Annotated in this window: 51 protein-coding genes (1 of these 51 running past the window's edge); 12 read left to right on the top strand and 39 right to left on the bottom strand. The window is 40.1% G+C overall.

Features of this window, described 5'->3' with window-relative positions:
• Window positions 1–669: the 3' portion of a hypothetical protein gene (locus tag V6260_RS15615; protein ID WP_341595034.1), read on the top strand. It extends 408 nt beyond the left edge of the window; only the last 669 of its 1,077 coding nucleotides appear in the window; the start codon falls outside the window, past its left edge; its stop codon occupies window positions 667–669.
• Entirely contained in the window at window positions 662–2,407 is a 1,746-nt protein-coding gene (locus V6260_RS15610) for a hypothetical protein (RefSeq protein ID WP_341595033.1), read from the top strand. The genes V6260_RS15615 and V6260_RS15610 overlap by 8 nt, the downstream gene beginning before the upstream one ends.
• A 91-nt stretch (window positions 2,408–2,498) precedes the next feature.
• Here V6260_RS15610 and V6260_RS15605 read toward each other — a convergent pair whose 3' ends face one another.
• The gene (locus V6260_RS15605; RefSeq protein ID WP_341595032.1) at window positions 2,499–4,628 is read right to left on the bottom strand and encodes a pyridoxamine 5'-phosphate oxidase family protein; all 2,130 of its coding nucleotides are present in this window, start codon (window positions 4,626–4,628) and stop codon (window positions 2,499–2,501) included.
• A 377-nt stretch (window positions 4,629–5,005) separates the two neighbouring features.
• On the opposite strand from V6260_RS15605, the gene nirB reads away from it, so the two are divergent.
• The 4 genes from nirB (at window position 5,006) to V6260_RS15585 (ending at window position 10,343) form a co-directional block, all read left to right on the top strand.
• The gene (gene nirB / locus V6260_RS15600) at window positions 5,006–7,582 is read left to right on the top strand and encodes a nitrite reductase large subunit NirB (protein WP_341595031.1); all 2,577 of its coding nucleotides are present in this window, start codon (window positions 5,006–5,008) and stop codon (window positions 7,580–7,582) included.
• On the top strand, window positions 7,569–7,922 hold the full coding sequence (gene nirD / locus V6260_RS15595) for a nitrite reductase small subunit NirD (protein WP_211016374.1): 354 nt from the start codon (window positions 7,569–7,571) through the stop codon (window positions 7,920–7,922). The genes nirB and nirD overlap by 14 nt, the downstream gene beginning before the upstream one ends.
• Window positions 7,923–7,932: 10 nt before the next feature.
• The gene (gene cobA, locus V6260_RS15590) at window positions 7,933–8,802 is read left to right on the top strand and encodes a uroporphyrinogen-III C-methyltransferase (RefSeq protein WP_341595030.1); all 870 of its coding nucleotides are present in this window, start codon (window positions 7,933–7,935) and stop codon (window positions 8,800–8,802) included.
• A 284-nt stretch (window positions 8,803–9,086) separates the two neighbouring features.
• Window positions 9,087–10,343 carry a nitrate- and nitrite sensing domain-containing protein gene (locus tag V6260_RS15585; RefSeq protein ID WP_341595029.1) on the top strand — a complete coding sequence of 419 codons (1,257 nt, stop codon included), beginning with the start codon at window positions 9,087–9,089 and terminating at the stop codon, window positions 10,341–10,343.
• A gap of 363 nt (window positions 10,344–10,706) precedes the next feature.
• On the opposite strand, the gene V6260_RS15580 is transcribed toward V6260_RS15585, so the two are convergent.
• Entirely contained in the window at window positions 10,707–11,162 is a 456-nt protein-coding gene (locus V6260_RS15580) for a PACE efflux transporter (protein ID WP_341595039.1), read from the bottom strand.
• A 126-nt stretch (window positions 11,163–11,288) separates the two neighbouring features.
• Between V6260_RS15580 and V6260_RS15575 the strand changes: the two genes are divergently transcribed.
• A complete protein-coding gene (locus tag V6260_RS15575) occupies window positions 11,289–12,194 on the top strand; it encodes a LysR family transcriptional regulator (protein WP_341595028.1) in 906 nt (301 codons plus the stop codon).
• A gap of 16 nt (window positions 12,195–12,210) precedes the next feature.
• Here the strand turns inward: V6260_RS15575 and V6260_RS15570 are convergent, their stop codons facing one another.
• From V6260_RS15570 to V6260_RS15515, 12 genes are all read right to left on the bottom strand, one after another.
• Complete coding sequence (locus V6260_RS15570) at window positions 12,211–12,855, bottom strand: MOSC domain-containing protein (protein WP_341595027.1); 645 nt, start codon at window positions 12,853–12,855, stop codon at window positions 12,211–12,213.
• 479 nt (window positions 12,856–13,334) lie between these two features.
• Window positions 13,335–13,793 carry a molybdopterin synthase catalytic subunit MoaE gene (moaE, locus tag V6260_RS15565; protein WP_211016400.1) on the bottom strand — a complete coding sequence of 153 codons (459 nt, stop codon included), beginning with the start codon at window positions 13,791–13,793 and terminating at the stop codon, window positions 13,335–13,337.
• Window positions 13,793–14,092 carry a MoaD/ThiS family protein gene (locus V6260_RS15560; RefSeq protein WP_341595026.1) on the bottom strand — a complete coding sequence of 100 codons (300 nt, stop codon included), beginning with the start codon at window positions 14,090–14,092 and terminating at the stop codon, window positions 13,793–13,795. The genes moaE and V6260_RS15560 overlap by 1 nt, the downstream gene beginning before the upstream one ends.
• On the bottom strand, window positions 14,070–14,540 hold the full coding sequence (gene moaC, locus V6260_RS15555; RefSeq protein ID WP_138528496.1) for a cyclic pyranopterin monophosphate synthase MoaC: 471 nt from the start codon (window positions 14,538–14,540) through the stop codon (window positions 14,070–14,072). Before moaC ends, V6260_RS15560 begins: the two co-directional genes overlap by 23 nt.
• A 1-nt stretch (window position 14,541) precedes the next feature.
• On the bottom strand, window positions 14,542–15,081 hold the full coding sequence (moaB, locus tag V6260_RS15550) for a molybdenum cofactor biosynthesis protein B (RefSeq protein WP_341595025.1): 540 nt from the start codon (window positions 15,079–15,081) through the stop codon (window positions 14,542–14,544).
• Window positions 15,078–15,704: a molybdenum cofactor guanylyltransferase gene (locus V6260_RS15545; RefSeq protein ID WP_341595024.1), complete on the bottom strand. Its 627-nt coding sequence runs from the start codon at window positions 15,702–15,704 to the stop codon at window positions 15,078–15,080. Before V6260_RS15545 ends, moaB begins: the two co-directional genes overlap by 4 nt.
• Before the next feature lies 1 nt (window position 15,705).
• Complete coding sequence (moaA, locus tag V6260_RS15540; protein WP_341595023.1) at window positions 15,706–16,677, bottom strand: GTP 3',8-cyclase MoaA; 972 nt, start codon at window positions 16,675–16,677, stop codon at window positions 15,706–15,708.
• 16 nt (window positions 16,678–16,693) lie between these two features.
• Window positions 16,694–19,384 carry a nitrate reductase gene (locus V6260_RS15535; protein ID WP_341595022.1) on the bottom strand — a complete coding sequence of 897 codons (2,691 nt, stop codon included), beginning with the start codon at window positions 19,382–19,384 and terminating at the stop codon, window positions 16,694–16,696.
• A gap of 21 nt (window positions 19,385–19,405) precedes the next feature.
• Complete coding sequence (locus V6260_RS15530) at window positions 19,406–20,932, bottom strand: FAD-dependent oxidoreductase (RefSeq protein ID WP_341595021.1); 1,527 nt, start codon at window positions 20,930–20,932, stop codon at window positions 19,406–19,408.
• A 241-nt stretch (window positions 20,933–21,173) separates the two neighbouring features.
• A complete protein-coding gene (locus V6260_RS15525) occupies window positions 21,174–22,367 on the bottom strand; it encodes an alginate export family protein (protein WP_341595020.1) in 1,194 nt (397 codons plus the stop codon).
• Window positions 22,368–22,376: 9 nt separating this feature from the next.
• Window positions 22,377–24,116 carry a bifunctional protein-serine/threonine kinase/phosphatase gene (locus V6260_RS15520; RefSeq protein WP_341595019.1) on the bottom strand — a complete coding sequence of 580 codons (1,740 nt, stop codon included), beginning with the start codon at window positions 24,114–24,116 and terminating at the stop codon, window positions 22,377–22,379.
• Window positions 24,117–24,125: 9 nt separating this feature from the next.
• On the bottom strand, window positions 24,126–25,595 hold the full coding sequence (locus V6260_RS15515; RefSeq protein WP_341595018.1) for a NarK family nitrate/nitrite MFS transporter: 1,470 nt from the start codon (window positions 25,593–25,595) through the stop codon (window positions 24,126–24,128).
• A gap of 287 nt (window positions 25,596–25,882) precedes the next feature.
• On the opposite strand from V6260_RS15515, the gene V6260_RS15510 reads away from it, so the two are divergent.
• Window positions 25,883–26,641 (top strand): molybdopterin-synthase adenylyltransferase MoeB, encoded by a 759-nt coding sequence (locus V6260_RS15510; RefSeq protein WP_341595017.1) that lies wholly within the window; start codon window positions 25,883–25,885, stop codon window positions 26,639–26,641.
• A 16-nt stretch (window positions 26,642–26,657) separates the two neighbouring features.
• Here the strand turns inward: V6260_RS15510 and V6260_RS15505 are convergent, their stop codons facing one another.
• Genes V6260_RS15505 through modA form a run of 3 tightly spaced genes read right to left on the bottom strand, consistent with a single transcriptional unit; the run spans window position 26,658 to window position 29,104 of the window.
• Window positions 26,658–27,686, bottom strand: coding sequence for an ATP-binding cassette domain-containing protein (locus V6260_RS15505; protein WP_341595016.1), 1,029 nt, complete (start codon window positions 27,684–27,686; stop codon window positions 26,658–26,660).
• Between the two features lies 1 nt (window position 27,687).
• On the bottom strand, window positions 27,688–28,365 hold the full coding sequence (gene modB, locus V6260_RS15500; protein ID WP_341595015.1) for a molybdate ABC transporter permease subunit: 678 nt from the start codon (window positions 28,363–28,365) through the stop codon (window positions 27,688–27,690).
• Window positions 28,352–29,104, bottom strand: a complete 753-nt coding sequence (gene modA, locus V6260_RS15495) for a molybdate ABC transporter substrate-binding protein (protein ID WP_341595014.1) — start codon at window positions 29,102–29,104, stop codon at window positions 28,352–28,354. Before modA ends, modB begins: the two co-directional genes overlap by 14 nt.
• Before the next feature lie 46 nt (window positions 29,105–29,150).
• Here modA and glp point away from each other — a divergent pair, with 46 nt between their 5' ends.
• Complete coding sequence (gene glp, locus V6260_RS15490; protein WP_341595013.1) at window positions 29,151–30,368, top strand: gephyrin-like molybdotransferase Glp; 1,218 nt, start codon at window positions 29,151–29,153, stop codon at window positions 30,366–30,368.
• A gap of 49 nt (window positions 30,369–30,417) precedes the next feature.
• Here the strand turns inward: glp and V6260_RS15485 are convergent, their stop codons facing one another.
• The 6 genes from V6260_RS15485 to V6260_RS15460 all read right to left on the bottom strand — a co-directional run bounded on the left by V6260_RS15485 (window position 30,418) and on the right by V6260_RS15460 (window position 37,965).
• Window positions 30,418–30,780, bottom strand: a complete 363-nt coding sequence (locus tag V6260_RS15485; RefSeq protein WP_341595012.1) for a hypothetical protein — start codon at window positions 30,778–30,780, stop codon at window positions 30,418–30,420.
• A 217-nt stretch (window positions 30,781–30,997) separates the two neighbouring features.
• Window positions 30,998–32,164, bottom strand: a complete 1,167-nt coding sequence (gene prpF, locus V6260_RS15480; RefSeq protein WP_341595011.1) for a 2-methylaconitate cis-trans isomerase PrpF — start codon at window positions 32,162–32,164, stop codon at window positions 30,998–31,000.
• A gap of 12 nt (window positions 32,165–32,176) precedes the next feature.
• Window positions 32,177–34,786, bottom strand: a complete 2,610-nt coding sequence (gene acnD / locus V6260_RS15475) for a Fe/S-dependent 2-methylisocitrate dehydratase AcnD (RefSeq protein WP_341595010.1) — start codon at window positions 34,784–34,786, stop codon at window positions 32,177–32,179.
• A gap of 158 nt (window positions 34,787–34,944) precedes the next feature.
• Window positions 34,945–36,072 carry a bifunctional 2-methylcitrate synthase/citrate synthase gene (gene prpC / locus V6260_RS15470; RefSeq protein ID WP_341595009.1) on the bottom strand — a complete coding sequence of 376 codons (1,128 nt, stop codon included), beginning with the start codon at window positions 36,070–36,072 and terminating at the stop codon, window positions 34,945–34,947.
• A 35-nt stretch (window positions 36,073–36,107) separates the two neighbouring features.
• Window positions 36,108–36,986: a methylisocitrate lyase gene (gene prpB / locus V6260_RS15465; RefSeq protein WP_341595008.1), complete on the bottom strand. Its 879-nt coding sequence runs from the start codon at window positions 36,984–36,986 to the stop codon at window positions 36,108–36,110.
• 292 nt (window positions 36,987–37,278) lie between these two features.
• Entirely contained in the window at window positions 37,279–37,965 is a 687-nt protein-coding gene (locus V6260_RS15460) for a GntR family transcriptional regulator (protein ID WP_007582477.1), read from the bottom strand.
• A gap of 263 nt (window positions 37,966–38,228) precedes the next feature.
• Between V6260_RS15460 and rsmF the strand changes: the two genes are divergently transcribed.
• Window positions 38,229–39,680 carry a 16S rRNA (cytosine(1407)-C(5))-methyltransferase RsmF gene (gene rsmF, locus V6260_RS15455; RefSeq protein ID WP_341595007.1) on the top strand — a complete coding sequence of 484 codons (1,452 nt, stop codon included), beginning with the start codon at window positions 38,229–38,231 and terminating at the stop codon, window positions 39,678–39,680.
• 185 nt (window positions 39,681–39,865) lie between these two features.
• Here rsmF and V6260_RS15450 read toward each other — a convergent pair whose 3' ends face one another.
• The 14 genes from V6260_RS15450 to yceD form a co-directional block, all read right to left on the bottom strand.
• Window positions 39,866–41,725 carry an alkaline phosphatase D family protein gene (locus V6260_RS15450; RefSeq protein ID WP_341595006.1) on the bottom strand — a complete coding sequence of 620 codons (1,860 nt, stop codon included), beginning with the start codon at window positions 41,723–41,725 and terminating at the stop codon, window positions 39,866–39,868.
• Between the two features lie 4 nt (window positions 41,726–41,729).
• Complete coding sequence (locus V6260_RS15445) at window positions 41,730–42,509, bottom strand: YchF/TatD family DNA exonuclease (protein ID WP_341595005.1); 780 nt, start codon at window positions 42,507–42,509, stop codon at window positions 41,730–41,732.
• Window positions 42,510–42,611: 102 nt separating this feature from the next.
• A complete protein-coding gene (locus V6260_RS15440; protein WP_341595004.1) occupies window positions 42,612–42,938 on the bottom strand; it encodes a PilZ domain-containing protein in 327 nt (108 codons plus the stop codon).
• An 11-nt stretch (window positions 42,939–42,949) separates the two neighbouring features.
• Window positions 42,950–43,864 carry a DNA polymerase III subunit delta' gene (locus tag V6260_RS15435; RefSeq protein WP_341595003.1) on the bottom strand — a complete coding sequence of 305 codons (915 nt, stop codon included), beginning with the start codon at window positions 43,862–43,864 and terminating at the stop codon, window positions 42,950–42,952.
• 1 nt (window position 43,865) lies between these two features.
• Window positions 43,866–44,492 (bottom strand): dTMP kinase, encoded by a 627-nt coding sequence (gene tmk, locus V6260_RS15430; RefSeq protein WP_341595002.1) that lies wholly within the window; start codon window positions 44,490–44,492, stop codon window positions 43,866–43,868.
• Window positions 44,493–44,499: 7 nt separating this feature from the next.
• Window positions 44,500–45,486 (bottom strand): endolytic transglycosylase MltG, encoded by a 987-nt coding sequence (mltG, locus tag V6260_RS15425; protein WP_341595001.1) that lies wholly within the window; start codon window positions 45,484–45,486, stop codon window positions 44,500–44,502.
• Entirely contained in the window at window positions 45,480–46,295 is an 816-nt protein-coding gene (pabC, locus tag V6260_RS15420) for an aminodeoxychorismate lyase (protein WP_341595000.1), read from the bottom strand. Before pabC ends, mltG begins: the two co-directional genes overlap by 7 nt.
• A gap of 58 nt (window positions 46,296–46,353) precedes the next feature.
• Entirely contained in the window at window positions 46,354–47,592 is a 1,239-nt protein-coding gene (gene fabF, locus V6260_RS15415) for a beta-ketoacyl-ACP synthase II (protein ID WP_104642837.1), read from the bottom strand.
• A 269-nt stretch (window positions 47,593–47,861) separates the two neighbouring features.
• The gene (gene acpP / locus V6260_RS15410; protein WP_002962377.1) at window positions 47,862–48,098 is read right to left on the bottom strand and encodes an acyl carrier protein; all 237 of its coding nucleotides are present in this window, start codon (window positions 48,096–48,098) and stop codon (window positions 47,862–47,864) included.
• 250 nt (window positions 48,099–48,348) lie between these two features.
• Entirely contained in the window at window positions 48,349–49,095 is a 747-nt protein-coding gene (gene fabG / locus V6260_RS15405; RefSeq protein WP_341594999.1) for a 3-oxoacyl-ACP reductase FabG, read from the bottom strand.
• An 11-nt stretch (window positions 49,096–49,106) separates the two neighbouring features.
• Window positions 49,107–50,033, bottom strand: a complete 927-nt coding sequence (gene fabD / locus V6260_RS15400; protein ID WP_341594998.1) for an ACP S-malonyltransferase — start codon at window positions 50,031–50,033, stop codon at window positions 49,107–49,109.
• A 54-nt stretch (window positions 50,034–50,087) separates the two neighbouring features.
• Window positions 50,088–51,125, bottom strand: coding sequence for a phosphate acyltransferase PlsX (plsX, locus tag V6260_RS15395; RefSeq protein WP_341594997.1), 1,038 nt, complete (start codon window positions 51,123–51,125; stop codon window positions 50,088–50,090).
• Between the two features lie 12 nt (window positions 51,126–51,137).
• Entirely contained in the window at window positions 51,138–51,308 is a 171-nt protein-coding gene (rpmF, locus tag V6260_RS15390; protein WP_008109865.1) for a 50S ribosomal protein L32, read from the bottom strand.
• A 9-nt stretch (window positions 51,309–51,317) separates the two neighbouring features.
• Window positions 51,318–51,842 carry a 23S rRNA accumulation protein YceD gene (gene yceD / locus V6260_RS15385; protein WP_058549707.1) on the bottom strand — a complete coding sequence of 175 codons (525 nt, stop codon included), beginning with the start codon at window positions 51,840–51,842 and terminating at the stop codon, window positions 51,318–51,320.
• Window positions 51,843–51,973: 131 nt separating this feature from the next.
• On the opposite strand from yceD, the gene V6260_RS15380 reads away from it, so the two are divergent.
• Window positions 51,974–52,579 (top strand): nucleoside triphosphate pyrophosphatase, encoded by a 606-nt coding sequence (locus tag V6260_RS15380; protein ID WP_341594996.1) that lies wholly within the window; start codon window positions 51,974–51,976, stop codon window positions 52,577–52,579.
• 3 nt (window positions 52,580–52,582) lie between these two features.
• Here the strand turns inward: V6260_RS15380 and V6260_RS15375 are convergent, their stop codons facing one another.
• Together V6260_RS15375 and rluC are read right to left on the bottom strand one after the other, a co-directional pair.
• On the bottom strand, window positions 52,583–53,245 hold the full coding sequence (locus tag V6260_RS15375; RefSeq protein ID WP_341594995.1) for an HAD-IA family hydrolase: 663 nt from the start codon (window positions 53,243–53,245) through the stop codon (window positions 52,583–52,585).
• The gene (gene rluC, locus V6260_RS15370) at window positions 53,242–54,201 is read right to left on the bottom strand and encodes a 23S rRNA pseudouridine(955/2504/2580) synthase RluC (RefSeq protein ID WP_341594994.1); all 960 of its coding nucleotides are present in this window, start codon (window positions 54,199–54,201) and stop codon (window positions 53,242–53,244) included. The genes V6260_RS15375 and rluC overlap by 4 nt, the downstream gene beginning before the upstream one ends.
• Window positions 54,202–54,974: 773 nt before the next feature.
• Here rluC and rne point away from each other — a divergent pair.
• Window positions 54,975–57,671, top strand: a 2,697-nt coding sequence (rne, locus tag V6260_RS15365) for a ribonuclease E (protein WP_341594993.1), incomplete at its 3' end; no start/stop codon positions are given.

The raw sequence follows: 57,671 nt of genomic DNA, 5'->3' as shown, positions 1-57,671 counted from the left end.
AATAGACGAAAAAAATACGCTGATTTAACAGGCAAAATTAAGGAAAATATTGAACCAAGGATTTGCCAATCAATACTTGAAATCACTCAATTAGAGAACGTACATTTCCAATATATTGATTTTGCTCAAAGCTACCAGAGCTGGCAAAGAGAACTCAAAGGTTTATCCATAGAGCACTTTGGTCAAGAAGTAAATGACCATGAAGCTGTTATTTCTACTTTAATGCGGTTATTAGAAGATGCTGAACAAACATATAATAATGATAATAAAGTTCTTTTATCCGACTCAAGTAAAAGAGTAACCAAAGAAAAAATAAATGAAACTTTCAATATGTTTACTGAAAGTAAAAAATCTTTTGATTTTTGGAGACAATACTCAGAACAAATTTCTAGTGAACTCAATTTAAAACTACCAATACGCCGAAGAGCAAAAGAGTTGCTAGAGAACTGTTTTGATTACTTTAAGGATATTCAGCAAATAGAATATCGTAAAATTTACAAATTTGTTGAAACAAGAACCGATATTGATGAAAAGCACACCAATGAAGCGGATTGTATTGTAGATTTATATCACTGTTATCAAAAAGAATTCCAACCTAGATTAGAAAGCTACATGGTGTCATTCGCCGTAATTGCAGCATATGTAGAAACAAGAGGAATGTATGCCTAAGTTAATTTTAAAAAGTTTATTGGTTTATTCTCCTAATGGTGAGAAAGGCTTTCATACAGAATTCAGTGATTCAGTGAATATTGTTCATGGTCGAAATACTTCGGGGAAAAGCACGCTTATTCAATCAGTTATTTATGCGATGGGGATAAATGACTCAAAAGACAATTTGAATGATATTAACGGCGAGGATGTTTTTTTTCGACTTGATTGTGTACTAGAGAAATCTGAAGAAATTTGTAATCTTGTATTTGTACGGTCTAATGATACGTTAGTTTTACAAAAAGGAAATGAACCCCCTGTTAGGTTTGACGGAATTAACAGTAATAACTCTTATGAGTACATTAGATACAAAGAGCTTTTGTCAAAGTTAATAGGTTTTGATTTGGTTTTACAAAAGCAAGCTGAATTAATAGGTGCGCCATTAGAAGCCGCACTATTACCGTATTACATATCCCAATCTGTAGGATGGGTATATATACGTGAGTCAATAGGTGATTATAGATTTTATAAAGACTTCAAATTCGACTATTTGGATTACTATTGTGGTATTAAAAATGACCACAAAAGAATTATTAAATACAACCTTGAAAAAGAAAAAAAGGAATTAAGTTTCGAATTAAAACAACTTGATTCTTATGAAGTTAAAAATGAAGAGTTGAAAATATCAAAATTACTTGATGAACGTTTTAAAGGTGAGGCTGAAAACTACCTTAAAGGCTACCAAGATTTAAGCAAAGAATTATCAGAAAAAGAAGCAGAACATACGAAGCTATGTAATAAAATGAGTATGTTGAGGGGAAGGCAGAGGGTATTATCTCAAATAATATCGAACATAAAAAATCAAAAGCCAAAAATTGATCAGTGTCCAACCTGTGACCAAAGTTTACCAGGTGATTTGAAAGAGTTTTATAGCTATAGCCAAGATATTAACGATGCTTTAAAAGAAAAGGGCAGAGTAAAAGAGCACATTAAAAACAACGCAACGAAGTTGAACTCAGTTGAAAAACTTATAACTTCTTTAAGAATTAAAATAGAGAAGGATTATGGGGTTTTACGACGTTTAAAATCGGATAATATTACATTTGATTCTTGGCTGAATCATAATGCCAACTTACAAATGTTAAAAAATATTTCTATCAAAAAAGCTGCATGTGAAAAAAGAATTAACGGAATTAATATTGATATAGATAAGCTTGGGAGCAGTGTTGATATTGACTCCTTGAGAAAAGTTAAGGAAAGAGAGTTCCTTTCTATATTTAAACGTAAAGTTTCAGCGTTAGGTGTTAAATTACCAAAAGAAGCCAAATATCAGGCTCTGTATTCTTTAAATTCATTCCCGTATCAGGGCGTAGAGCTACACCAGTTGTTAATGGCTTATAACTTCTCGTTCTACGAAATGGTCATGAAAAACTCTACTATTCATAGCTTTCCATTTCTTCTTGATGCGGTTTTTAAAGAAGATATTGATTCGGAGAGCAGAAGTAATATTTTCAAATTTCTTTCTCATGAAACTAAATCCAGTGGGCAAGTTGTTTTTTCTGTCGCGGAGTACAAGGGAGATGAAACTTCATCTAATCCTCTTTTTAATATTGAAAACATTAAAAGTGAATACTTTTCTCCCACCACAAAATTGATCTGTATTGGAGACAGTAAAACCAAGCGTTCATTTTTATCCGATACAGCTTTAATAGATAGTGTATTAATTAACGATACTATAAGTTTGTTAGAAGTAGTCTAATTGTAGTATCACAGTGATTTTATCATCTCATTAAGAACTAGTTATTAATGAGATGTGATATGCCTATCTACAAGTAGAATTACCTCAAGCTTTACAGCTCTAAATCAAGCTCATCAACGCCTTTAGCAGGTACGGCGCAGCAAATTAGCGCCTGCCCGGTCTCAACTGGGTAACTTACGCTATTACGATACACCACAACGCCTGCGTTTATTTTTACAGCGCAACTGCCGCAGCTGCCGTTTCGACAGCCAAATTCAGGTTCTAAGCCATGAGCTTCGGCTACATTAAGTATAGTGTTATCGCCTTTGTTCCAGCGCTGTTCAAAACCTGATTTACTAAATTTAATTACAGTGTTGTCTGCTTCCTCAGTGCTAATTTCTTTGCTTTTATTAGGCGCTTCGTTTGTGTTAAGTACTTTGCGCTTAATACTGGAGGGTCCAAATGCTTCAGCAAATATGTTTTTATCCTGCACACCGAGTAATAACAGCTCTTTATATACATGCTGCATAAACGCTTCTGGTCCGCATAAAAAGAACTCGTAATCATCAAGTGGTAAATAATATCTAAACACATCCGCATTTATGCGCCCTTTTAAATCAAAGCTCTCATCTTTTAAATTAGAGCCATTGCCTTGCTTTTCATTAAGCTCAGGCTGCGATAAAAGCGAGTAGTAATCAATTGCGCCCCCACTGTTATCTGCAAGTGCTTTTAGCTCATTGTAAAACGCGCGCTGCTGCGCATTTTTAGCACTGTGAAAAATATGCAAAGGGCGTGTATAGCGGGTTCTTAACCCTTCATTGGCAATGTGTTTAGCTATTGAGATCATAGGTGTAATGCCTATTCCACCACCAATAAGTACCGCTGGTTTAGTATTAGTTGGATCAATAAAAAACTGCCCTTGTGGGTATTTAGCTAAAATAACGCTCCCGAGTTTTACGTTATTATGAAAGTAGTTTGACACCTCACCGCTAAGCTCTTTTTTAATCGATAACCGATAAAACTGCTCATGCGGGCTTGATGACACCGTGTAGGTTCTAATAACGGGTTTGCTATTACTGTTATTACCACTACTTTTACTTGGTATTTGTACGGTTAAGTGCTGCCCAGCTTTAAACGGTAACAAGGTTGTATTGTTATGCCCTTGTAAATAAAAGGACGTAATTACGTCACTCTCTTTAACTATTTTAGTTACTTTTAAAGGCTGCCAAGTATGTTTAAGTTTTTTGGCTTGTTTGTTTTTATCAGCCTCAAGCCACGTGCCCGTCATTTTAGTGTTAGGGGAATACGCATTAAATTTAGCAGTAAATGGAAGTACGTTTTTAAGCCACATTCCTTTAGTTAGGGTAAATTTCCAGCCTCGGTCTGCGCCAATAAAACCCTCTAACTCTGGATTGCCATCCCATAAAATTTCAACACTGCCGGTAAGCATTAATACATTACCCGTATTAAAGTCAGGAAATAACAAACCTGCTTTTGGGTTTAATAAAAAGTTACCCAAGGTATTAAAAAAATTATTACCTGCGTAATCAGGGATCGTTAATGTATTGCCTTCTCGCTTTACAAAACCCGGCAACCCACCACGGTGAGAAACATCAACCCCTTCAATTTTTGGATTGTTTTTTGCGGTTATAAAGCTTGAAACAAAAAATGTATCGGTGTTATCAATTAACGCACTGGCTGCGTTATCAAGTGTATTAAATTCAACTTTTTGTACCGCATTACTTTTAAGTAAAGAGTCTCTATTAAATGTTAAGTCGCGCGTTTGAATATACTGCGGACAATTACCAAAAGATTGATCAACATTAAAACTCACCTTATTATCGGCAATTACCTCACCTACGCGCACATTTAAACGGTTACGCCTACGCGTGCTCAGCTCAATACCTAATAAACCAATGGACGAACCTGTGACTTTTAACGTTTTATGGAGGGGATCGTTTATATCAACGGTGTTTGTCATTAACAAAGATGTGGGTGTGGGGACGCTTAAAAAACCAGGCTTACCTGAAACAATAGAAGCCCATACATCGGCGTTTTCATCAACACTGCCTGCAACCACAAATGGTAACTGCGCAAAAAAGGCTTGATGCTGCTCAGGCATAAAGGAACGAATAGCTCGCTTGCCAAATGTATCCATTAGTTCTCGTTTGGCCAGTTTGTCTTGAATTGCCAGCTCACCTTCATGAAAAGGAGAAGGGATTAAGTTGTTTGCGTTTGTCATTGTGATCATAAGTCAAATGTATATTTAATAAATTAAATTTAACTCAACTCATGAATAATGATAATGCGTGTTTTATTGACTGATAATGCACAAAACAATGACAATACTTGCACCCTCTTAGTGCCAGGCACGCACCAAAGTAAAACAATAAAGTACAGATAAATTACTTAAAGACTAAGTTAACTCTTTAAAAACAGCCTCTTAAAAACATGGCCACTTTATTGCAAACAATTAATTAACAAGCCAGTTATTTAAACTGGCACATATTTAGGTTGTTATGACCACAGGCAAAGAAGCCCGCCCGCAGTACATGAATTTGTATCTGTGGCGGGCTTTTTTGTTTTTAAAATTTAAACCGTCACATTAAGGAATGCCTAATGCAAACCTCGCAAAAAATACTCATTATCGGCAATGGTATGGTCGGACATCATTTTGTTGAGCAAATGCGCCAAAGCGATGACAAAGCAAATATTACAGTACTTTGTGGTGAAGCAAATCTTGCATACGATCGCGTGTACTTATCAAGCGTGTTTGATGGCAAAACAGCCGCCGATTTGGCACTAACAACCTTAGAGAACTATCAACAACTTAATGTTAATGTACATACTAAACAGTGGGTTGAAGGCATTGATAGAGTAAATAAAGTAGTAACAACGCAAACCGGCGATCAATACCCGTACGATAAACTTGTACTTGCTACAGGCTCGTTCCCATTTGTGCCACCAATTAAGGGGAACGATCAACTCCATTGTTTGGTTTATCGCACGCTAGAGGATTTAGATCAAATAAAAGCCAGTGCCGCAGCCAGTAAAAGCGGTGTTGTTATTGGGGGTGGTTTATTAGGGCTTGAAGCCGCAAACGCAATTAAACAATTAGGGCTCGATACCCATGTTGTTGAGTTTGCACCGCAGCTTATGGCTGTTCAGCTCGACGGGCAAGGCGGCACGTTACTAAAAAATAAAATAGAAAAACTAGGCGTTACTGTTCACACCTCAAAAGCAACCAGCGAAATTGTTAAAGGTGAAAGTAGCCGCTTTAGACTTAACTTTTCAGACGGTACGTTTTTAGAAACAGACTTAATTTTGTTCTCAGCCGGTATTCGCCCTTATGATCAACTGGGTAAAGTGGCTGAGCTTGAACTTGGTGAGCGTGGCGGTATTATTATTAATAACCAATGCCAAACATCAGATCCTGATATTTTAGCTATTGGCGAATGTGCCTTATGGGATAAAAAACTATTTGGTTTAGTGGCACCTGGCTACAACATGGCCCGCGTTGCAGCAAGCCAGCTAAGTGGCGGCGAACTTGAATTTTCAGGTGCCGATATGAGCACTAAATTAAAACTGCTAGGTGTTGAAGTAGGCTCTATTGGCGACGCTCATGCAAAAACACCCAACTGCAAAGAGCTGATTTACCAAGATCCAATTAGAGACTGCTATAAAAAAATCATTTTAAATGAAAGCGGCGATAAGCTCCTTGGTGCAGTACTCGTTGGTGATACCAGCGATTACGATACACTACTTCAGTACATGTTAAACGACATGGACTTACCAGAAAACCCTGAGTGTTTAATTTTACCAGACAGCGGCGGCGCGCCGTCGTTATCGGGCAGTGCCCTACCCGACACCGCCACTATTTGTTCGTGTCACAATGTGAGTAAAGGCGACATTGTAGGCGCCATTGATGGCGGTTCGTGCGACTTAGCCTCAGTAAAATCATGTACTAAAGCAGCAAGTGGCTGTGGTGGTTGTGCCGCTTTACTTAAATCGGTAGTAGATGATGAGCTGGCAAGTCGGGGTGTTGAAGTAAACAACCATGTGTGCGAGCACTTCGCGTATTCGCGCCAAGAGCTACTGCATATGGTTAAAGTAGAAAGCATTAAAACCTTTGATGATTTATTAGCTAAACACGGCAGTGGGCATCATGGTTGTGAAATATGTAAACCTGCAATCGCTTCTATTTTAGCCTCAACGTGGAACGACTTTATTTTAGAACCTGCCCATGTTGGCCTACAAGATACTAACGACACCTACCTCGCTAACATGCAAAAAGACGGCTCGTACTCTGTAGTACCGCGTATTGCAGGCGGCGAAATAACGCCCGACAAACTCATTGTCATTGGCCAAGTAGCAAAAGACTTTAACCTTTATTGTAAAGTGACTGGCGGGCAGCGCATCGATTTATTTGGTGCTCGTTTAGAAGAACTCCCGGTTATTTGGGGAAGACTGATTGAAGCTGGCTTTGAAACAGGTCACGCCTACGGTAAGTCTCTTAGAACGGTTAAATCGTGTGTGGGAAGTACTTGGTGTCGCTATGGTGTACAAGACAGTGTTGGCCACGCAATAGACATTGAAAACCGCTATAAAGGTTTACGCTCACCGCATAAATTTAAAATGGCTGTGTCGGGTTGTACCCGCGAATGCGCCGAGGCACAAAGTAAAGATATAGGTATTATTGCCACCGAAAACGGTTGGAATCTATACGTATGTGGTAATGGCGGTATGCGCCCTCGCCACGCCGATTTATTTGCGACCGATTTAGATACACCCACACTTATCAAATACATAGACCGTGTGTTGATGTTTTATATAAAAACCGCCGACAAACTACAGCGTACCTCTGTATGGATGGAAAACCTTGAGGGCGGTTTAGACTACCTTAAAAGTGTAGTAATAGATGACAGCTTAGGTATTTGCCAAGAGCTTGAAGAACAAATGGAACTTATTACTCAAACATACGCATGTGAGTGGAAAAAAGCGGTAGAAAGCCCTGAAGCGTCTAAACGGTTCCGCCAGTTTGTGAATAGCCCTAATCCTGATGATAATATTTTATTTGTACAGGAACGAAATCAAATTCGCCCAGCTACAGATGCTGAAAAACGCGAGCAAAAAATGACTCAAAACCGAATCCCAGTAATGGAACTTGAAGAGGAGCAAGCTGATGTCTTGGCATAATATTGGAACAATTGATGACCTAGTTGCTAATAGTGGTGTATGCGCATTAGTTAATAATCAGCAGGTGGCTATTTTTTATGTACCCCAAAGCAAAGAAAGCGTGTTTGCCATAAGTAACTACGACCCAATCGGAAAAGCAAATGTGTTATCTCGCGGTATTATTGGCTCTATAGAGGGAAAACTGGTCGTAGCTTCGCCGTTATATAAACAGCATTTTTGCTTAGCAACAGGCGAATGCCTAGAGGCAGAAGCAATACATTTACCGGTTTTTGATGCAAAAATACAAGACGGCAACGTACTTATAAGCGCCGAGCCAAAAATAATTAAAGCGGTCGCGTAAGGAGATTATTATGAGCGTGCTTTCTTATTTTTCAGGTATTGAAAATGGTTGGCTAAACAAATTTGTGAATAAACTCACTAATGGCGCTGAGCTTACTAGTAAAGGAGCTAAAAACGGCCAAGTTTATATTATAGGAGCAGGCCCAGGCGATGCCGAACTAATCACCGTAAAAGCGCAGCGTTTAATACAAACAGCCGACGTCATCTTATACGATTGGCTTGTAAGCGAAGATTTACTAAAAACATTACCTAAAAAAGCGCAGAGGGTATTTGTAGGCAAACGAGCCGGTATGCATTCAATGACACAAGCCAATATATGCGCCCTACTTGTTAAATATGCTCAACAAGGGCTAAACGTAGTGCGTTTAAAAGGGGGCGACCCAAGTATATTTGCGCGCATAAACGAAGAAGCCGATGCACTTACAAAGCATAATATTAGCTTTGCGATTGTACCTGGTGTTACCACTGCATGTGCGACATCTGCATATACAGGCATTCCGCTTACAGTACGTGATGTAGCGCGAAGCGTCACGTTTTTAACTGCCCAATTTGCAGATCCTAAAAAACTGCCTAACTGGAGCAATTACGCCTTTGTGCAAGGCAACAATAATCCAACTTTAGTGGTTTATATGGGCTTAGGACGGTTAAAAGAGCTAAGTGGTGGCCTTCAATCAGTTAATTGGCCAAGTACTACGCCAATATCACTTATCGAAAACGCCACAACGAGTAAGCAAAAAGTAATTACCAGTACATTAGAAAATATAGTAAATGATCATCTTAGCCATAACCTGCAAGGCCCTACTCTTATAATTGTGGGAGAAGTAATAAATCATAAAATGGCTATTAGCGCAGAGCTTTTAGCTCAAACGGTTAATAGTTAATAGTTAATAGTTAATGAAATTTAATACATAATGCACTTTTCGCGCTTATTTCCTCCCCAGGGGTAAGCGCGCTTTTTACTGCAACGCAAGCAGTGTGCAATATTCCCTTTTTATGCACCAAAAAGGGTAAATTTGTGTGCCTAAAATAAAGTTTAAAATACTCATAAAATAAAAATACAACAATAAGCGGCTGTTTTAGATTGATTTTCTATTCAATAATTAATTTTTTTCATGATTGGAACAAGGGTTGCACTTTAAAAACTAAAAAGTGCGGAACTAAACCTATGCAAACAAGCAATCCTCTCACAAAACAGTTTTTACTTGCGGCAAAGTATCAAGAAATACATGCCTTAAAACAATTGCAAAATAGTTGTGCTTCACTTACTAAACTGGGTGATTTTGTACACCAGTTACAAAAAGAGCGCGCTATGAGCAACATCTATTTAGCCTCTAAGAGCTTACATTTTAGTAATGAACTAACACAGCAAATACCCATTACACAAAGCGCTCAAGATACGTTTTATGACTCTCTTAAAACAACCTTTATATCTGAAAATGCCGACCCTGGTCATTCAAGATTATACAATTTAATTACCTACAGCCTACAGGCACTTGATGTTCTACCAGCTTTGCGCCATCAAATAAACAAACAAAATGTAACCGCTGTTCATGCCACGCAATCATTTACACAACTTATAGCAAGCTTATTAAATATTATTTTAGAGGCAGCGGATGGCGCAAGCGATCCCAAAATAACGCGCTTGTTAGTCGCATTTTTTAATTTTATGCAAGGTAAAGAATACGCAGGACAAGAGCGTGCCTGTGGTGCACAAGCATTTGCAGCGAGTAAATTTACAGAAGAGCAAAAAACTAAGTTAGCTCACTTTGTGCAAGAACAAAATCATAGTTTTTCGTTTTTTGATGAATACGCAGACGATCATTTACTTAAATGCTATAGCTCACTCATAGAGCACCCAGTAAATAAGCAAGTGGATCAGCTAAGAAGTTTATTACAAAAACTCGATGACGAAAATGCGCAGCCTTTATCGCAGCTTAGTGAAGTATGGTACGAAGTAACCACAACACGCATCGATATTATGCATAAAATAGAGCAAAACATTAGCGATCATCTAATTGATTGTGCCGCGATGCAAATTGCATGCGCACAACGAAAATTAAATTCAAATAAGCAAATACTTAATACCTTAGAGCAACAATATATGCCTGCAACCGACGGGCAGTTAGCACTTAAAGACAATGAACCAACTAATACGGCAGCCAACAAGCTCAACAGTAATAAAACCATGTACGATTTAATTTTAGAGCAAAGCCAGCATATCAAACAAATTAACCAAGCATTAGTTGATGCAAAACGAGTGATCACCGAGCAAAAAGTGATTCATCAAGCAAAATATATATTAATAGAGCAATTAAAATTAACCGAAGAGCAAGCCCATAAACAATTGCAAAAGCAAGCTATGGATTCCCACAGCTCGCTTTATAATGTAGCGCAAACAATTGTTGAATTAAGTGATGATTAACACTAGGGCGTGTTGATCTTTGATAGTTGAATTTGCAGCAGTGTGTTTGGTTTTTAGGCAAGGCGGAGCCTATGAAGTGTGGTTACTCCCCATAAATAGGCGATAACGCGGCATAAATGGCAATTATGCGCTGCCCTTCGGGTTCTGCCTAGGGGCGATAAACTCTTTGTTGCCTACATGGATGTAGGTAAGGGGCGTGAGCAGGACACGGAAGCTTTACTCGGTTTTTACTTATTCTTACATGGATGTAAGCCAGTAGGGTAACGCAGGAGCAGTTACCGAGCCCACTAGGTTACAAACCTCGCGCCGCGATTTAATCGCCCCTAGATTGAACAAATTTCAATCCGCAAAGTTCAACACGCCCTAAATGTTATACGTTAACTGCATGCGCTGATTTTTTGATCGTAAAATATAGGCGCGTGTGTGGTCGTATATTAAATTAAATGCAAAAGCGTAAAGGGTTATAAAAAAGGTGACCCCAATATCCATTATAAATGCTTGCCAAAAATTAACGCTTAATATGAATGCCATTACCGGAATAGTGAATATAAGTAAGCCACCTTGAAATAAAATGACATGAAATACTCTAAACAATAACGAGCGTTTTTCTTTAGCGCCCGTGGCCACTCGGTCAAAAAACCAGTTAAAAATAAAATTCCAACACATAGCAATGGTCGCAACAATGATCATAGTGCCCGATAAAGCCCCAATTGCATGTTCTGTAAATAGTGCTAAACCTAAAATTGATAACGACACGGCTAAAACCTCAAACAAAACTGCCTGAAACACTCGCTCTGTTGTACCCATTTTTTCTGTCATCATATCCCCTTTTATCTTTTAATATTTAAGTGCTGTGATAATGACAGATTTAGTTAGTTACAAAAGTTAGCAACTATCACTATTAGTGATAAGGTAAGTGTGTAGTTTTAAATCGAGTGGAATAAAATGTATAGCTTAGAGCAACTAAAAATATTTGTAACCGTAGTAGAAACAGGTTCTTTTTCAGCAACAGGGCGCAAGTTAAAGCGTGCGCAGTCAGGTATTAGCCAAGCGATTTCTAACCTTGAAATTGCAATAAATCAAACATTGTTTGACCGTAATAAAAACACACCCACTTTAACAAATAGCGGAAAAGCTTTGCTTCCCGTTGCTTATTCTATACTGCACCAACAAACTTATTTCGATCAAAAAGTTGAGTCTCTTGCTAAAAACTACGAACAAGACGTAGTCATTGCTATTGACGAAAGTATAAGTAATCACGGAGTTTTAAAAATAATAGCCCCCTTTGCAAAGCAGTACCCTGTTACAAACTTTGAGCTAATATCAGCGACTACGTTTGATATAGAAAAACTTGTAAAAACAGGTAAAGCGCAACTAGGTATCATATATAGTGATGGTGAACTAAAAGTAGATATGGATTTTTTTCTGCTAGGCCAAGTACGATTTTTAACAATTGCGTCGCCACAACATGCGCTGGCTAAACTCAGTAAAGTAAATAGCAGTGACTTAAAAGCACATAGGCAATGTACTCACCGTAGCCTTAATCAATCAGAGTTATGGTTTAGCTACGCTATAAGCGCTAAGGTGTGGTACGCAAATACCCATCAAACGCTCATAGATTTGGTAACACAAAATGTGGGCTGGGCGTTGGTACCTGATTTGGCAATAAAGCAACAACTTAAACAAGGTGACGTAGTTGCCCTTCCCGTAACACATGAGCAAGGCGGTTGGCTGACGCCTATAGGTTGTGTGGTATCAAGAAGTAGACCTACAGGCCCAGTTACTGAGAGTTTACTCACCCTTTTACAGCAACATTTTTTAAAAGAAGGTGATTGGAAAGCTAACGTTTAATAACACTCAGGCGGCGTTAAATTGCGAGCTTCTTTTTTATCTTAGTTTGCCACTCAAGCGCAAGCTCGGGTAGTTCAAGTGCTGCTAGTAATACGCTCTCAAAATCTGGGTATTGTTTATCAAAAAACGCCTGAAACAACGTTTTTGCTGAAATATTATGCTTAGCTTTATATTCAATAGTGACTGCATCGCCCGTTTTTGCCATACCTTGCTCAAGCACTCTAAAGTAAACACCGGTGTGGTAATACTGAGTAAATAATTTTAGGCTTTGTTTATTATTCAGAGCAATAGCCAATTTAAAGCACGGCACACGCGGCTGGCTTACTTCAAGCAGTGCAGTACCTACACGAATACGATCGCCTATATGAATATTTTGCTCATCAAGGCCTGAAATTGTAAAGTTCTCACCAAAAGCACCGACTGCTAAATCATCATTTTTAAGGATGCGCCTCCAATAATCATAATGATTGTGTGAAAACGCATAAACCGCTTTATCCACCCCACCGTGATTAACTAAATCGGCTTGTTCATCACCTATTATATTTAGCTTTTCAATAACAACTGGCTCACTAGTTGGCGTTTTAAAAATACCAGTTTTAACCTCTTTACCATTATGAACAACCGTTTTTATTTTAGAGATATTGGTAGATATTATTTTCATCTTAAACCTTTGATTATAGCTAAAAATAAGAGTGCGTAAGTTTCATCATTCATCTTTGAAGATCAACAAAGTAAGATTATAAGTCAAAAATATATAACAGAGTTAAAAACAGAAACACTACAAATACAGGGGTAAGTACATAGAAAAGGATATTTGCTATGGTTTTGTGTTTTTCTCTAAAGCGAAGCATGCCATTGTATGTCGCTCTAAAAAGTGGAAATGTAATAAAAGCTCTAAAAATTGCCCATGAAACGAAACTGCAGTGAAGTTTTATTTCAAACCAAAACTGCTCCGGATTAATCTTTAAAGATTGACTCGGCGAGCTTTTGGACCCAATTGACCACCCAGTTAATAGCTCTAACATAATTATAAAAATAAGTAGAGCCGCAATCCAAAGGTAAGCTGACTCTATAGATTCTCTTTTTGAGATAAATTTTTTCATTAATATTATAAACGCATATATATAGGCTTACACGGACCTACTTTTCCCACTTGTTTAACGCTTGCTTGTCGCTTTGTTTAAATTCGACCCAATTTGATGAATCTTTAAAATGCTCTTTTTTCCAAAACGTGGCGTGGTTTTTTAAGTAATCCATAATAAATTGTGCGCCTTCAAACGCAGCTTGGCGGTGGCGGGAGGTTACGCCAACAAATACAATTTGCTCCCCAAGCGCTAAATAGCCGACTCGATGAATAATACTTATACGGGCAAGTTGCCAGCGTGTTTGCGCTTGCTCGGCTATCGATTGCAGTAGTTGCTCAGTCATACCTGGGTAGTGCTCAAGCTCAAGTGCGATTACGTTATCACCGCTGCTAAATTCTCGCACAAGCCCTGTAAACGTGACTACGGCACCATCGCTTTTATTATCACTGCAAAGTGCATTGTGTTGCTCACCTACTGAAAAATCGTGAGTTTGTACTTTAATGCTTATACTCATTAGCCACCTGTCACCGGTGGGAACAAGGCAAGTTCATCCCCTGCTTTTACAAGCTCATCGCTTGATGACATAGTTTGGTTGAGCGCACACAATACATCACGCTCTTCAAGCCATGCCTGCCAATGCGGGTTTTGCTCAACCAGCATGTGTTTAAACGCTTTAATGCTAAGGGGTTGAGCTATATCAACGGTTAACTTATCGCACTTTAGGCGTTCTTTAAGTTGGCCAAAAAACAGCACCTTTACCTGCCCTGCAGCTGCATTCATATTATCTAAATTAGTCTCGCTGCCAGCTGCCATGCTTGCCTCCTGCTTTTTGTGTTACACGCATACCGTGTATTTCCATAAGCGGATCGGCGGCTTTACACATATCAAATAATGTAAGAGTCGCCACAGATACAGCGGTGAGCGCTTCCATTTCAACACCCGTTTTGCCCGCTAATTTACAGTAGCTAGTGACTTTAATTTGGCTATTTGCTTCATCAAGCTCAAAATCAACGGCTACTTTACTCAGTGCAAGCGGGTGACAAAGCGGAATTAAATCGGCGCACTTTTTAGCGCCCTGAATACCTGCAATGCGTGCAACGCCTAGCACGTCACCTTTTTTATTTTGATTAAGCAGCACTTGCTCAAAAGCGTGTTTGCTCATTTTAATATAGGCCTCGGCAGATGCATCGCGCAGAGTAACCTCTTTTAGCGATACATCAACCATGTTTGCTTGGCCATTTTCGTCTACGTGGCTCAGCATATTATTGCTCTCGTGATTCACATTTTTTACCAATAGTAATATGCGGGGCAAAGTTACATGGCTTGTGCATTGAGTCTAACTGATCTTTTATAATACCTGACCAGGCTGTTTTACATGCGCCTGTTGAGCCTGGCATACAAAAAATAACCGTGTTATTTGCAAGGCCTGCCAGTGCGCGAGATTGAATAGTTGAGTTACCAATTTCGCCGTACGAAATATGTCTAAATAGCTCACCAAATCCATCTACGCTTTTATCAAACAGCGGTGCAAATGCCTCTGGTGTTGAGTCACGCTCGGTAAAACCCGTACCACCGGTGACTAAAATAGCGTGAATAGTGTCATCGGCAATCCACTGCGAGGCAACTGCACGCATTTGATAAACATCATCTTTAACGATGTCTTTATCAGCTAAGTGATGGCCTGCCTCAGTTAGCGCTTTAATTAAATAATGGCCTGAGGTATCCGTAATTTCATCGCGTGTATCGCTTACTGTCATTACGGCAATGTTTAGTGCTATTTGTGTCTCAGTTGTGTGGTTCATAGGGTTCTTCTCAATAAATTAGGTTTGTGTTGGTCAAATTGCTCATTAACAGCTTTAAATTGCGCCGGCGTATTAGTATTAACAAGCGCATGTGCTTTATCACATTTAAGCGTTTGCACACCAATACTACGGGTAAACTGTTTAATTGATTTATGACTATTTGCGCTTATGAGTAATTGTTTTAAATGACGTTTAACGCTTTGGGTGTTACGAATATACAGGGGTAACGGTTCATTTTCAAAGTGCCATGTATGTATTTGTGGCTGATTTTTTTGAAAGTGGGATTTATCACTTACTACAGATACTATTTGCGATAATAAATTACAGGTAAGCAGTGGCATATCTACAGCGGTTACAAGTATATCTTGCTCTGTTGCCATTAAGGTTGAATAAATCCCCCCAAGCGGGCCAGAATCAGGGTAAATGTCGGGTATGTATTGCGAAGTAGCACTTTGTACATTACGACTTATGAGTACATTACTTGCTCCTGCTGCTTTTAATAATTCACAGGCATTTTGCAGTAATGTTTTATTTTTTAAAATGAGATTGGCTTTATCGCTACCCATTCTTGATGATTGCCCACCAGCGAGCACAACCCCCGTAAATACTGCTTTATTGCTCATTTTAGCCGCCCAGCATAGCTAAATGGGTTGTGGCGCCCGTTAAGCGCTTATCAAGCTCATGGCTAATAGTTTTATTGCCCATTGCCGCTTGAATAGCGTTTACAGTAGCTGGCGTATCTTGCTCATTTAAATGCGGACGTAAATCTATACCTTGTTCAGCAAATAAGCACAAATGTAATTTGCCTAATGACGATACTCTTAATCGGTTACAGCTTTTACAAAAATCTTTACTGTAGGGCATAATTAAGCCAATGCGACCCTCAAAATCGGGGTGACAAAACTCCTCTGCAGGCCCGTTTAATTTACCTCTCACTACCTGTAACCAACCCTGTGCTAAAAGCTGTGTTTTAACACTTTGCCCGCTTAAATGATTTTGTTCAAAAAAGGTGGCGCCATTGCCTGTTTCCATTAGTTCGATAAAGCGTACCGTTACTTTTTTATATTTCACCCAGTTTAAAAAATCCTTTAATTGGTTTTTATTAAACTGCTTAGCCAGCACGGCATTTATTTTTATATCTTTTATGCCAAGCTCAATTGCTCGGTCTATCCCTTTTAAAATGTGGGTTAGCTTATCGTGCCCTGTAATTAATTTAAACATGCTCGGGTTTAAGCTATCAATACTAATGTTGAGCGCATCTAAGCCTGCACTATAAAACTCATCAATTTTATTAAATAAGTTAAAACCATTCGTTGTTATGGCTACTTTTTCTATACCTGGCGTGTTTTTACATTGCTTTATAATATCGGTAACGTCACTGCGTAAACACGGCTCGCCGCCTGTAATACGCACTTTTTTAGTGCCTAATTGCGCAAATGCATTTACTAAGGTGTTTATTTCGCTTTTATTTAAAAAGTTTCGAGGAGTATCGCACTGATACCCGTTTGGTAAACAATACGTGCAACTAAAGTTACACACATCGGTAATAGAGAGGCGCAAATAGTTAAACTGCCGACCAAATTGATCATTAAGCATATGCTTCCTTGTTTATTTACATTTCAACTGCAACATCAATACTTTGAGCGCTTTGCGTACTATGTTGCTTTATTAGTTGGCTTAACTGCGTTTTACACGAGCCACAGTTTGTGCCGCATTTTAGTTTAGACCCCAATTGTTCCACTGTATTTGCACCACTTTTAATGGCACTTATAATTGGTTGCTCACGTACTTTAAAGCAACTGCACACCTGCGCGCCTTGGGTAAACTCTTCATCGGGGGTTGCATACAGCAATGACTGTAATTGGCTAAACGTTATTAAAGGCTCTGCAAATAAATGATTTATCCACTCAAGTGATATGTCTTTTTGAGAAGATGAAATTACCGCAACAAACACTAACTGCTCTTTTTGAATGCATTGAACATGCATGGCTTTTGCCGTGCTCATTGCAGACCACTGCCCTTGTAGCCCTGTTAGTGTTTGGCAGTAATAAAGTAAGTCATTTTGTGCCTCATTAAGCGCTAACTGGTAATTAACACAATTGCTTGCGTTAACTTTAAGCCAAAAATCACTGTTTATTTTAAGCTCGGTTTTGCTAAAAAATTGCATGTACTGAGCAAACTGCGCTTTAACTAAATCAACGGCACCATGCTTACACTCAGCTTGGCCCGAAATCGGATCTACAATCGATTGATAGAGCCCACTTACCGTAGCGGATGAGGCAAATTGCTTGTTCCAGTGGATAGGCATAAAACACTCGCCTTTGCGCACGGCATCCGTCACTTTAGCATGAGCCGTGACCTGCCCCGTTTTAGCATTTGCCGTTATTAAATCGTTTGGCTTTATGTTTAATTTGCTGGCGTCAATGGGGTTAATTTCAATATACGGGCGCGTTATGTGTGTTGAAAGCGCAGTACTTTTCCCGGTGCGGCTCATTGTATGCCATTGATCGCGTATTCGCCCTGAGTTCATTACAAAGGGGTAATCACTTGATGTTTGCTGCACAGGAAGTTTAGGCGTTATAGGTATAAAGCGGGCTTTTTTATCCGCGGTGCTAAATTGTTTATTAGTAAAAGCCTGCCCATTTTTATAAGGCTCATTTTTTAGTACCGGCCACATAACCGGTTTTAAATTATCGTATTGCTGCTGCGTAAGCCCTACTAAGCCTGATAAATTAAGCGCTCTGCTGCCGTTATTTTCAAAATCAGTTAGCTGAGCCCATTCATCAAAAATGCCGCTTGGGTCTGTAAAGTCAAACCCTTCAAAACCCATTTTTTGAGCAACTGAGCATATTATTTGCCAGTCGTTTTTAGCCCCCGAGAAAGGCTCAACTAACGGCCGCTGCCTTGATATTCTGCGCTCTGAGTTAGTTACTGTGCCGTTTTTTTCACCCCATCCGGTAGATGGAAACGCCACATTAGCAAATTTTAGGGTATCGCTTTTGGCAACACAGTCAGACACAACCACCAGCTCACATTGCTCAAGTGCATGTTGTATTGCTGCGTTATTAGGCAGGCTCACCATAGGGTTGGTGGCCATTACCCAAATAGCTTTTATTTTACCTTTGGCTATTTCATCAAACATATCAATCGCATTACAGCCTGCTTTTTTAGCTATTTTTGGTGAAAGCCAATAGCGCTGTACAAGGGATTGATGTTCTTCATTTTCTATATCTAAGTGAGCCGCTAATTGATTAGCCAAGCCACCGACTTCGCGCCCACCCATTGCATTAGGTTGCCCAGTTATTGAAAACGGACCACAGCCCGGTTTTAACAACTTACCTGACGCTAAATGCGCATTTATAATGGCGTTACACTTATCAACCCCTGAGCTTGATTGGTTAATACCCATCGAATAAAAACTAATAGCAGTTGGACTTTTTGCAAATAAGGCGTAAAAATCACTGACTAGCTGTACGTCAATATCACAAAAGTCACTTACTGCATTAACACTCCACTTTTTCGCCTCTGCAAGCGCGGTTTCAATACCGTTTGTATGCTCGTTAATAAACTGCGTATCTAAAAAGCTATGTTCACTTAAATAATTAAGTAAGCCGTTATAAAGTGCCCCGTCGCTGCCTGGTTTTATATTTAAAAAGGTATCGGCAAGTTCAGCTGTATCGGTTTTACGCGGATCAATAACAACTACTTTCATGTTTGGATTAAGCTTTTTTGCGCGCTCCATACGCTGATAAAGCACCGGATGCGTCCACGCAGCATTCGAGCCAATTAAAATAAGTAACTCAGTTTGCTCTAAATCTTCGTAGGTACATGGCACTACGTCCTCACCAAACGCACGCTTATAACCTGCAACCGCAGATGACATACACAGCCTTGAGTTTGTATCTATATTGCCTGAGCCTATGTAGCCTTTCATTAATTTATTGGCAACATAGTAATCTTCGGTGAGTAACTGCCCCGATACATAAAACGCGACCGAGCCCGGCCCGTGCTCTTTAATAATGGCGTTAAACCTATTAGCCACATATTTGGTTGCAGCATCCCAACTGACAGGCTCGTTATCAATAAGGGGCGATGTTAATCGGTTGTCGGTGCCGGTTGTATCTAACAAATGCGTGCCTTTAACACACAAGCGGCCAAAATTAGCAGGATGTTCGCGCATGCCTTCAAGTTTTGTTGGGGTATTATTTAATAATGAAATATCAACCCCGCACCCTACACCGCAATAAGCGCAAGTAGTTTGTTTAAGCAAAGGCTTATTTGAACATGTGTTTAACGTTTTCATACTGCTCTCTTATTGTTGGCGTTAAGCGCTTTGTGATACTGGCTCATCTACTGGCGTTAGCGTGGCAATTTTATTATTAAGTGCGCTACTAATAACGCTTTGCACTAATTTTTCACAGCCTCCACACCCCGTACTTGCTTTAGTGGCTTGTTGCACTGTATTTAAGTCACTACAGCCTTGCATAACAGCGTGTTCAATAGTGTGTTTTGTCACTTTGTGGCACGCACAAATAATGGCATCACTTGGTAAATCATCAGCGCTTAGTTCGCCCGTTTCACCTGCAAGTGGCATTATTAACGACTCTGCAGGCACACTAAGCTCTATACTATTTAAGTGGTACTGCAATAAATTATCGTAATCACTGGTATCGCCAACAAGTACAGCACCTATAAGTTTGCTACCTTGCTCATTAGTGACTATTTTTTTGTAAATACCGTTTGGCTGATCCTCAAAGTAATAGCTAATTGCGCCTTCACTGCGGGCGTGGGCATCACCAATTGAGCCTACTTCAACGCCCATTAATTTAAGCTTTGTGCTCATATCGGCGCCGCTAAATTCATCAGTATTGTTTGAATAATTGCTTAAAGGTGTGTCTGAAGCAGTACTTGAAAAAAGCTGTTTTAAAACATGCCCTGCCGCTACTTTTGCCATAGCGTAGCCCGGTGCTACAAGTCCAAAAATAAAGTTATTCCAAAGGGCGCATTCGCCTATTGCGTATATGTTTTTATCACTCGTTTGGCAATGATTGTTTATTACTATGCCGCCGCGCTCACCTAATTCTAAATTAAACTCGCGAGCCAAGTTATCGTATGGACGAATACCAGCTGAAAACACTATCATGTCGGTTTCTAGGGTTTGACCACCCTTAAAGCACATTTTATAACGGCTATTTTCACCCTCAATAATTTGCTCTGTAGCCACTGAGGTATGCACTGTAACACCAAGATCAGTAATTTTATTTTTAAGTAACCGCCCACCAGCCCCGTCTATTTGTACACCCATAAGTTGTGGCGCAAATTCGATTACGTGAGTTTGCAAGCCAAGCTGCTTTAACGCATTTGCGGCTTCTAGCCCTAACAAGCCGCCACCAATAACCACGCCTACTTTACTGCCTTGTGCAGATTTTTTTATGGCGTGTAAATCGTTAATGGTTCTGTAAACGAGGCAATGCTCACGATCTTTACCTGGAATGGGTGGCACGAATGCAAATGAGCCCGTTGCCAGTATTAGCTTGTCGTACGTAAATGACTTACCTTTTGAAGTAGTCACCGTTTTTGCATCTCGGTTTATATCAACCACTTTAGAATGAGTATGAAAACTCACTTGCCAATCTTGATAGGTTTTACTGCAGGTAAGTGCTAAATCGTCTTCGGTTTTACCTTTAAAAAAAGATGAAAGCTGAACGCGGTCATAAGCGAGGCGGTCTTCACCGCTGAGCACTGTAATATCAATATTTTTGCTATCACCTTGTTGCGAAACTAGTTGCTGTACAAAATGATGCCCCACCATTCCGTTTCCTACGACGACAACACGCTGCTTACTTGGCATTAAAATCACCTGTTTGATTTAAAGTACTAAATGCATAAATTAATACTTCAAACGTATAATTTGTTATGTAGTTGTTATAGCAATATGCAAGCCAGATATATAGTCACTATATTTCAGTAAGTTATCCAACTTGGTGCAGTGAAAATAAGATGATAGCACCACAAGTTGGCGCTATTGCACCAACTTGTAACACATTAAATTACGAGGATTAAACTGTGTCTAAGTACCTGGGTTTGAGTACTCAAAATTTGGCGCTTACCCACACCCACAGTTTTTGGGTGTCAACTTTGCCTGCCGCACTGTCGCCTGCTGAATAATCTGCATATTTAGCGCCCACGGCATAGGTTTTATTAATAGGCTTAACGTATTGCACATTAAGCTCTGAGCCTAAATCATCAACCCCATTGACGCTGTCGTTTGCATCAAAGTTGTGATACGCCACTAACCATTTACCGCCAAAAGCTTTACCATTTAAGCTTACATGAGTGTCATCAAGTCCTTGTGCAGGAGTTGCTAAAAACGTATCAGCCCAACCATTAAATTTATGCATTGTGGCAAGCGGCGTAGCAAAACCATAATCGCCATTATCAGAACCCAGTGATTCAATACCGGCTTTTAATGTAACGGTTTCAATACCTAAACCGCCTAAATCTATCCCGCCTTCAAATGCATAATAATCTGCGTCAAAATCACTCATGCTAGTTGATGCAGATTGCGTGGCGTACTCTGCTTTATAGTAAAATTTAATATCACTGAGCGTTTTATTTCCATTAAAAGACACGCCATAGGTATCTAAGCTGTCATCATCTACTGCGTCGTTACTTAATAAATAACTGTATAAAACCACCTTACCCACGCTTGTTTTAAAGCTTGCATTTATAAGGTGATCGGATGAATCAATATCTTTGCTATCGGCAAATATACGGTTGCGCTTGCTTATGTAGCTATAGTGCAAGTTAATATCATTAAACGTGTAATTTACTGTAGCAGCATCAAAGGTTTGTCTGTCTTGCCTAAAGCCAACATGGCCCACAAACCGTTGCCCATCAAGTGCTATTACTTGCCTACCCACTTTAATTGCTAAAGCATCTTTGGCGTATTTTATAAAACCCTGATCTACCTCTGTGGTTTCTGGGTCGGCTATTACTGAGTAATTAGTATTTTTACCCAGTGTATTATTGTAATCGTCCACACCTAACAGGCTTCGGCTGTCTTCAACTTCAATAAGAGCAGAAAACCCATTCACTTGATCTGTTTTATGAGTGAGGCGTGTACGCAGCGTTAAGCTACTTGCATCTTTTAGTGCGTTATCTTGCTCTGCGCTTTCAAAACGCAGTCTAAAGTTAAGATCGGTTTGCGCCGCTTGACTTATTGAAGGCGCGGTTAAGCTACCCAGTATAAAAATAATAGGTAAGTTTTTTTTATGATTTAACATGTTTATCTCTTAATTTTTAATTATGAGTACACACACCAAGGCTATAAATAAACACAGCGAAATACTTTTCCAGACTAAAACTGGATCGCGTTTCATTATTGAGTCTTTCGGTGCGGTACTTTTTAAATGTGGGTTAGGTTTATTGATATCACTTATAAACTCAGAAAATGCGTGGTATCTGAATTCAGGTTTGGGAGCCAATGCTTTCATTAAAGCCTGATCTAACCAAAACGGGATATCTGCTCTGTGTTTACGAATACTTGTGTATTGCCAGTGACTGTAATCTTTTGGTACATGATTATGCGCAAGTGGCTGATACGGCAATTTTGAACATAATAATTCGTACGCAACAACGCCTAGCGAAAATAAATCACTTTTAAAATCGGCGTGCATCGTTATAAGCGTCTCTGGTGCGGTGTAATCTACCGTACCTTGCGGGCAATCATCAGCAATTTGCTTTACCGACTCATCCATAGCCGCAACACTTACCGTGCCGTAATCGATTAATGTTACTTTGCCGTGAGCGTCTATCATCACGTTATCGAGTTTTAAATCGCGATGCACCATATCCAAACGCTGAAACGCTCTAAGTGCTTGTACTATTTGTTCAATAATACTGCGCACTTGGGTAATTTCTGGATGCGGCACATCATGCTTCCAATCACTCAGTGTTTGCCCGTCCATGTATTCGCAAATATGATATAAAAATCGGCTTTGCGATTGCGTATTTAAAACCTTCATAACATTGGGATGATTAATACGTTGCCCTACCCAGCCTTCTCTTATAAAGCCTTGAAGGTAGTGCACGTCGTCTTCAAAATTTACTGAAGGCGCCTTTAATACAACAGGCGGCGTATCGGGTGTTTGTTGCACCAAATAAATGTGCGAGCGGCTACTGGCGTGTAATTCACGGATAACAGTAAAGTCATCAATTTTTTGGCCAACCTTTAACGGTGGCGGAATTTTTCGCCTCGTTAAAGAGTGATATAACTCGTCTAAATTTTGTTTTGCAATACTATTCACTTTTACAAGTAAGCAGCTTACGTTGTCGTCACTGCCTCTTGCTATGGCAAGCTCTGTCACTGCTTTTGCTGCGTGCTCTAAATTAGTATGCTTATCAATTAGCTTTTGTATATCACTGTATGGCAACACATCGTGTACACCATCGCAGGTAAGTATATAAATATCATCAGCTTTAAGTTCAACTTCGTATACATCAATTTCTTGATGAAGCTGTGCGCCTAAAGCCCGCGTTAGGGTATCGTTTACTTTATGATCTCGTGTTATTGCTTCCATATTTTTTGCACGTAAACGCGTAATTCGGGTATCACCTAAATGAAAAATATAACCCGTAGCCGATTTTAAAATAAGCGCTGTAAACGTGGTCATCCAATCGGCTTGGCGCTGGCCAAGGTGATTGTAATTAACCGATTGCGAATACAGCCACTGATTTAAACTAGCCAATACCTTAGATACCGACTTTTTAACGGCCCAACTTGGTGGTGTATTTAAATACTCATTTATAAAATGCGTTACCGATAACTGTGACGCTTGTTTAGCATTTTTTGCTGATGAACACCCATCGGCCAAGCAGGCAATCACCCCTTTTGACTCTTTTTCTTGCGCTTGAGTATTAAGAGCAGCAAACGCATCTTGGTTTTCGGTTTTTATACCTTTGCTACTGTGCCCACCAAACTCAACGTTAAGTTCGTTTGTAAGTGCGCTGGCTTTTTGGGTTTCATCAAACATAATTATGCCTTAAGTCACAGAAATAAGTTCAACGGTGCCATCTTCGTTTACTTCTGTCATATGGCCATCTGGTTCCTTCATGAAAAATAATGCACCTAAACCTAACAATGCACTGGCAGCGATAATCATAAAGAATGTTTGGTAATCAACTAACGAGAGCGCCGTTAAATATACAACAGCCCCTACATTACCGTAGGCACCTGTCATACCTGCAATTTGACCCGTTAAACGACGTTTAATAAGTGGCACTGCGGCAAATACTGCGCCTTCTCCTGCTTGAACAAAAAACGAACACGCCATGGCTGCTGCAACTGCAAGCCAAAGCGGCCAGCTTGCGTCAACTAAGCCCATAACAAAATAACCTACAGCTAGGCCTGTGGTAAGTACAATAAGTGTTTTACGACGACCCATTCTATCTGAAATCCAACCACCACCAGGGCGAGAGGCTAAGTTCATAAATGCATAAGCTGATGCTAATAAGCCTGCGTACACCATATCAAGACCAAATACTTCCATAAAAAATAATGGCAGCATAGATACAACAGCTAGCTCTGAGCCAAATGTAGTAAAATAAAGGATGTTTAAAACAGCAACTTGCTTAAAGTCGTAACGGTGAGATTCTGGAACAGGTTGTTTAAAAATATGGCCGTTTATATCAAACGTTTTATACACTTCGTAAATATAAAGCAGCACTAAAAACACGTATGTGCCAATTACAAAATTGTCAGAAAGTAAGTTTGCGCCAGTAGGAGAAAGCTTCCAGGTAAGTAACGCCAATGCACCATACATAGGGAGTTTCATTATAAGTAGTAGTACAAAGTCACCTTTACTGGTTACTTCCATTGCCCCTACTTTTTTAGGCTTAAAGTACGTGCCACCTTTAGGTGTATCCGATACATTTAAGTACCAAATAACACCAAATATGACACTTAACACACCTGTTAAGCCAATCGCATAACGCCAGCCATCTTCGCCACCAAACATCAATGCTAATACTGGTAACAGCATTGCGGCTGCTGCAGAGCCAAAGTTACCCCAGCCACCATAAATACCCTCTGCTGTGCCTAATTCGTTTGCTGGGAACCACTCGCTCACCATGCGAATGCCCACAACAAAACCCGCACCAATAAAGCCAAGTGCAAAACGGGCGATAGCTGCTTGCTCAAACGTTGTTGCAAGTGCAAACATAAAACACGGAATACTACACGTAATAAGTAGTGCAGCGTAAACAATGCGAGGTCCAAATTTATCGGTTAGCATACCAACCACAACTCGGGCAGGAATGGTTAAAGCCACATTTAGTATGAGGAGTGTTTTTACTTGAGCCATAGTGATGCCAAGCGAACCTGCAATAGCACCCAATAATGGCGCATGGTTAAACCAGACAAAAAATGAGATAAAAAACACCATCCAGCTTAAATGCAGTATTTTCATTTTTCCGCTAAACGATATGAGATTAAACCCAGAACTCGGTTGCATGTTATTTTTCCTTGTAACGATTGTTGTTTTAAGCAGTACATACTACTTTGGTAGCATATAAACCGCGCCAGTTGTTAAATTAACGTTAACCACATTCAGCAATTACTAAGCCAACAATTATTAATCAATTGATTCAATGGCTTGCATTTTTCACAGTTGATAATTATTTCGCTTTGCACTACTAAAGCAGATTAAATGTGCGTTAACAGTGCAAAGATTTTTAAAGCTTTACTTGCTCTGGGTTTTAACTACTTGGTATTGTTACAAAAAAATTTGAGCAAACATTTATGCAAAAACCGCCATTAACTTATCAACAGCAATTACGTTATTCTCGCCACATTATGCTTGTACAACTTGATATAGATGGACAAGAAAAACTGTGGCAGTCTCATGCACTTATAGTTGGTTTAGGTGGTTTGGGCTGCCCGGTTGCGCAGTACTTGGCCGCCTCAGGTGTAGGAACATTAACGCTTGTAGATAACGATGTGGTTGATGCTACCAACTTGCAAAGGCAGGTGCTTTATAAGCAAACAGATGTAGGAAGCTTAAAAACACACGCCGCTAAGGCGCAGTTAACTAGCTTAAATGATGAAATAGATATACATACAATCGATACATTTTTAGGTGAAAACTCAAACCTTGATGAGCTATTAAGTAATATTGATATAGTAATCGATTGCTCTGATAACTTGCTTACACGTAATTTGCTCAATAGCGCCTGTTTTAAGACAAAAACACCGCTCGTTTCGGGCTCTGCAATTAGAATGGAAGGCCAAGTTGCCTGCTTTACCATGCAGCAGCACAGCCACTGCTACGCATGCCTATCGCAATTTTTTAACGAGCAAACACAAAGCTGCTCAGAATCGGGCGTGCTCTCGCCAATCGTAGGGTTAATTGGCAGCATTCAGGCCACAGAGGCATTAAAAATTATGGCGGGTTTGCCAAGTGGCTTAAGTGAACATTTATTGCTGGTGGATGGGCTCAGCATGGAATTCAACCGCTTTAAAATTCCTAAAAACAGCCAGTGCCCCACGTGTAGTAAGTAGCTCGCGTTTTAATTATTTACCCTAGATTATGGATAGCGGCATAAAGTGTATCGCCCACTTTATAATTACTTTGATCCCACACCCTTGCTGAAAGTAAACAATACAATGTTTGCCCATCTACATTAAGTGTAAGCTGCCTATTGCTATCAATAACTTCAGCACTAGTCAGTATACAAACCAATACATTAGTATTCTCTGAGTGTATTGGTTTTGTAGCACTAATTGCAATTTGCTCGCTCTCTATTACTAGCTTACCACCTTGCTCAACGGCGTTTGGGGATACAAATAACTGCTGCTCGCTTTGTTTTATTTGAAGGTGATAAACACCATATTTTTCATCAAATTTAATAATGTCGTAATCAATCAAGCTCAGGGGCGTTTGTTTGTTGTTAGCATAAATAGCCTTGGCGACTAACCCACTTGGCCCTTGGTTTATCACCTTACCTTTTTCAAGCTGAATTAGGGTATCACAGCAAAATAAAAGCTCCTTTAAAGAGTGGCTCACTATTATAAATTTAATGTTAAATTTAGCTGCTAAATTACTCATAGTTGTTAGTGTTTTAAAGCGAAGTGGCCAGTCGAGAGCACTAAACGGCTCATCTAAAATTATAAGTTTTTGACCTGCCAACAATGTACGTGCAAACACCACTCGTTGACGCTCCCCGCCCGATAAACTTTGTACGTTGCGTTTAAGAAGTGGTTGTAACTCAAGAGCTGTAATCACTTCTTGCTCAGATAAGTCAGTTTGCCTATTAGCGCAGTGCTTTTGAGTAAATGCTAAATTGCCGGCAACATCTAAATGAGGAAATAACGGACACGATTGCACTTGCAGTGTTACTCCGCGTTTATCACTAGGTAAGTGATGCACAGGCTGATTATTAATATAAATACTTTGCTTGCCTTCAAGGCCACTAATACAGCGCAGCAATGTAGACTTACCTGATCCGGACGGACCAAAAACACCTGCAATATTAAACGACTCTAATTGCAGGTTTATATCTAAATCAAAGTTATTAAGTGCTTTAAATAGGGTTAATTTAATCATGTTATTGTTTAACCCCAACTATACTTTTATTAAATTTGAACAACAGCACTAAACACGCAAATGAAATAGCCAATAATATCAGAGAAAGCTGATGCGCAGCCGCGTAATTTAGCGATTCAACATGGTCGTACAAAGCAATTGAAACCACTTGTGTTTGCTCTTGAATATTACCACCAATCATTAATACCAAACCAAATTCACCCAATGTATGCGCAAATCCCAAGGCAAACGCACTACCAATACTAGGTTTGAGTAATGGTAAAATTAAATACACAAAGCGTTTATAGTGGCTTAACCCCAATGCGATTGCAGCTTCATTATAGGTTTGGTTTATTTGTTTAAAACCTGCAACCAAAGGCTGCATTACAAACGGCAATGAATAAAAAAGAGAACCAATAACCACACCTTGAAAACTAAACGCAAGCTGTGTACCCGTTAACAAAAACCAAAACTGCCCAAAAGCGTGCGTAGGCGAAAAAAGAACCAATAAGTAAAAACCTAATAAAGTGGGCGGTAATACCAAAGGCATAGCAATTAATGCCTCTAAAAAAGGTTTAAACTTACCTTTGTAGCCTGCTAATTTATAAGCAACCGGAATACAAAAAACGAGTAGTAATATAGCGGTTATAAAGGCAAGTTTAATTGTTAACCACAGCGCAGTTAAATCACTTTGAAGCATTGCTGTCCTTTGATCTGTATCCTAATTTAATAAGCTTAAGTTGAGTGCTGCTTGATATTAAAAAATCCATAAGCTTTTTAGCACTCGCCATTTTTTTTGTCGATTTTATAATAACGCCTTGCTGAACAATATCGGGGTATTCATTAGCCTCTAGCACTTTGTAATCTAAATACTTAGGGTTTTGTGTATTGCTATACGCAGCTTTTAACGTAGACACTGCCACCAACCCAATTGATACATTACCACTTTGAACAAACTGAAAGGCCTGCGTAATGTTATTACCATATACATAACTTATTGGCTTTTTAAAATGGGCATTGGCATAAAATTCAGATGCACGACCATAAGGTGAAAAACGCGGATTAGCGATGGCTACTTTATTATTTACCTTATCAGCATTAGGCTGCCACACTGCAAGCTCACCTAACGCGTAAGTAACTAAGCTACTTTGACTCGCCAACCCTTCTTTTATTAATGCTTGCGGGCGGACATCATCAGCTGATAAAAACACATCAAACGGCGCTCCGTGTACAATTTGCGAATATAAAACCCCGCTTGAAGCGGCCGATATTTTTACTTGTATACCGGGTAAAGGTGATTCTTGCAGTAAGGTTTGTAACACGGTTTTAAAATTACTCGCTACTGCGACATGCAATGTTTCTTTTGCGCTTAACGTGCTTGAGAACACACAAAATACAAACAAAAAATAACCCAGCAATGTATTGTAAAGCTTTGACATTATAAGTATTGTTTTAAAAATAAAATGATTTAAGTAAGCAATATATATGAACGATGTTTGCAATGCACCCGGTTTATTACCAATAGAAACGGCAATTCAAAACATACTAAGCTCTATCAATGCAATTTCGGATAATGAAACCATTCCTATTATGCAAAGTGTTGGCCGGGTGTTAGCCAGTGATGTTAAATCTAATATTAATGTGCCTGCTCACAATAACTCTGCTATGGATGGCTATGCTGTTTGTATTTCAGATAAAAGCTTAACCTATACTCAAGTAGGGAGCGTATTTGCAGGGCAAACGTTTGAAGGCACACTTACTCCCGGACAGTGCGTAAGAATAATGACGGGAGCAGCCATTGCAACGGGTGCTAACGGTGTTGTAATGCAAGAAAACGCATCGGCTGATGGTGATCAAATTACATTTACTGCGCAGCCTGCTGTTGATGAAAATATTCGTTTTGCCGGTGAAGACATTGCAATTAATGACGTTATTTTAAATGCAGGCGATAAACTCAAAGCCGTTGATGTAGGCTTACTCGCCTCTTTAGGTATTGCCGAAATTAATGTTACTCGCAAATTAAGAGTCGCCGTATTTTCTACAGGTGATGAGCTAATTGAGCCTGGGCAACCTCTTACAAAAGGCGCTATTTATGAGAGTAACCGCGCGGTAATAATTAGTGCATTACAGCAACAAAATATAGATGTGCTTGATTTAGGCATCATCAGCGATGATAAAGCGCTCATTACTGAAGCTTTTTTAAGTGCAGATGAAAAAGCAGATGCTGTAATAAGTTCGGGTGGCGTATCAGTTGGCGAAGCTGACTTTACTAAAGAAGTATTAAATGAAATTGGTAATATCCATTTTTGGAAAATAGCCATGAAGCCAGGTAAACCCTTTGCTTTTGGTAAGTTACCCAACAGCTACTTTTTTGGCTTACCAGGTAACCCGGTATCAGCTGCGGTAACGTTTAATCAACTAGTAGAGCCTGCACTGCAAAAGCTCTCAGGACTTGAGCAAGTAACCCCTAAAATGCGTTTTAATGCTATTACAACATCAGTTGTTAAAAAACGCCCTGGCAGAGCCGACTTTCAACGCGCTACGGCCACAACAAATGAGCAAGGTGACTTGCTTGTAACGCCATTTAATAAACAAGGCTCAGGCGTACTTTCGTCACTCAGTAAAGCAAATTGCTTAATTGTAGTACCTGCACAAAGTGGTAGCATCGAAAAAGGTGAAACGGTAAGTATAGAGTTTTTGTAAAAGTATTAATTGCTAAAGCTAATTTTTAGCTTTAGCAATTCTCTAAACATTAAAATATTTTTATATTTAGTGTTTGAATTAAACAATTTAGCTTTTCGCTACGCCCTACAAATTCTTCTTTACTCAATCTATTAACGCACTTTAGCGCGTTTTTAGTTGCAAAGTATCTATCATAACTTAGGCTTCGCTCGCATTTAACACTATACGTTGATGGCCAAGAACCACCAGCACCGGTTGCTATACCAACAACATTACATGTTGCATCTATGTAGTGCTCCCATGCTTTTATTTGCGCTTTAATTGCGTCTACTTGGTAATCATCAGTTAGTTGCCGGTAGATTTCATCCATCATTTTACTGATTTTAGTTTTGTACCTATTGCCCTCTAAATTATAAATATTGCCGGTGTGCATTGCACCACCTTCTGGCCAACTATCAGCGCTTTCGCCAAGTGCGCCAAACTATGAAGCAACCAAAGCAACACCAATAATAATTTTATTCATTTTTAAATCCTTTTAAAGTCTGAAAAAAGCCCTTAAATTAAAAAATAAGGACTTACTTATATTTTATAAAAATAATAAATAGATTCAATGTATTAATGTTGTAATTTAACTAATTAATATTAAAAGTTTACTGAGGGACCATTACAACCCCTTCCATTAATACTCGTGCACTGCGGCTCATACTTGCTTTGGTAACGAGCCAGTTTCCTGCAGTATTTTTAGCCTCAGCACCTACTTTTAGGGTGCCCGACGGGTGACCAAAGTTAACTTCATTTAATGCACCGCCACCAGCGGCTATATTTACGAGTGTGCCTTCAATTGCTGCGGCAGTGCCAATTGCAACTGCGGCTGTGCCCATCATGGCATGATGAAGCTTACCCATCGACATAGCGCGTACTAATAAATTAATACTGTTTGCACTAATATGCTTATTACTCGACGATGTGTAGTCTAAAGGCCCTGCAACAAACGCAACTTTAGGCGTATGTTGGCGAGCTTGCGCTTCACTAATATTAGTGATTAAGCCCATTTTAACAGCGCCATAAGCACGAATGGTTTCAAGCTTTGCAAGTGCAGCAACATCATTATTTATATCGTCTTGCAGCTCTGTGCCGGTATAACCAATATCAGCGGCGTTAATAAATATGGTAGGAATACCTGCATTTATCATGGTGGCTTTTAAAGTACCAACACCCGGTACTTCTAAGTCATCCACTACATTACCTGTTGGAAATAACGCGCCATCACCGTCGGCTGGGTCTAAAAACTCAAGTTTTACTTCAGCTGCAGGAAATGTAACGCCATCGAGCTCAAAATCACCGGTTTCTTGTACTTCACCATTGGTAATAGGCACATGAACTAAAATACTTTTTTTAATATTAGCCTGCCATACTCGCACAATAGCAACGCCGTTTTCGGGCACTTTACTTTTATCAACTAAGCCATTCGTTATTGCAAATGCGCCTACAGCTGAAGTTAAATTACCGCAGTTACCGCTCCAATCTACAAACGGTTTATCAATGGCAACTTGCCCAAATAAATAATCAACATCGTGGTTAGGTTGCTCACTTTTACTTAAAATAACCGTTTTACTAGTACTCGATGTAGCACCGCCCATACCATCGGTTTGTTTGCCGTATGGGTCGGGGCTGCCTATAACACGTAGTAATAAATTATCGCGCGCCTCACCTGCCACTTGGGCAGGTTTTGGTAAATCGGTTAATTTAAAAAACACGCCTTTACTGGTGCCGCCTCGCATGTAAGTTGCCGGTAATTTAATTTGTGGTTTAAACATAATACACGCCCCTTATGCTGATTGCGTTGCTTCTAAAAAGTCCTGTGCAAAACGCTGTAGTACACCGCCAGCGGCGTAAATAGAAAGCTCCTCTTGGGTATCAAGTCGGCACTTCATAGGTACCGTTAGTACCTCACCATTTTTACGCGTAATCACTAAATCAATGGTAGCGCCAGGTGTTGGTTCGCCTTTTATATCAAAGCTTTCGCTACCATCAATGTTAAGGGTTTTACGGGTTGTGCCTGCTTTAAATTCAAGTGGTAAAACACCCATACCAATTAAGTTAGTTCGATGAATACGCTCAAAGCCCTCAGCTGCTATTACTTCAACGCCTGCAAGCCTTACGCCTTTTGCTGCCCAATCGCGCGACGAACCTTGACCGTAATCGGCACCCGCTACAATAATAAGTGGTTGTTTACGCTCCATGTAGGCTTCGATTGCTTCCCACATACGTGTATTAGTACCTTGTGGCTCTAAGCGTGCGTAAGAACCTTGTTTAACTTGGCCGTTTTCATCAAGTACCATTTCGTTAAGCAGCTTTGGATTGGCAAAGGTTGCACGCTGCGCTGTTAAATGATCGCCCCGGTGCGTTGCGTACGAGTTATAGTCTTCCTCTGGGACGTCCATTTTGGTTAAGTATTCGCCAGCCGCACTACTTGCCATAATCGCGTTTGATGGTGATAAATGATCCGTTGTAATGTTATCGCCAAGTACTGCAAGCGCGCGCATACCTGTCATAGTGCGCTCACCCGCAAGTGCACCTTCCCAATAAGGAGGGCGACGAATATACGTACTTTCTGGGCGCCAGTCGTAAAGTGGGTCGTTATCTTCACCGTAATCTACAGTTAAATTAAACATTGGCTCGTATACTTTTCTAAATTGCTCTGGCTTAACGCTTTGCTTAATTACTGCATCAATCTCTTCGTCAGATGGCCATAAATCTTTAAGCGTAATATCGTTTCCTTGTTGATCTTGCCCTAGTATCCCTTTCTCAATATCAAAGCGAATCGTACCCGCAATTGCGTATGCAACAACCAAAGGAGGTGACGCTAAAAATGCTTGCTTAGCATAAGGATGAATACGCCCATCAAAGTTGCGATTACCCGAAAGCACCGCGGTAGTGTATAAATCGCGATCGATCACTTCTTTTTGAATAACAGGGTCAAGCGCCCCGCTCATACCATTACAGGTAGTACACGCAAAACCAACAATGCCAAAGCCAAGTTGCTCAAGCTCTGTTAGAAGGTTTGCATCTTCAAGGTATGATTGCACTGCTTTTGAACCCGGTGCTAATGAGGTTTTAACCCAAGGTTTACGCATTAAGCCTTTGGCATTTGCGTTACGCGCAATAAGCCCTGCTGCAATCACGTTTCGTGGGTTACTGGTGTTAGTACAACTGGTAATAGCAGCAATAATACACGCGCCATCTGGCATTAAGCCTTCCTCGTTTTCAACCTTGCCTGATATACCTTCTTTTGCTAAATCGCTCGTTGATACACGGCGATGGGGATTGGAAGGCCCAGCAATATTGCGTCCAACGCTTGATAAATCAAAGGTTAAAACACGCTCATACTTTGCGGTTTTTAGACTATCGCTCCAAAGGCCTGTCGTTTTAGCGTAGTTTTCTACAAGCGCTATTTGCTCTTCATCACGCCCTGTTAAACGCAAATAATCTATTGTTTTATCGTCTATATAAAACATTGCCGCAGTTGCACCAAATTCTGGCGTCATGTTTGAAATAGTTGCCCTATCGCCAAGGGTTAGTGCATCGGCGCCTTCACCGTAAAATTCTAAATAGGTCGAAACCACACGCTGACCGCGTAAAAATTCGGTAATAGCCAGCACAATGTCGGTAGCGGTAATGCCAGGCTGACGAGTGCCTGTAAGCTCAACACCTACAATGTCTGGCAGGCGCATGTACGAGGCGCGGCCAAGCATTACGCTTTCGGCTTCAAGCCCACCTACGCCTACAGCAATTACGCCTAGTGCATCAACATGCGGGGTGTGGCTGTCGGTACCTACTAAGGTATCGGGGAATGCAATGCCATCGCGGTTTTGAATAACAGGCGACATTTTTTCAAGGTTAATTTGATGCATAATGCCGTTACCAGGCGGAATAACATCAATATTTTTAAAGGCGGTTTTAGTCCAGTTTATAAAATGAAAACGGTCATCGTTACGACGATCTTCTATTGCACGGTTTTTTTCAAAGGCGTCAGGATCAAAGCCTGCGTGCTCAACAGCTAATGAGTGATCAACAATTAGCTGTGTTGGTACTACCGGATTCACTTTTGCCGGATCCCCGCCTTTTTCAGCAATAGCATCGCGCAGGCCTGCTAAATCAACTAAGGCAGTTTGGCCTAAAATATCGTGGCACACTACGCGCGCCGGATACCACGGAAAATCTAAATTTTGTTTTCGCTCAATTAACTGGTTAAGTGCATCGGTTAACATGGCAGGATCGCATCGGCGTACTAGATTTTCGGCAAATACACGCGATGTATAAGGTAGCGTGGCGTATGCACCTGGCTTAATTGCATCTACAGCTTCTTGCGTGTCGTAGTAGTCGACACTTGAGCCCGGTAAAGGTTTACGGTATTGGGTATTATTAACTATGGTCATAATAAGGATTCGCTAATTTGGTGACGGATGTAGTACCAATTTTTATGGAGAGTGCAATTGGTATTTTTCAAGAAAGGCTTTAGGTTTGTAGTTGTTTTTATTATATAAAGCATTAAAGCCGTAAAGGTGAGCCATTGGCTCACCTTAGTTAAAAATAATTAACTTCTTGACTCGATTGGTGTGTAACTACGTGCATCAGGCCCTGTGTAATCGGCACTTGGGCGAATAATACGGTTGTTAGCGCGTTGCTCTTTTACATGCGCAGTCCAACCAGTAACGCGGCTCATTACAAATATTGGCGTAAATAATTTAGTCGGAATATCCATAAAGTGATAAGCAGATGCATGGAAAAAATCGGCGTTACAAAACAGCTTTTTCTCACGCCACATAATTTCTTCACAACGAACAGACACAGGGTAAAGCACGGTATCGCCTACCTCTGCCGCTAGTTTTTCAGACCATTTTTTAATAATTACATTACGAGGGTCCAATTCGCGATATATCGCGTGACCAAAGCCCATAATTTTGTCTTTACGTTCAAGCATGCCCATAATTTCATTCTCAGCATGTTCAACACTTGTAAAACCTTGAATCATATCCATAGCTGCTTCGTTAGCACCACCATGAAGAGGACCACGTAGCGTGCCAATCGCACCAGTTACACAAGAGTGAATATCAGAAAGCGTTGATGCACACACACGGCCCGTAAAGGTAGAGGCGTTAAACTCGTGCTCTGCGTATAAAATTAGTGATACATTCATTACCTGTGCAAACAATTCACTAGGTACTTTGTCGTGTAATAAATTTAAAAAATGTGCGCCAACTGAGTCGTCATCTGTTTGTGTTTCAATGCGTACGCCATCGTGTGTAAAGCGGTACCAGTAACAAATAATACTTGGAAACACAGCAACCATACGGTCGATTGCATCATTGGCTTGGCTAAAATCAAGCTCCATTTCAAGGTTGCCCAACATTGAGCAACCAGTACGCATTACATCCATTGGGTGCGCGTCTTTAGGAATATTTTCAAGTACGGTTTTAAGCGCATCAGGTAAACCGCGTAAGCTTTTTAGTTTTACTTTATATTCTGCCAATTCGTTTTTGGTTGGTAACTCACCACGTGATAGTAAAAAAGACACTTCTTCAAACTGCGCTTTTTTGGCCAGTTCACTAATATCGTAACCACAATACGTTAAACCAGAACCACTTTGTCCAACAGTACACAATGCTGTTTGACCAGCCACTTGCCCGCGTAAACCCGCGCCGCCTAATGCTTTATCTACCATGATCTTCTCCTATCTATAATTTGTGTGTGATTTTATTATTTGTCAGATTTTGATGAAAAAAGTGTGTCGAGTGTGTTCTCGTACGTGTGGTAATCTAAAAAGTCGTAAAGCTCTGAACGCGTTTGCATATTTTCAATTTGGCTTTGTTGCGAGCCTTCATTTAAAATTGCTGAATACACGTTTAGCGCTGCTTTGTTCATGGCTCTAAATGCACTTAGTGGGTAAAGCACCATTTCAACACCTACATCGCTTAACTGCTCTTTTGTGTAAATAGGTGTTTGGCCAAACTCAGTAATGTTTGCCAAAATTGGAACGTTAATCGCTTTTGCAAATGCTTGGTAATCAGCAAGGTCGTGCACGGCTTCTGCAAAAATAGCGTCAGCACCGGCTTCAACACAGGCTGCTGCACGGTCTATCGCAGCGTTTAAACCTTCTTTTTGAAATGCATCGGTACGCGCCATAATATAAAAATCGCTATCGGTTTTTGCATCAACCGCCGCTTTAATGCGGTCAACCATTTCACCTTGGCTTACAATTTCTTTATTAGGGCGATGACCACAGCGCTTTTGCGCTACTTGGTCTTCTATATGAAAGCCCGCTGCACCGGCCTTAGTCATTTCTTTTACTGTGCGTGCAATGTTAAACGCCCCACCCCAACCGGTATCGGCATCAACAAGTAGTGGTAAACCGCTCGCACCTGTAATACGGCGAATATCTTCAAGCACGTTATCAAGGCTTGTCATACCCAAATCAGGCATACCAAACGAGGCGTTTGCAACACCGGCACCTGAGAGATAAATAGCTTGGTGGCCCATTTTTTCTGCCATCATCGCTGTGTAGGCGTTAATAGTACCTACAACTTGTAACGGGCGGTTATTGGCAATAGCGTGTTTAAATTTTAATCCTGCTGACATTACTTTCTCCTCACTTTGAACGGTTGCTACGTGGAGTAACTTATAGTTTTAATCTGTAATTGTGACTGTTTAACTGCTCTACTTAACTTTTAGAAGCTCATACCAATCATTATGGGTATGAGGTCTATTTAACGATAAGAAAATCGTTCTGTAACTAGGCAATAATTTTTATGTTTAGTGGTTCTCGGCAATTGCTCCCTGCATTGCTCTACCTCCTGCATCCATGCAGTCGTAAATAAAAAATTTTTAACGACGTTACGGAGCGATTTAATCCGTTAAATTGTTCGAATACTCATATTGATTGGTATACGTCGAATTTGGTTTGAATATTTGCTTGCGACGCACTGATATGGCGCTTCATTAGCATTTCGGCCAGTTCACCGTCGTGGTTTTCAATGGCGTTAATAATCGCTAAATGCTCATCAAACGCTTTTGATACACGCGGCCCCACCATGCCCATTTGTACACGGTACATGCGTATTAATTGATAGAGCTCATTACACAGTAAATGAATTAAATGCGCGTTTTTACTGCCTTGAATAATACGGTAATGAAAATCTAAATCGCCGGCTTCTTGATAGTAAGACTCGCCCTCTTTAACACGTTGTGTTTGTAGGTGCTGATTAAGTAATTGCTTTAAGCCTTTTACTTCTTCGGGTTCCATATTGTCGGCAGCAAGCCTACATGCCAAGCCTTCAAGCGAGCTGCGAACTTGGTAAACTTCAATCAAACGCTCAGCGGTAAGGGCAACTACTCGGCAACCTACGTTAGCTTTACGCTCCACAAGGTAGCAACTTTCTAAGCGATTTAACGCCTCTCTAAGCGTTGCACGGCTTACACCATAACGTTTGGCAAGCTCAGGCTCTGATATTTTACTGCCTTGAACTATGCTGCCTTCAACAATCTCACGGCGCATATCTACAAATACTTGATCTGATGCGGTAGTTATAGGCGCTTCGTTTAAAAATGTGTGTGTCATAAGTTATTTTTTAGATTGTCGACAATTAATGTGGTTACTATGGGCTTATTAAAAAACCATGTCAACCCTTAAACACATCATAACGACTAAAAAACACACCTATTGTCGACACTATTAATCTAAAGTCGTATAAAAATGGTTTTAAAATGGACTAAAACGGTGAAGTGTCGACAGCGAAAAATCAGATGTTACGCTTTTTAGCGCTGAAAACACCTAATATAAATGCTATTATCGCGCTTTATTTTTATTGTATGAGCTAACGCGTGAACGCCAACACTTTTATTCCTGATCACTTTATTGATGACGTAAAAACCTATTTACCAGCGCATCTGAACTTAGATGACTTTTTAAATGCGTGTCGCAGGCCGCTCAGAAAATCTATCCGCGTTAATACTTTAAAAATTAGCATTGAAGAATTTGTAAAACGTGCCACTGAAAAAAATTGGCTGCTAACCCCAATCCCATGGTGCAGTGAAGGCTTTTGGTTAGAGCGCCCAAATGATGAAGAGCAAAACCTAGCCCTTGGTAATACCGACTTACACCTAAGCGGTGCTATGTACGTACAAGAAGCAAGTTCAATGCTGCCCCCTATCGCATTAAAGCAAAGTATTGAACTCGCAGACTCTCAAAATAACACCGTGCTTGATATGGCATCAGCACCGGGCTCTAAAACATCACAACTTGCAGCACTTATGAATAACCAAGGTGTACTTGTAGCAAATGAGCTTTCGTCGTCTCGTTTAAAAGTACTTAGCGCAACACTCAAACGTATGGGGGTTGGTAATTGTGCGCTTTCGCATTTTGATGGCGTTATATTTGGCAACTACATGTTTGAATGCTTTGATAGCATTTTGCTAGACGCGCCCTGCTCAGGCGAAGGAACAGTGCGAAAAGATGCCGACGCACTTAAAAACTGGTCAATAGAATCAAACATTCAAATAGCACAAGTGCAAAAAGACTTAATTAAAAGCGCCTTTTACGCATTAAAACCAGGCGGTACGCTGGTGTACTCCACCTGTACGCTCACTCCACTCGAAAACCAACAAGTATGCGACTACCTATTAAGTGAATTTGGCGACTACATTGAGCCGCAATCGCTTAGTGATTTATTTGAAGGTGCAAGCAAAGCCACCACCGCCGAGGGATACTTACATGTATGGCCGCAAACGTTCGATAGCGAAGGCTTTTTTATTGCTAAATTTAAAAAACTAGCAAGCTGTATTAACCCAAACCAGACTGTTAAAAAAGGTGCGTTCCCGTTTAACGAGTTTGATAAAAAACATAGTGCCGCGTTTATGCAATCGATTAAAAAGCATTTTGGGTTAAAAACACTACCAGGTAAGTTAATGCAACGCGATAAAGAGCTGTGGTTATTTCCTGACGGGTTTGAAACCGTACAAAATAAAATTAAGTACGCACGTTTAGGTATTCAAATAGGTATAATCCATAAAAATGGCGTAAGACTAACGCATGAGTTTGCAACTGTATTTGGTAATGTGTGTAAAACTAATATATTTGCATTAAATAACGAGCAAGCAAATGATTATTTTCAAGGTAAAGATATACGCTTAACTGAAGTGACTAAAACAATAGGTGAAGTGGTGTTAACGCTGTGTGGTTGCCCTGTTGGGCTAGGTAAATGGCAAAAAAATAAGATCAAAAACTCTTTACCACGGGATCTCGTGCAAAACACTCAGCTAATAAACTGGGCATAATCAATCTAATATTTTGTTGAAAAATGTAACAAAATGGCAGATTTAGTTATGCAATCCTAAATAGCTTGACTAAACTTTTAAATACTTTCTTCTCCCTAGGAATCACGAAAGTGCATTTAGTTAGCGCAAGGCTCAACTTAGAGTCATTTGTAGCCCAGAGCTCATAAAAATGGCTCTGGGCATTTTTATTTATCTTCTAAATTAAACTCAGTCAAATGGCCATCGCCGTGGATTAATTGGTAGCGCGCTAAATCGCCCTGCTCTAGAGTGATTAAACTAATGGCGGAGTCGCTTACTAGGTACTTTTGACCTTCACCTTTGGTTTGGTGTTTATCTACTTCCATATGCCAGCGTTTGGTAAAAAAGTTAAGTGGGCTTTTAGGGCCGTATAAGATTGAATCGAGCTTATCGAGTACGTTAATTAGCTTACGCGGAAATTCATTTTTAATCCCGCTGGCGGTAAGCTGCCAAATTCGATTAGGGTGATCACCAAAACGTTTTTGCACCGAAAAACAAAATGAGTAATGCACGTCTCCCGATAAAATCAGGGTTTCGTTTGGAGTGTCGGTTCGTCTAAAAGTATCGAGTAGCTTTTTGGCTGAGCCTTCGTGCGCCATCCAGTTTTCTACGTCAACCATGAGCGGTTGCCCGCAAATGTTAAACATGGCTTGAATGGCTTCTATTGATTTAACACCAAACACAGGAGCTGGCGATACAATAATAACTTGGTCGTGGCTTAATAGGCTTTCCTCAAGCTCTGTGAGACGCTCCCAATCAAGTAAACCTGAAGGCTCGTTAAAGTTTTGCTCATTTCGCCAGCGGTGTGTACGCGTATCAAGCACCACAACTTTGGGTATTGTAGTTAACTCATAATGCCAAAAACTAAAATCGTTTAGTGGTTTATCAAATACTTTAAACTGCCAAATATTGTTGTTGTTTTTACTTTGCTTAAACGCAGTTAAGAGCTCACCCGTTTTATTTAGTGCATCGTTCCCCATACCTTGGAACAACCAATAGCTAATTAAGCCGTTATTTATAATGCGTTTGCTACTTGGATTTTCATTTATAGCTTGCTCCCACCCAGCGGTGAGGTTCCAATCGTCGGTTACATCATGATCGTCAAACATCATTAGCGTAGATACATTGGCAAACAACCGCTCTACTTCACTTAAGCCTTTTGCATAATCAATCAATGCTGTTTTTTCAGCGTTAAAAATAGTTTTGTTTTGCTCGCTTTGACCTATATACGTCGTGTTTTGTATATCGACGCATTGCCAAGCAGCAGCACTAAAATTTAATAAATAAAGTGCAATGTATTCTTCAAAATGAATAAGGTGATTGTAGGCTTTTACACTTGAAAAATGAGGTTCGTCTTTTTTTAGCCAGTAACCAACACCTAACTTTGAGCGTTTTTGCCAAGGCGTTTTTGGTAAAAACAAATGGCGATTATAAAGTTGCTCATTTATGTCGGCGGGTAGCTCGATGGCAAGTGGTTGCTCTTTATAAATACCTAAGGCTTTAATTAACTGATGGACAGCTAATAACATGGGCCCTGCTACGTCATCGGCATAAACCTGATCACCGCTCAGTAATAACAATTGTGCGCCTTGGTTATTATTACCGCGCTGATTATTTTGCCAGTGACTTGCAGACACTAAGCTGTCTTTTGCTGGATGATGTGCATTACGGCACGAGCCATGCAAAATGTCACTGAGTTTATTGGGGATTACAAATGCAGGCGTTGTTTGATTGCTATAGCACCACGGCGATAAATCCATTGCTGTATCGTCAATTACAAGCTTATAGCTTAATAAGCTATCGACAGGGAGCGTGTTGTTTATTGGCTTTATAATGACGAAATGCAGATATAAATGCTCCCCTAAAGAAACAGTGCGTTGTTCGCTATAGCACTCAACATTTATAAGTGTAATTTGGCAATTTGCAGGCTTGGAGGTAGCAAACTGAATGCAGACTCCAGTTTGCTCTGCACGGCGCACCATTGGCCCCATTAGTAAAATAGGAAGGTTTGCCGTGTGAGTAATCATATATTTAGCCTTTAGCTGCTAATTTAAATAAAGAATAAAAGTTCTCGGTAGTGGCTTTAGCCAGTTCATTAAAGCTAATACCTTTAAGCTCACTAATGTAATAAGCAACATCCTCTACGTACGCTGGCTGATTTGTTTGCCCACGATACGGTACCGGTGCTAAATAAGGCGAGTCGGTTTCTATTAGTAATCTATCAAGTGGTATTTGTTTTACTACTTCTTTTAGCTCAATAGCATTTTTAAAGGTCACAATGCCCGAAATAGAAATATAAAAGCCCATATCTATCGCTTTTTTAGCCATATCCCAGTCTTCAGTAAAACAATGTAGTACACCACCGCAGTTTTCGGCTTTGTGCTCACGCATTAAATTAATGGTATCGCTACGGGCATCACGAGTGTGAATAATTAACGGCTTTTGTAATTCGTTAGCCACTTCAATATGCCCCACAAAGCTGGCTTGCTGCACTGCGTGAGTATCTTTTGAATAGTAGTAATCAAGACCCGTTTCGCCAATAGCGACGACTTTTTTGTGTGAAGCTAAGTCGATTAGTTGCTGTTTATTAAGGGCGTCTTTTTGATCAAGAGGATGTACACCGCACGAGGCTGATACATCGTCGTAATGCTTAATTTTATCAAGCATGCTTGGAAACTGCTCAAGCGTTACGCTTACACATAAAAAGTGCTCTATTTGCTTTGCGCGTGCCTTATCAAGAACTTGGTCAAGGTTTAAGTCTAGTTTATCAAAATCAAGACGGTCTAAATGGCAATGAGAGTCTACAATCACTATGAGGCCTGTATTATTTTTTAAGTTAAAATGGTAATTAATTAAGTATTAACTCTACTATTAATTATGCATTGTGAAAATTATTACATTCTAATTTATGAACTACATGGTATATGTTTGTTTACCAGAATTTAGCATAGTCCCTAAGAGCTTTTCGATTTTAGCATTAAGGTTTGTTTTATCATCTAAAAAGCTAATACCAATCCCCGGCGGGTTAGAGCTCTGTGCCCCTTGCGGAGTAACCCAAGCAACTTTACCAGTCACTACATCATCTTCTAGAGCATCAGGAAGAGTTACACGCAGTGCTAGAGAATGTCCAACTTCATAGCGTATGTTTGTGCGCACAAATAAGCCACCTTTTTTTAAGTAAGGCATATAACAACGGTACAACTCGTCTAAATCGTCTATGTCTACTAGTAGTTCTTGCATGATTAATCCTTTTAAGAATTTCGCAATGTGTATGCTAATCGTGATACAGCAAGCGGTAAATTAAGGCCAAGTATTTGTGTGTTATTTTGTAAAAACTCGCCTAATGCATTTTGCGCACTTTGATAAGCGTCAAAACTCATACCTTGCAGTAATTGCTGCTTTAGTTGCACGCTTAAAAATAAAGTAAATATGCGAACAAGCTCGGGCTGTTTATTTATTATATCGACTAACGCTTTGAAATTATGGCTTTGTTTAAACTCAGTTGCAAACTTATAAAGTGTATCAATATTTTTTAGCTGGTCTTGCTGTTGCCAATGCTTTACTTGCAGCGGTTGGTTATAAAAAAGTGTTAACCAACTATAATTAGGTACATCTAATGCTTTTAGCCACTGCTCTGCAAGTGCTGTATTTGTTATTTTTACGTCACTTTTAGCACATCGACTTAAAATAGTTGCAGGAAGCTGTTCTGGCTGGCTTGTGGTTAATATTAAAAAGCGGCTATTGGTTGGCTCTTCAAGTGTTTTTAACAATGCGTTAGCTGCTGCTGTGGTCATTTTTTCGCAATTTTCGATAATCGCTACTTTATTGCCATTTTGCGCTGCTGAGTGATTCATAAAATCGCTAATGCCGCGTATATCGTCTACACCAATACTCTGCCCATCAACTTGTGTTAAGCGCTTGTCGGGATGAGTACCCGCAAGAGTAAGTAGGCAACTTTTACAATGCCCACAGGGCTTTAGTATGCTGTTTTGCGCAGCTACCTGCTTAGCAATATTTTGGCATAACAAAGCACTCCCAAGCTCATCACTTAACTCGAACTTACCAACGCCAACAGGCCCACAAAATAATTGCGCATGATGAAAACGCTCTGTGCGATAACTTCTCGCTAAACGTGCTTGAGTATCATGTAGCCAAGGCAATTGCATATTATTTTAGGCCTTCAAAAAATGAATGCAGTACATTGGTTATATCGCGGTGTACTTTATCAATACTTTGGTTTGCATCGACCGTTTTAATAGTGTTGTCGTCATTAGCAAGTTCAATATAACGCATACGTGTACGTTGAAAAAACTCAATGGCTTCTTGCTCGATTCTATCAAGCTCGCCACGGCCTTTAGCACGCTCAAGGCCAATTACTGGGTCTATATCAAGATATATAGTTAAATCGGGTTTTAGCCCTTTTAATACCATAGACGAAAGTGAGGCTAGCGTATTAGCGCTAATACCACGTCCTCCACCTTGATATGCCTGAGACGATAAATCGTGGCGATCTGCAAGTACCCATTGGCCTTTATCAAGGGCCGGGTTAATTACGTTATGCATAAGCTGCGAGCGCGCCGCATACATAATAAGAAGCTCAGTTTCAAAAGCGATTTCTTCTTTGTGTTCAGCTTTTACAAGCGTACGTAATGATTCAGCTAATGGTGTGCCACCTGGTTCACGAACATTAATAAAGTCTATTTTTTGCTTATTTAAAAAGTCTTGGCATAGCGAAATCGCTGTTGATTTACCCGCGCCTTCAAGGCCTTCTATTACTATAAATTTTGGTTTCATAAAAAAGTTAGTTCTTTTTATTTAATATATAAGTGTTAACTGCCACATTGTGCTGCTTTAATGTGGTTGAAAATTGATGACTACCATCGCCTTTTGATACAAAGTATACATAGTCACTTTGCGGCGGGTTCACTGCGGCTAAAATAGCAGCTTTAGATGGCATTGCTATCGGTGTTGGCGGCAAGCCATTAATACGATACGTGTTATATGGCGTGTAATCGCGTAAATCTTTACTTTTAATATCACCATCAAAATCAGCGCCTATTCCGTATATGACAGTAGGATCGGTTTGCAGGCGCATATTCGTATTTAATCTATTTACAAAGGCTGAGGCTATTAATGGGCGCTCGCTGGCAAGGCCGGTTTCTTTTTCTATTATTGAGGCCATTATCAACGCTTTATAGGCTGTATCGTAAGGTAAATCGTCACTGCGTTTCTGCCATGCATCATCTAGCACTTGCTGCATTTTTTGCGCTGCACGTTTTAATACACTGCTTGCTGTGTCGTTATTGTGATAGTGATAAGTATCTGGGAATAGCCAGCCTTCTAAATACATATCACTGTCGAGGATTTGCATACTTAGCGCATCATCTTTTAAATCGTTTTGTAGGTTAGTTGCTGTTTTAACAGTGTTTAGCACTTCACGTAAGTTTTGCCCTTCAATAATGGTAAAACTAAAGCTGACTTGCTCTCCTTGATTAATTTTTTTTATATTATTGATCACACTATCTGAAGTGAGTTCATAGAGCCCAGCTTTTAAATCAGTCAGGGTGGGATCTAACTTAGCAACGACTTGATAACGCAAACAGTCTTCAACCCAGCCTTTAACTTGCCATTGTTTGCACAACTGGTTAAAACCTGTGCCTTTTTTCACTTCAAAATGGGTATTCGTCGAGACTAATAAAGGGCTTGTTATAGTCGCTTGTAACTGCTGATATCCTACAATTGTGGTAATAATGGCAAGTAATACTACCGATAAAATAACTTTTAACACTTAGCCTCCTTGGCTAATAATTCTTTTAATAGCAACTGACTTTTTGATACATCAAATATACGCGACTCAATGCTTTTAACCGGTATGGCCGCCATTAAGCTATTACAAATAAATACTGCGTCTGCCTCTATTAAATCTGCGATGCTAACCACTTTAAATTCGACAGTTAATTTATCACATAACGATTGTAGATAAACCCCTTTAATCCCGCACTCATCAAGCTGTGGAGTAAAAATACGTTGGTCTTTAATCGCAAATATATTAGCCGCTGAGGCTTCAATTACATTGTTGTTGTAATCAAGCACTATAACATCGTCGCAGTGTTGACTTTGCATTGCTTTTTTTATTAGTACTTGCTCTAAACGGTTAAGAGTTTTAAGACCAGCAAGTAAAGGCTGCGCCGCTAACTTAATAGGGCTTATTGCTAGGTTTACACCAACTTGATGTAAGTTCAAATAATTTTGGGGATAGGCAACAACACTAAGTAAAATAGTTAAATTACACTTTGCTGGTAGATTATAGCCCCGCCCGCCTTCACCGCGAGTAACCACAATTTTAAGCACATTTAGTTTACATGATTGAATGTAATTGCCTATGTGCTCTTCTAGCTCAATAAAATTAATATTAGGAAAGCCAAGCCTTTGCGCGCATTCAGTTAAACGTGCTTTATGGTAAGCCCAATATTGTACTTTACCATCAACAACTTTAGCTGTAGTAAAAAAACCATCACCGTAATTTAAGCCTCTATCTTGTGTGCTTAAGGTACTATTTTGATCTGTTGTTATGATTGTTTGCATGTGTGTTGGCATATAAAAAAAGCCCAGTTAAACAACTGAGCTTTTATAATTTGGTTCGTTGTTAAAAAGATTATACCTTTTTAAATAGCAACGAGCCATTGGTACCACCAAAACCAAATGAGTTACATAAGGCAAAGTCTAGCTTTGCATCTCGTGCGGTATGAGCTATGTAATCTAGATCACAGCCCTCATCTGGGTTATCAAGGTTAATGGTTGGCGACACTTTTTGATCCGTTAAAGATAAAATAGAAATAATCGATTCAACCGAACCTGCAGCACCTAATAAGTGACCCATCATTGATTTAGATGAGCCTACCATTACATCTTTAGCGGCATTGCCAAAAATAGATTTAACAGCTGCGGTCTCTGCTTTATCGCCAGCATTGGTAGATGTACCGTGTGCGTTGATATAACCAACTTGCTCTGCGTTTACTTGCGCATCGTTTAATGCATTTTGCATAGCAAGTGCAGCCCCTGCACCGTCTTCTGGTGGTGAGGTCATATGGTATGCGTCGCCACTCATGCCAAAACCAACCAGTTCTGCATAAATTTTAGCGCCACGTGCTTTAGCGTGCTCGTATTCTTCAACTACAACAACACCCGCACCGTCTGAAAGTACAAACCCATCGCGGTCTTTATCCCACGGACGAGACGCGGCTTGTGGGTCGTCGTTACGTGTAGATAACGCACGAGCTGCATTAAAGCCGCCCATACCAATTGGTGTACACGCTTTTTCTGCACCACCGGCAACCATTGCATCAGCATCACCGTATGCAATCATACGCGCTGCATGGCCTATGTTATGCAAACCCGTAGTACAGGCAGTAACAATAGAGATATTAGGACCGCGAAGCCCATGCATCATTGATAAATGACCCGAGATCATGTTTATGATGGTAGAAGGTACGTAAAATGGAGAAAGCTTACGCGGGCCACTGTTTAACAGCTTAATATGGTTTTCTTCAATAAGTGTAAGGCCGCCAATACCTGAGCCAACTGCTACACCAATACGTGTTGCGTTTTGTTCTGTGATTTCAAGACCTGAATCTTTAAAGGCTTGAACACCCGCCGCAATACCGTACTGAATAAACAAGTCCATTTTTTTGGTATCTTTCGCTGACATGTATGCAGTTGCATCAAAGTCATTGATTAAACCAGCGAATTTAGTACCAAATTTTGATGTATCAAAGTGTGTGATTGTTTGAATACCACTTTTACCATCTAATAAGCCTTGCCAGGTTGATTGAACATCATTACCTAGCGGCGTCAACATTCCTAAGCCAGTTACGACGACTCGACGTTTAGCCACGGTTTGCCTCCAATAAGGGATATTTTCACCAATTGATTAAAATATTATTATTTAAGTAAGCCATTTAACTTACTAAGTTTAAATCTATTGGTATTACAAAGGGAATTCATACCCAAGCGACCTCAAAGTGCGAGTCTCAAACTCTATCAAGCACGTGTTATTAAATACATGTACTAAGGATTAAAAAAGGCGAGTTTAAATCATGAACTTTGAGGTGGTTTGGATATAAAAATTAAAGGCAGCGAATGCTGCCTTTAACTTGCGATTAATTACTCAGCGTGAGCTGTAACGTAATCGATAGCAGTTTGTACTGTAGTGATCTTCTCAGCTTCTTCATCTGGGATCTCAGTGTCAAACTCTTCTTCAAGAGCCATAACTAGTTCAACAGTATCAAGAGAATCTGCACCTAGGTCATCTACGAAAGAAGATTCGTTTTTAACTTCTTCTTCTTTAACACCTAGTTGTTCAATGATAATTTTCTTTACGCGTTCTTGGATATCGCTCATTCTTCTTTCCTTTATTAAAAACGCCAATGCGTTATTTTCAGATTGCGGCGTAGTTTACGCCGCATAATTCTCTGATTCAATGATTTGACCATAAATAATTGTCTGGTCAAACCTCTGAATGTGTGTTTTGTCTTTTATCGCTTATTTTCACAGCGATTTCAAGTATGTTTAAAGCAAGATCACAAAAAATTCAATCTTTTTGAGGTAACTTACTTAACTTAATTTAGTGTCAATGTAAGTACGTTGGTTATTAAACCATGTACATCGCGCCATTTACATGCAAAGTTTCGCCTGATACGTACGCAGCTGCGTCAGATGCTAAATAACACACTGCTGCTGCAATCTCATCTGGCTGACCTAAACGACCTGCAGGTACATTAGCAAGCGTAGCTGCTTTTTGATCATCGGTTAAATCATCAGTCATATCAGTTTGGATAAAACCAGGTGCCACTACATTTACTGTAATCCCACGAGATGCAACTTCACGTGCAAGTGATTTAGAAAAACCAATCACGCCAGCCTTTGCCGCAGCATAATTAGCTTGCCCTGCATTACCCATAGTGCCCACAACTGAACCTATGTTGATGATACGACCGTTCTTTTTCTTCATCATTGGGCGTAATACTGCTTTTGATAAGCGAAAGATAGAGCTTAAATTAGTGTCGATAATATCGTCCCACTCGTTCTCTTTCATACGCATTAATAAATTATCGCGAGTAATACCCGCATTATTTACTAGTACATCAACATCACCAAAATCGGCCTTAATCGCGGCAAGTGTTGTCTCAATCGAAGCAGGATCAGTTACGTTTAATGCATAACCTTTACCATTATCAGCTAAATACTCACTAATTTTAGCCGCGCCTGATTCACTTGTTGCAGTACCCGCTACTTTTGCACCTTGCGCTACAAGTGTATTTGCAATTGCTTTACCAATACCACGACTAGCGCCTGTAATTAGGACAACTTTGCCCTCTAAAGAAAATAAATTAGACATTTTATATACTCTTATTTAGCAGCATCGATTGACGCGGCATCATTTACTGAACCACAAATCATTGCTTTATCAATTCGTTTTGCAAGGCCGGTTAACACTTTCCCTGGGCCAAACTCATAGCTTTGTGTTACACCTTGTGCAACTAATGCTTGTACTGTTTCTGTCCAGCGTACTGGACTGTATAACTGACGTACCAATGCATCTTTAATTGCATCCGCTGTATTTTCAGCTTTTACATCAACATTATTAATTACATCACATTTAGGTGTATTAAATGTTAAAGCAGCTAAATCATTAGCCAGTTTCTCTGCCGCTGGTTTCATTAGCTCACAATGCGACGGTACACTTACACTAAGTGGTAATGCACGTTTTGCACCTGCGTCTTTACATGCTTGCGATGCTCTATCTACCGCTGCTTTGTGCCCTGCAATAACAACTTGCCCTGGTGAATTGTAATTTACTGGAGAAACAACTTCGCCTTGCGCTGATTGCTCACAGGCAGCTTTAATTTCATCATCACCCAAACCAATAATAGCAGCCATAGAGCCTACACCCGCGGGTACTGCTTCTTGCATGTATAAACCACGGTTTTCAACAAGCTTTACCGCTTCACTTAAGCTTACAACGTCACTACATACTAAAGCTGAATATTCACCTAAGCTGTGCCCTGCCATTACAATCTCTGCATCAGGATTTGCTGCTAACCAATGGCGGTAAATAGCCACACTTGCAGTTAATAATGCAGGTTGAGTACGGTGAGTTTGGTTAAGGCTTTCTTCTGGGCCATTAAGCACAAGCGCAGCAAGGTCATAACCTAATGCGTTCGACGCCTCTGCAAATGTTGCTTTTACAATATCTGAGCTTTCTAATAGCTCGCTCAACATGCCAACGCTTTGAGAGCCTTGACCTGGAAATAGAAGTGCAATTTTTTGTGCCATACTTTGCTCTTTTTAATTAAACAAAAAATAGGTAATTAATACGGCACCTAAAATTTAATTGGCCGCCGTATCATTAGAATGTGTTTTTTCGAAAATAGCGGCTATTTTATCTGGAAGTTGGCGTTCAACTTCTTTTACCGCTTCATCAATTGCTGCTTGGAATGCTTTAGCTGACGCATTTCCATGGCTTTTAACCACAATACCGCGCAATCCTACCAGAGAAGCACCGTTATACTGGTCGGGGTTCACCCTTTTATAGAGTTTTTTTATTATTGGACGCAATATAAACGCCATGCATTTGTAAACTAAGTGCTTTTCAAGGGCTTTTGTAAACTTATTCATAATAAGTTTAGCAATACCTTCACAGGTTTTTAATGCAACGTTGCCAACAAACCCTTCACATACGATTACATCAGCCTTGCCTGAAAAAATATCACTGCCTTCACTATATCCAGTGTAATTAATATGGGGGCTTTGCTGCATGAGTTGCGCGGCTTGTTTAATACCTTCATGGCCTTTTATATCTTCTGCACCAATGTTTAGTAAACTTACTTTGGGATTTTCGCAGCCAAGAGCTTGCCCAGCAACCACTGAGCCCATAATGCCAAACTGATACAATACTTCTGCATCACAGTGCACATTTGCGCCTAAATCGAGTAAATAAACAGGGTTTTCTTGCTCGGTAGGCACCGCAGATATTAATGCTGGACGCTTAACGCCTGGCAGCATTTTTAATATATAATGTGCCATAAAAAATAATGCGCCGGTATTACCCGAGCTAACACACGCTTGAGCCTCACCTGATTTAACTAAATCAAGGGCAACACGCATAGAAGAGTCTTTTTTTGAACGCACAGCAATGGCAGGTTCGCAGTCATTAGTAACTATTTCACTACAGTGACGAATAGTGAGTCTTGGGTGAGATAAGGAATCGAGGGATTCGAGCTCTTTTTGTATTACTTGCTCGTTACCGCACAATATAAGCGTTAAATTGGCATGAGCATTTACTGCGCAAACGGCAGCGGGGATAGATGAACGGGGGCCATAATCGCCCCCCATCATATCTAACGCTATGGTTAGATTAGTCAGCATAAAAGCAATCTCTTAGTTAGAAATTACTTGAACGCCTTTGTAGTAACCATCTGCAGTCACATGGTGACGACGATGAGTCTCACCAGATGTTTGGTCTACAGTTAAAGTTGGACCACTAATCGCATCGTGTGAACGGCGCATGCCGCGTCTTGCACGAGACTTTTTGCTTTTTTGTACAGCCATAGTCTTCTCCTAAGAATCTTTCTTAAGTTGTTTCAAAATATCAAATGGATTAGGTTTATCATCTTCCGCCTTTAACACACCAAAGCTGGCAGGCTTTGCTGAATAACTGCATGAAGCTTCGTTGTGAGTGGCAACTAATGGAATTGCTAAAATTAGTTCGTCTTCAATTAAATCAAAAACGTTAATTTCACCATTTTCATCAAGTGCTACTTCATCGTAGTCTTCTGGAAAAATATCTAAATCTGTATCTTCACCTACTGGCGAACAAACAAAATCTTGAACCAAATCCAACCCTAAATCACCATTACAACGTTGACAAGTGACAGTTACGTGTGTGGACAGATTGCCGCGAATCACAACTAAACCTTGGTCGTCGTTTTTGCAATGAATTTTTACCGCTATTTCACCTACTTCTTCCTGCACAACTTTCTCTAAACGAGTAAGTTTTTCAAGCGGTACAATTCCGTCATACGATAAACGGTGCTGCGCTGCTTTGCCTGGATGAAGAGTGATGGGAATTTTCACCTTTTGCATAGGGGCTGCATCATATAGATAGTTAATTGGTTAGTCAAAGTAAAAAACCATTTTCAGGTAGTTTTTCACGTGTTTTACTTACGGATCTGATTTATCCTAACTCAAACTGATTTTCATTAGGAAAGTAATCCATGAAGTACCCACTTATATTAGCGTCAAGCTCACCTTTTAGGCAGTCTTTATTACAAAAATTTAATCTACCATTTGAATCATTTTCGCCAGATATTGACGAGTCACCACAAGCAAACGAAACGCCTGAGCAGCTAGTAAAACGCTTAAGTGAATTAAAAGCACGTGCTGCGCGTAATCACTTTGACCAAGGTTTAGCTATAGGCTCCGACCAAGTCGCCGTGTTTAATAATCAAATTTTAGGTAAACCACATAATAAGCAAAACGCCATAAAGCAGTTATCTTTATTTAGCGCCAATACTGTAACATTTTTAACTGGCCTGTGTGTTTACGATATTGCTGAAGATAAAATAAAAACAGTAATAGAACCATTTGAAGTTGTTTTCAAAGCACTCACCTATGAGCAAATAGAAGCATACTGCGATGCCGAGCAGCCCTACAACTGTGCAGGGAGTTTTAAAAGTGAAGGGTTAGGTATTTGTTTATTTGAAAAACTAAATGGGGACGATCCTAATAGCCTAATAGGTTTACCGCTAATTAAACTCAGTCAATTATTAGCTGAGTTTGGTATTGATGTATTAGCGGCCCAAACACCTCAGGTAGATTAGATTTCAACCAAGTAATATCTGTTGCAACTGCTGGTAATTATCAACAATTGCAACAGGTGTTAACTCACTTAGCTGCTGGGCATTATGTACACCCATAGTAACCCCTATTCGGTCCATATTTGCAGCTTTGCCCATTGCCATATCAATTTTTGTATCACCTATCATTACAGCGTCATCGGCGCTTACGCCAAGTTCTTGCAATAATTGATAAAGCATATCTGGCGATGGCTTAGACAGTGCGTCATTACTTGTACGTGTTGCACTAAAAAAATGCCTAAGCTGGCTTTGATCAAGTAAGCGCTCTAGTCCATCTCGCCCTTTTCCTGTAGCAACAGCTAATATTATTCCTTGCTCTTGTAAGGCGCTAAGTACACTTGCAACACCATCAAAAACGGGCGTTGGGGTCATATCAATATGGTATTGATGCTTATAACCCTCAACTAAAGCATTATGCTGTTCTATCTGCTCAGGAAATAAAACGTCAATAGCACGTTCAAGCGACAAACCAATTATATTCTTAATTGCATCATCACTGGGCGGCGTTATATTAAGCGACGAAGCACTTTGTCGAATACAGTTAACTATTTTGCTAACTGAATCCATTACCGTGCCATCCCAATCAAAAATAACCAGCTTATATTTTTTAATTGGCGCTGCTTTTATCACTGTTTTGCATCTCGTAATTTTAATAATGTATTTTTAAGCGTTTTATCTAAAGGCGCTTCTATACGCATGGTAGTTTCATTTTTAGGGTGGTAAAAACTTAAATCGTGCGCGTGTAAAAATAAACGATTTAAGCCAACTTTACGCATAGATTCGTCAAACCCCTGATCGCCATACTTATCATCACACGCTATAGGGTGGCCTTTACACTGGGTATGAACACGAATTTGATGCGTTCTACCTGTCACTGGCGATGCCTGTACAAGTGAGCAATCGTTAAAACGCTCAAGCACTTTAAAGCGAGTATGCGAAGGTTTACCCTCAATATTATCTACTCGTACCACACGTTCGCCCGATTTAAGCGTATTTTTACGCAAACCCTCTGTTACGTTTTTAGTTTTAGAATCCCACTGACCTTCTACAAGCGCCCAGTAGTTTTTTTCCATCGTTTTTTCACGTAACTGTTCATGTAATGCTGTTAATACTGAGCGGCGTTTAGCAATTAATAAACAACCCGACGTATCACGGTCTAGCCTGTGTACAAGCTCAAGACTGCGCTCATCAGGGCGAAGTGCACGCAAAGCCTCTATTAGTCCATAACTTAAACCACTACCACCATGCACAGCCATACCCGAAGGTTTGTTGATTACAATAAGGTATTTATCTTCAAACAAAATATCGTCTTCAAGGCGAGTTACTTTATCTAATTTAGAGGGTACAAACTCTTCACGCTCCGACACTCTAATAGGTGGTATACGCACTACATCGTCTAGCTGTAACTTATAAACAGGTTTGATACGTTTTTTGTTTACACGCACCTCACCCTTACGAAGAATTTTATAAACTGCGCTTTTAGGCACCCCTTTTAAATGGGTAATAAGAAAGTTATCAATACGCTGACCTAAATGGTCTTCGTTGATTGTAACAAAAGATACTTGTAAGCCGGTTTTTTCTGACATTGCCTAATCACTGATTTAAGTAAAATAATTTAGTTGCTAACACGGTAAAAATAGTGGGATAATCAGCAGCGCAAATATTTAGTATTTGCAAATAACAACGGTGCTTTTTAACACATTAAAAGATTCGTGATGCACATTCTGGGTAGCCGATCATACAGATCCGAGTTAAGTTTTCCAAAGCTTTTATGCCTCCTCAGTTAACACGTGCGATCAATTAACAGCAATGCGCGTAATATATTGCTGCTTAAGTTTGAACATGAAGTGACTTTTAACGTACTAGAAAAAGCAATGAACAGATAATTTGTCTGATAGTGACGACGTAAAAACGCGTCGTTCAGCACTAGCTCAATTATTGTAGTACCGTACAGCAGCTTATTTAGAACTAAAAAAATCTAATAAATAAGCGTTCATTAACATTGGCAGCGACTCTTGCTCGTAAACTGGCTATTAGCTAAGTATCAAATATGCTTAGCTCACCATACTTATGAGCCCTACGCGCCTAATATGAATGACATTTAGTAAGATTGATATGACAGGCCGACTTCTGGGTAAAACGTGTAACGTAGCTGAAAAGCAGACAGTTTTAGCACCATAAAGAATTTAATAGTGTGATTACACGCTATTGTTTGCCAGCATTTAAAATACTGCATACGAAATACAGAGCAGTTCCGTTAAAGACCCAGTCGTGAGGCTGTATATTCTAAAAATAGGAACAACTGAACAGGCGATAAAACATCGTCATGTCAGCGACAAAAATTAAGTAGAGTAACAATATGAAACGTATGCTAATCAATGCAACGCAGCAAGAAGAAATGCGCGTAGCACTGGTTGATGGCCAGCGCCTTTATGATTTAGATATCGAAAGCCCAGGTCACGAACAGAAAAAAGCCAATATTTACAAAGGCAAAATCACTCGCATTGAACCATCTCTTGAAGCAGCATTTGTTGACTACGGTGCTGACCGCCATGGTTTCCTTCCTTTAAAAGAAATTGCCCGTACATACTTCCCACAAGGTTATACTTTCCATGGCCGACCGAACATTCGCGACGTTATAAAAGAAGGTCAAGAAGTAATAGTACAAGTTGATAAAGAAGAACGCGGCCAAAAAGGCGCAGCGCTAACTACTTTTATCAGTGTTGCAGGTAGCTATTTAGTCCTTATGCCAAACAACCCTCGTGCTGGCGGTATTTCTCGCCGTATTGAAGGTGATGAGCGCACTGAACTAAAAGAAGCGCTTAGCCGCCTAGAACTTCCTAAAGGTATGGGCTTAATTGTTCGTACAGCGGGTGTTGGCAAATCGTTTGAAGAACTTAACTACGATTTAAAAGCATTATTAGTACACTGGGATGCGATTAAACAAGCAGCCGACAGTGCTAAAGCGCCGTTTTTAATTCACCAAGAAAGTAATGTAATTTTCCGTGCAATACGTGACTACTTACGTCGTGATATTGGCGAAATCCTAATTGATAAACCACGTGTTTTTGAAGAAGCTAAAGCGCACATTGAGCGTTTTCGCCCTGACTTTATGAGCCGTGTTAAGCTTTATCAAGGTGACACGCCGTTATTTACGCATTACCAAATTGAAAGCCAAATTGAGTCTGCGTTCCAACGAGAAGTTCGTCTACCATCTGGTGGTTCAATTGTAATTGACCCAACTGAAGCACTTACTTCAATCGATATCAACTCGTCTAAAGCAACTAAAGGCGGCGATATTGAGGAAACAGCCCTTAATACCAACTTAGAAGCTGCAGACGAAATTGCACGCCAATTACGTTTACGCGACTTAGGTGGCTTAATCGTTATCGACTTTATAGATATGACGCCTCCACGTCATCAACGCGAAGTTGAAAACCGCTTAAAAGATGCCGCGCGCCCAGACCGTGCTCGCGTTCAAATTGGTAAAATCTCACGCTTTGGTTTACTTGAAATGTCGCGTCAGCGTTTGCGTCCTTCATTAGGTGAAGCAAGCCAAGGCCCATGTCCACGTTGTAGTGGCCAAGGTACTATTCGTTCAAACGAATCAATTGCGCTTTCTATTCTTCGTTTAATTGAAGAAGAAGCAATTAAAGACAATACAGCACAAGTAAATGCACAAGTGCCTGTTGCTGTTGCCGCTTATTTATTAAATGAGCAACGCCGTAGTGTTCATCGCATTGAAAAACATCATAAATGTGACGTAGTGATTATTCCAAATCAACATATGGAAACACCACATTATGAAGTTATGCGCTTACGTAAAGACGAAACACTTGAAACGGTAAGTTACGGACAAGTTGTTGCACCAGAGCCTGAAGTATTTGAGATGTCAAAATCTCCAAGTACTCCAGTACGTGAAGAGCCAATGTTAAAAGGTGTAGTAATGCCCTCAACTGCGGCTCCTCAGTCAACTCCAGCTAAAACTGAATCGTCTAAACCAGAGCAAGCTAAAACTGAAAGTGGTTTGTTCGCTGCAGTGAGTAATTGGTTTAAATCCTTATTTGCAAGTGAATCTGAAGAAGAGAAACGAGCAGCAGCTGAAAAGCAGCAACAAGAAACACGTAATAAAAACCGTCGTAGTAACGATAGCCGTCGTCGTAACAATAATCAGCGTCGCCGTAATAACCCTCGCACAAAACCACGTAACGAGCGTCAAACATCTGAGGAAGAAACTAAAACTGACTCTTCAGTAAATAATGAGACACGAGAAAGAAACGACAACCGCAATAAACGTCGTCGTAACCCTAACTCTCGTAAACGTCCAGAGCACAAAGGTGAAGATAAAGACCAAGTTAAAGCTGATTCTTCTGCAAAAACAAATACTGACTCTAAAACAGTACAAGCTGTAGAACAAAGTGAGCAAAAACCTAAAGTTCGTCGTCAACGTCGCAACATACGTAAAAAAGTACGTCTGCAAGATGAAAACGCTGAACAAGCGAACCTAACAGAGCAAACACCTGAACAGGCGGTAGTGACTGACACTCCACAAGTTCAAGAGCAAGCACCTGTTGTAGAAAAGCAAACACAAGCCCCGGCAGAAAAAACAGCTCACATTAAAGAAGAGAAAGTTGATGTTGATTCTAACGATGAAACAGCAACTACTGAAGGCGAGCAAGAGCAAACACGTACACGTTCACGCCGTTCTCCTCGTCATCTTCGTGCATCTGGTCAACGTCGTCGACGTCCTGAAGGTGAAGCAGATGTTAAATCTGATGAAGCTCCTGCATTTGTTCCAGTTGCTGATCAAGCCGCTGCAGAATATGAAGCAGAACTAAAAGCTAAATTTGAAGAAACACCGGTAGATGCATCGCAAAAAGTTGAACAAGCTATTGCAGCTGAAGACTTAGCAAAAGTTGAAACAGTTCAAGATGAGCAACCAGCTAAAGTTGAAGAACCAGTAGCAACTGAAGAGCCAGCTAAAGTTGAAGCGCCAGTAGTAACTGAAGAGCCAGCTAAAGTTGAAGCGCCAGTAGTAACTGAAGAGCCAGCTAAA

The organism is Pseudoalteromonas aliena, assembly GCF_038155085.1.
Classification (GTDB): domain Bacteria; phylum Pseudomonadota; class Gammaproteobacteria; order Enterobacterales; family Alteromonadaceae; genus Pseudoalteromonas; species Pseudoalteromonas aliena_A.
Note: the sequence above shows the minus strand (reverse complement) of the source record. Positions and strands in the feature narration are given on the sequence as shown.

Bases quoted from the DNA above. Each gene is read 5' to 3' on its own strand.
- V6260_RS15610 (WP_341595033.1), top strand. From the start codon at position 662: ATGCCTAAGTTAATTTTAAAAAGTTTATTGGTTTATTCTCCTAATGGT.
- V6260_RS15605 (WP_341595032.1), bottom strand. From the start codon at position 4,628: ATGACAAACGCAAACAACTTAATCCCTTCTCCTTTTCATGAAGGTGAG.
- nirB (WP_341595031.1), top strand. From the start codon at position 5,006: ATGCAAACCTCGCAAAAAATACTCATTATCGGCAATGGTATGGTCGGA.
- nirD (WP_211016374.1), top strand. From the start codon at position 7,569: ATGTCTTGGCATAATATTGGAACAATTGATGACCTAGTTGCTAATAGT.
- cobA (WP_341595030.1), top strand. From the start codon at position 7,933: ATGAGCGTGCTTTCTTATTTTTCAGGTATTGAAAATGGTTGGCTAAAC.
- V6260_RS15585 (WP_341595029.1), top strand. From the start codon at position 9,087: ATGCAAACAAGCAATCCTCTCACAAAACAGTTTTTACTTGCGGCAAAG.
- V6260_RS15580 (WP_341595039.1), bottom strand. From the start codon at position 11,162: ATGACAGAAAAAATGGGTACAACAGAGCGAGTGTTTCAGGCAGTTTTG.
- V6260_RS15575 (WP_341595028.1), top strand. From the start codon at position 11,289: ATGTATAGCTTAGAGCAACTAAAAATATTTGTAACCGTAGTAGAAACA.
- V6260_RS15570 (WP_341595027.1), bottom strand. From the start codon at position 12,855: ATGAAAATAATATCTACCAATATCTCTAAAATAAAAACGGTTGTTCAT.
- moaE (WP_211016400.1), bottom strand. From the start codon at position 13,793: ATGAGTATAAGCATTAAAGTACAAACTCACGATTTTTCAGTAGGTGAG.
- V6260_RS15560 (WP_341595026.1), bottom strand. From the start codon at position 14,092: ATGGCAGCTGGCAGCGAGACTAATTTAGATAATATGAATGCAGCTGCA.
- moaC (WP_138528496.1), bottom strand. From the start codon at position 14,540: ATGCTGAGCCACGTAGACGAAAATGGCCAAGCAAACATGGTTGATGTA.
- moaB (WP_341595025.1), bottom strand. From the start codon at position 15,081: ATGAACCACACAACTGAGACACAAATAGCACTAAACATTGCCGTAATG.
- V6260_RS15545 (WP_341595024.1), bottom strand. From the start codon at position 15,704: ATGAGCAATAAAGCAGTATTTACGGGGGTTGTGCTCGCTGGTGGGCAA.
- moaA (WP_341595023.1), bottom strand. From the start codon at position 16,677: ATGCTTAATGATCAATTTGGTCGGCAGTTTAACTATTTGCGCCTCTCT.
- V6260_RS15535 (WP_341595022.1), bottom strand. From the start codon at position 19,384: ATGAAAACGTTAAACACATGTTCAAATAAGCCTTTGCTTAAACAAACT.
- V6260_RS15530 (WP_341595021.1), bottom strand. From the start codon at position 20,932: ATGCCAAGTAAGCAGCGTGTTGTCGTCGTAGGAAACGGAATGGTGGGG.
- V6260_RS15525 (WP_341595020.1), bottom strand. From the start codon at position 22,367: ATGTTAAATCATAAAAAAAACTTACCTATTATTTTTATACTGGGTAGC.
- V6260_RS15520 (WP_341595019.1), bottom strand. From the start codon at position 24,116: ATGTTTGATGAAACCCAAAAAGCCAGCGCACTTACAAACGAACTTAAC.
- V6260_RS15515 (WP_341595018.1), bottom strand. From the start codon at position 25,595: ATGCAACCGAGTTCTGGGTTTAATCTCATATCGTTTAGCGGAAAAATG.
- V6260_RS15510 (WP_341595017.1), top strand. From the start codon at position 25,883: ATGCAAAAACCGCCATTAACTTATCAACAGCAATTACGTTATTCTCGC.
- V6260_RS15505 (WP_341595016.1), bottom strand. From the start codon at position 27,686: ATGATTAAATTAACCCTATTTAAAGCACTTAATAACTTTGATTTAGAT.
- modB (WP_341595015.1), bottom strand. From the start codon at position 28,365: ATGCTTCAAAGTGATTTAACTGCGCTGTGGTTAACAATTAAACTTGCC.
- modA (WP_341595014.1), bottom strand. From the start codon at position 29,104: ATGTCAAAGCTTTACAATACATTGCTGGGTTATTTTTTGTTTGTATTT.
- glp (WP_341595013.1), top strand. From the start codon at position 29,151: ATGAACGATGTTTGCAATGCACCCGGTTTATTACCAATAGAAACGGCA.
- V6260_RS15485 (WP_341595012.1), bottom strand. From the start codon at position 30,780: ATGCACACCGGCAATATTTATAATTTAGAGGGCAATAGGTACAAAACT.
- prpF (WP_341595011.1), bottom strand. From the start codon at position 32,164: ATGTTTAAACCACAAATTAAATTACCGGCAACTTACATGCGAGGCGGC.
- acnD (WP_341595010.1), bottom strand. From the start codon at position 34,786: ATGACCATAGTTAATAATACCCAATACCGTAAACCTTTACCGGGCTCA.
- prpC (WP_341595009.1), bottom strand. From the start codon at position 36,072: ATGGTAGATAAAGCATTAGGCGGCGCGGGTTTACGCGGGCAAGTGGCT.
- prpB (WP_341595008.1), bottom strand. From the start codon at position 36,986: ATGTCAGCAGGATTAAAATTTAAACACGCTATTGCCAATAACCGCCCG.
- V6260_RS15460 (WP_007582477.1), bottom strand. From the start codon at position 37,965: ATGACACACACATTTTTAAACGAAGCGCCTATAACTACCGCATCAGAT.
- V6260_RS15450 (WP_341595006.1), bottom strand. From the start codon at position 41,725: ATGATTACTCACACGGCAAACCTTCCTATTTTACTAATGGGGCCAATG.
- V6260_RS15440 (WP_341595004.1), bottom strand. From the start codon at position 42,938: ATGCAAGAACTACTAGTAGACATAGACGATTTAGACGAGTTGTACCGT.
- V6260_RS15435 (WP_341595003.1), bottom strand. From the start codon at position 43,864: ATGCAATTGCCTTGGCTACATGATACTCAAGCACGTTTAGCGAGAAGT.
- tmk (WP_341595002.1), bottom strand. From the start codon at position 44,492: ATGAAACCAAAATTTATAGTAATAGAAGGCCTTGAAGGCGCGGGTAAA.
- pabC (WP_341595000.1), bottom strand. From the start codon at position 46,295: ATGCCAACACACATGCAAACAATCATAACAACAGATCAAAATAGTACC.
- acpP (WP_002962377.1), bottom strand. From the start codon at position 48,098: ATGAGCGATATCCAAGAACGCGTAAAGAAAATTATCATTGAACAACTA.
- fabG (WP_341594999.1), bottom strand. From the start codon at position 49,095: ATGTCTAATTTATTTTCTTTAGAGGGCAAAGTTGTCCTAATTACAGGC.
- fabD (WP_341594998.1), bottom strand. From the start codon at position 50,033: ATGGCACAAAAAATTGCACTTCTATTTCCAGGTCAAGGCTCTCAAAGC.
- plsX (WP_341594997.1), bottom strand. From the start codon at position 51,125: ATGCTGACTAATCTAACCATAGCGTTAGATATGATGGGGGGCGATTAT.
- rpmF (WP_008109865.1), bottom strand. From the start codon at position 51,308: ATGGCTGTACAAAAAAGCAAAAAGTCTCGTGCAAGACGCGGCATGCGC.
- yceD (WP_058549707.1), bottom strand. From the start codon at position 51,842: ATGCAAAAGGTGAAAATTCCCATCACTCTTCATCCAGGCAAAGCAGCG.
- V6260_RS15380 (WP_341594996.1), top strand. From the start codon at position 51,974: ATGAAGTACCCACTTATATTAGCGTCAAGCTCACCTTTTAGGCAGTCT.
- rluC (WP_341594994.1), bottom strand. From the start codon at position 54,201: ATGTCAGAAAAAACCGGCTTACAAGTATCTTTTGTTACAATCAACGAA.